At 67.5% G+C, this 57671-nt stretch carries 47 protein-coding genes and 1 pseudogene (1 of these 48 running past the window's edge); 18 read left to right on the top strand and 30 right to left on the bottom strand.

Features of this window, described 5'->3' with window-relative positions:
- The 18 genes from hflK to surE form a co-directional block, all read right to left on the bottom strand.
- A protein-coding gene (gene hflK / locus ASE28_RS25280; protein WP_057205359.1) for an FtsH protease activity modulator HflK crosses the window boundary here: on the bottom strand, nucleotides 1-86 show its beginning. 1297 nt of this gene lie to the left of the window's left edge; 86 of the gene's 1383 nt are visible here — the first part of the coding sequence; it begins with the start codon at nucleotides 84-86; its stop codon lies off the left edge, out of view.
- Nucleotides 87-139: 53 nt separating this feature from the next.
- The gene (gene hflX, locus ASE28_RS25275) at nucleotides 140-1315 is read right to left on the bottom strand and encodes a GTPase HflX (protein WP_057268969.1); all 1176 of its coding nucleotides are present in this window, start codon (nucleotides 1313-1315) and stop codon (nucleotides 140-142) included.
- A gap of 63 nt (nucleotides 1316-1378) precedes the next feature.
- Nucleotides 1379-1633 carry an RNA chaperone Hfq gene (gene hfq / locus ASE28_RS25270; RefSeq protein ID WP_057205382.1) on the bottom strand — a complete coding sequence of 85 codons (255 nt, stop codon included), beginning with the start codon at nucleotides 1631-1633 and terminating at the stop codon, nucleotides 1379-1381.
- A 277-nt stretch (nucleotides 1634-1910) separates the two neighbouring features.
- A complete protein-coding gene (gene der, locus ASE28_RS25265; RefSeq protein ID WP_057205351.1) occupies nucleotides 1911-3254 on the bottom strand; it encodes a ribosome biogenesis GTPase Der in 1344 nt (447 codons plus the stop codon).
- 161 nt (nucleotides 3255-3415) lie between these two features.
- The gene (gene bamB / locus ASE28_RS25260) at nucleotides 3416-4588 is read right to left on the bottom strand and encodes an outer membrane protein assembly factor BamB (protein ID WP_057268968.1); all 1173 of its coding nucleotides are present in this window, start codon (nucleotides 4586-4588) and stop codon (nucleotides 3416-3418) included.
- Nucleotides 4585-5271, bottom strand: coding sequence for a tetratricopeptide repeat protein (locus ASE28_RS25255; protein ID WP_057268967.1), 687 nt, complete (start codon nucleotides 5269-5271; stop codon nucleotides 4585-4587). The genes bamB and ASE28_RS25255 overlap by 4 nt, the downstream gene beginning before the upstream one ends.
- 15 nt (nucleotides 5272-5286) lie before the next feature.
- The gene (hisS, locus tag ASE28_RS25250) at nucleotides 5287-6552 is read right to left on the bottom strand and encodes a histidine--tRNA ligase (protein WP_057268979.1); all 1266 of its coding nucleotides are present in this window, start codon (nucleotides 6550-6552) and stop codon (nucleotides 5287-5289) included.
- A gap of 173 nt (nucleotides 6553-6725) precedes the next feature.
- The gene (gene ispG, locus ASE28_RS25245) at nucleotides 6726-8042 is read right to left on the bottom strand and encodes a flavodoxin-dependent (E)-4-hydroxy-3-methylbut-2-enyl-diphosphate synthase (RefSeq protein WP_057268966.1); all 1317 of its coding nucleotides are present in this window, start codon (nucleotides 8040-8042) and stop codon (nucleotides 6726-6728) included.
- Nucleotides 8043-8954 carry a helix-turn-helix domain-containing protein gene (locus tag ASE28_RS25240; protein WP_235516215.1) on the bottom strand — a complete coding sequence of 304 codons (912 nt, stop codon included), beginning with the start codon at nucleotides 8952-8954 and terminating at the stop codon, nucleotides 8043-8045. It abuts the gene before it with no gap.
- Between the two features lie 40 nt (nucleotides 8955-8994).
- Entirely contained in the window at nucleotides 8995-9831 is an 837-nt protein-coding gene (gene pilW, locus ASE28_RS25235; protein ID WP_057268964.1) for a type IV pilus biogenesis/stability protein PilW, read from the bottom strand.
- A gap of 26 nt (nucleotides 9832-9857) precedes the next feature.
- The gene (rlmN, locus tag ASE28_RS25230; RefSeq protein WP_235516214.1) at nucleotides 9858-11045 is read right to left on the bottom strand and encodes a 23S rRNA (adenine(2503)-C(2))-methyltransferase RlmN; all 1188 of its coding nucleotides are present in this window, start codon (nucleotides 11043-11045) and stop codon (nucleotides 9858-9860) included.
- Between the two features lie 87 nt (nucleotides 11046-11132).
- Nucleotides 11133-11558 carry a nucleoside-diphosphate kinase gene (ndk, locus tag ASE28_RS25225; protein WP_007848912.1) on the bottom strand — a complete coding sequence of 142 codons (426 nt, stop codon included), beginning with the start codon at nucleotides 11556-11558 and terminating at the stop codon, nucleotides 11133-11135.
- Between the two features lie 98 nt (nucleotides 11559-11656).
- Nucleotides 11657-13402: a pseudouridine synthase gene (locus ASE28_RS25220; protein ID WP_057268963.1), complete on the bottom strand. Its 1746-nt coding sequence runs from the start codon at nucleotides 13400-13402 to the stop codon at nucleotides 11657-11659.
- Complete coding sequence (scpB, locus tag ASE28_RS31630; protein ID WP_082608257.1) at nucleotides 13399-14388, bottom strand: SMC-Scp complex subunit ScpB; 990 nt, start codon at nucleotides 14386-14388, stop codon at nucleotides 13399-13401. The genes ASE28_RS25220 and scpB overlap by 4 nt, the downstream gene beginning before the upstream one ends.
- A 199-nt stretch (nucleotides 14389-14587) precedes the next feature.
- Nucleotides 14588-15631, bottom strand: coding sequence for an RluA family pseudouridine synthase (locus ASE28_RS25210; protein ID WP_369818288.1), 1044 nt, complete (start codon nucleotides 15629-15631; stop codon nucleotides 14588-14590).
- The gene (locus ASE28_RS25205; protein WP_057268962.1) at nucleotides 15628-16527 is read right to left on the bottom strand and encodes a peptidoglycan DD-metalloendopeptidase family protein; all 900 of its coding nucleotides are present in this window, start codon (nucleotides 16525-16527) and stop codon (nucleotides 15628-15630) included. Before ASE28_RS25205 ends, ASE28_RS25210 begins: the two co-directional genes overlap by 4 nt.
- Nucleotides 16528-16540: 13 nt before the next feature.
- Nucleotides 16541-17338 (bottom strand): protein-L-isoaspartate(D-aspartate) O-methyltransferase, encoded by a 798-nt coding sequence (locus ASE28_RS25200; protein ID WP_057268961.1) that lies wholly within the window; start codon nucleotides 17336-17338, stop codon nucleotides 16541-16543.
- Nucleotides 17338-18108, bottom strand: coding sequence for a 5'/3'-nucleotidase SurE (surE, locus tag ASE28_RS25195; protein WP_057268960.1), 771 nt, complete (start codon nucleotides 18106-18108; stop codon nucleotides 17338-17340). The genes ASE28_RS25200 and surE overlap by 1 nt, the downstream gene beginning before the upstream one ends.
- 129 nt (nucleotides 18109-18237) lie before the next feature.
- Here surE and ASE28_RS25190 point away from each other — a divergent pair, with 129 nt between their 5' ends.
- From ASE28_RS25190 to ASE28_RS25180, 3 genes are all read left to right on the top strand, one after another.
- Nucleotides 18238-19212: an NADPH:quinone oxidoreductase family protein gene (locus ASE28_RS25190; protein WP_057268959.1), complete on the top strand. Its 975-nt coding sequence runs from the start codon at nucleotides 18238-18240 to the stop codon at nucleotides 19210-19212.
- 100 nt (nucleotides 19213-19312) lie between these two features.
- Nucleotides 19313-20842 carry a GGDEF domain-containing protein gene (locus tag ASE28_RS25185; protein ID WP_057205322.1) on the top strand — a complete coding sequence of 510 codons (1530 nt, stop codon included), beginning with the start codon at nucleotides 19313-19315 and terminating at the stop codon, nucleotides 20840-20842.
- A 10-nt stretch (nucleotides 20843-20852) separates the two neighbouring features.
- The gene (locus tag ASE28_RS25180; RefSeq protein WP_057268958.1) at nucleotides 20853-22412 is read left to right on the top strand and encodes an alkaline phosphatase; all 1560 of its coding nucleotides are present in this window, start codon (nucleotides 20853-20855) and stop codon (nucleotides 22410-22412) included.
- Nucleotides 22413-22621: 209 nt separating this feature from the next.
- Here ASE28_RS25180 and ASE28_RS25175 read toward each other — a convergent pair whose 3' ends face one another.
- Both ASE28_RS25175 and ASE28_RS25170 read right to left on the bottom strand, forming a co-directional pair.
- Nucleotides 22622-23014 (bottom strand): cupin domain-containing protein, encoded by a 393-nt coding sequence (locus tag ASE28_RS25175; protein WP_057268957.1) that lies wholly within the window; start codon nucleotides 23012-23014, stop codon nucleotides 22622-22624.
- 145 nt (nucleotides 23015-23159) lie between these two features.
- Nucleotides 23160-23906, bottom strand: a complete 747-nt coding sequence (locus ASE28_RS25170; protein ID WP_057268976.1) for a sulfite exporter TauE/SafE family protein — start codon at nucleotides 23904-23906, stop codon at nucleotides 23160-23162.
- 124 nt (nucleotides 23907-24030) lie between these two features.
- On the opposite strand from ASE28_RS25170, the gene ASE28_RS25165 reads away from it, so the two are divergent.
- Complete coding sequence (locus tag ASE28_RS25165; RefSeq protein WP_057268956.1) at nucleotides 24031-25008, top strand: LysR substrate-binding domain-containing protein; 978 nt, start codon at nucleotides 24031-24033, stop codon at nucleotides 25006-25008.
- Nucleotides 25009-25100: 92 nt separating this feature from the next.
- Here ASE28_RS25165 and ASE28_RS25160 read toward each other — a convergent pair whose 3' ends face one another.
- Complete coding sequence (locus ASE28_RS25160) at nucleotides 25101-25934, bottom strand: aldo/keto reductase (protein WP_057268955.1); 834 nt, start codon at nucleotides 25932-25934, stop codon at nucleotides 25101-25103.
- A 337-nt stretch (nucleotides 25935-26271) separates the two neighbouring features.
- Here ASE28_RS25160 and ASE28_RS25155 point away from each other — a divergent pair.
- A pseudogene (locus ASE28_RS25155) lies at nucleotides 26272-29078 on the top strand (di-heme oxidoredictase family protein); the annotation flags it as partial.
- A gap of 20 nt (nucleotides 29079-29098) precedes the next feature.
- Here ASE28_RS25155 and ASE28_RS25150 read toward each other — a convergent pair.
- On the bottom strand, nucleotides 29099-29731 hold the full coding sequence (locus ASE28_RS25150; RefSeq protein ID WP_057268954.1) for a pyridoxamine 5'-phosphate oxidase family protein: 633 nt from the start codon (nucleotides 29729-29731) through the stop codon (nucleotides 29099-29101).
- A gap of 116 nt (nucleotides 29732-29847) precedes the next feature.
- Here ASE28_RS25150 and gcvA point away from each other — a divergent pair, with 116 nt between their 5' ends.
- Entirely contained in the window at nucleotides 29848-30744 is an 897-nt protein-coding gene (gcvA, locus tag ASE28_RS25145; protein ID WP_057268953.1) for a transcriptional regulator GcvA, read from the top strand.
- 3 nt (nucleotides 30745-30747) lie between these two features.
- Here gcvA and ASE28_RS25140 read toward each other — a convergent pair whose 3' ends face one another.
- Nucleotides 30748-32394 carry an acyl-CoA synthetase gene (locus tag ASE28_RS25140; RefSeq protein ID WP_057268952.1) on the bottom strand — a complete coding sequence of 549 codons (1647 nt, stop codon included), beginning with the start codon at nucleotides 32392-32394 and terminating at the stop codon, nucleotides 30748-30750.
- 111 nt (nucleotides 32395-32505) lie between these two features.
- Between ASE28_RS25140 and dnaG the strand changes: the two genes are divergently transcribed.
- The 4 genes from dnaG to ASE28_RS25120 all read left to right on the top strand — a co-directional run bounded on the left by dnaG (nucleotide 32506) and on the right by ASE28_RS25120 (nucleotide 40030).
- Nucleotides 32506-34584 carry a DNA primase gene (gene dnaG, locus ASE28_RS25135; protein ID WP_057268951.1) on the top strand — a complete coding sequence of 693 codons (2079 nt, stop codon included), beginning with the start codon at nucleotides 32506-32508 and terminating at the stop codon, nucleotides 34582-34584.
- 248 nt (nucleotides 34585-34832) lie between these two features.
- Entirely contained in the window at nucleotides 34833-37205 is a 2373-nt protein-coding gene (rpoD, locus tag ASE28_RS25130) for an RNA polymerase sigma factor RpoD (protein WP_057202584.1), read from the top strand.
- A 203-nt stretch (nucleotides 37206-37408) separates the two neighbouring features.
- Nucleotides 37409-38425 (top strand): tripartite tricarboxylate transporter substrate binding protein, encoded by a 1017-nt coding sequence (locus ASE28_RS25125; RefSeq protein ID WP_157422126.1) that lies wholly within the window; start codon nucleotides 37409-37411, stop codon nucleotides 38423-38425.
- Between the two features lie 63 nt (nucleotides 38426-38488).
- The gene (locus tag ASE28_RS25120; RefSeq protein ID WP_057268950.1) at nucleotides 38489-40030 is read left to right on the top strand and encodes a methyl-accepting chemotaxis protein; all 1542 of its coding nucleotides are present in this window, start codon (nucleotides 38489-38491) and stop codon (nucleotides 40028-40030) included.
- Here the strand turns inward: ASE28_RS25120 and ASE28_RS25115 are convergent, their stop codons facing one another.
- Nucleotides 40031-40957: a LysR family transcriptional regulator gene (locus tag ASE28_RS25115; protein WP_057268949.1), complete on the bottom strand. Its 927-nt coding sequence runs from the start codon at nucleotides 40955-40957 to the stop codon at nucleotides 40031-40033.
- A gap of 128 nt (nucleotides 40958-41085) precedes the next feature.
- On the opposite strand from ASE28_RS25115, the gene ASE28_RS25110 reads away from it, so the two are divergent.
- Complete coding sequence (locus ASE28_RS25110) at nucleotides 41086-42252, top strand: mandelate racemase/muconate lactonizing enzyme family protein (protein WP_057268948.1); 1167 nt, start codon at nucleotides 41086-41088, stop codon at nucleotides 42250-42252.
- 39 nt (nucleotides 42253-42291) lie between these two features.
- Complete coding sequence (locus ASE28_RS25105; protein ID WP_057268947.1) at nucleotides 42292-43281, top strand: tripartite tricarboxylate transporter substrate-binding protein; 990 nt, start codon at nucleotides 42292-42294, stop codon at nucleotides 43279-43281.
- A gap of 66 nt (nucleotides 43282-43347) precedes the next feature.
- Here ASE28_RS25105 and ASE28_RS25100 read toward each other — a convergent pair whose 3' ends face one another.
- Nucleotides 43348-43686 (bottom strand): Mpo1-like protein, encoded by a 339-nt coding sequence (locus tag ASE28_RS25100; RefSeq protein WP_057268946.1) that lies wholly within the window; start codon nucleotides 43684-43686, stop codon nucleotides 43348-43350.
- Nucleotides 43687-43824: 138 nt separating this feature from the next.
- On the opposite strand from ASE28_RS25100, the gene ASE28_RS25095 reads away from it, so the two are divergent.
- Together ASE28_RS25095 and ASE28_RS25090 are read left to right on the top strand one after the other, a co-directional pair.
- Nucleotides 43825-44424, top strand: a complete 600-nt coding sequence (locus tag ASE28_RS25095; RefSeq protein WP_057268945.1) for a TetR/AcrR family transcriptional regulator — start codon at nucleotides 43825-43827, stop codon at nucleotides 44422-44424.
- On the top strand, nucleotides 44421-45686 hold the full coding sequence (locus ASE28_RS25090) for a DUF418 domain-containing protein (protein WP_082608255.1): 1266 nt from the start codon (nucleotides 44421-44423) through the stop codon (nucleotides 45684-45686). The genes ASE28_RS25095 and ASE28_RS25090 overlap by 4 nt, the downstream gene beginning before the upstream one ends.
- A gap of 21 nt (nucleotides 45687-45707) precedes the next feature.
- Here the strand turns inward: ASE28_RS25090 and ASE28_RS25085 are convergent, their stop codons facing one another.
- From ASE28_RS25085 to ASE28_RS25065, 5 genes are all read right to left on the bottom strand, one after another.
- Nucleotides 45708-47456, bottom strand: coding sequence for a GDYXXLXY domain-containing protein (locus ASE28_RS25085; protein ID WP_200963997.1), 1749 nt, complete (start codon nucleotides 47454-47456; stop codon nucleotides 45708-45710).
- The gene (locus tag ASE28_RS25080; protein WP_057268944.1) at nucleotides 47453-48436 is read right to left on the bottom strand and encodes a DUF2157 domain-containing protein; all 984 of its coding nucleotides are present in this window, start codon (nucleotides 48434-48436) and stop codon (nucleotides 47453-47455) included. Before ASE28_RS25080 ends, ASE28_RS25085 begins: the two co-directional genes overlap by 4 nt.
- Nucleotides 48437-48489: 53 nt before the next feature.
- Complete coding sequence (locus ASE28_RS25075) at nucleotides 48490-49308, bottom strand: alpha/beta fold hydrolase (protein ID WP_057268943.1); 819 nt, start codon at nucleotides 49306-49308, stop codon at nucleotides 48490-48492.
- Between the two features lie 66 nt (nucleotides 49309-49374).
- A complete protein-coding gene (locus ASE28_RS25070; protein WP_057268942.1) occupies nucleotides 49375-50859 on the bottom strand; it encodes a DUF4303 domain-containing protein in 1485 nt (494 codons plus the stop codon).
- Nucleotides 50860-50867: 8 nt separating this feature from the next.
- Complete coding sequence (locus tag ASE28_RS25065) at nucleotides 50868-52175, bottom strand: O-acetylhomoserine aminocarboxypropyltransferase (RefSeq protein WP_057268941.1); 1308 nt, start codon at nucleotides 52173-52175, stop codon at nucleotides 50868-50870.
- 98 nt (nucleotides 52176-52273) lie between these two features.
- Between ASE28_RS25065 and ASE28_RS25060 the strand changes: the two genes are divergently transcribed.
- The 4 genes from ASE28_RS25060 to ASE28_RS25045 are packed head-to-tail and all read left to right on the top strand — an operon-like array spanning nucleotide 52274 to nucleotide 57508.
- On the top strand, nucleotides 52274-52723 hold the full coding sequence (locus tag ASE28_RS25060) for a CBS domain-containing protein (protein WP_057202397.1): 450 nt from the start codon (nucleotides 52274-52276) through the stop codon (nucleotides 52721-52723).
- A gap of 50 nt (nucleotides 52724-52773) precedes the next feature.
- The gene (locus ASE28_RS25055) at nucleotides 52774-54576 is read left to right on the top strand and encodes a diguanylate cyclase (protein WP_082608254.1); all 1803 of its coding nucleotides are present in this window, start codon (nucleotides 52774-52776) and stop codon (nucleotides 54574-54576) included.
- A gap of 38 nt (nucleotides 54577-54614) precedes the next feature.
- On the top strand, nucleotides 54615-55712 hold the full coding sequence (aroC, locus tag ASE28_RS25050) for a chorismate synthase (RefSeq protein WP_057268939.1): 1098 nt from the start codon (nucleotides 54615-54617) through the stop codon (nucleotides 55710-55712).
- Complete coding sequence (locus ASE28_RS25045; protein WP_082608253.1) at nucleotides 55709-57508, top strand: bifunctional metallophosphatase/5'-nucleotidase; 1800 nt, start codon at nucleotides 55709-55711, stop codon at nucleotides 57506-57508. The genes aroC and ASE28_RS25045 overlap by 4 nt, the downstream gene beginning before the upstream one ends.
- The last annotated feature ends 163 nt before the right edge of the window (nucleotides 57509-57671 follow it).

Raw genomic sequence — 57671 nt, 5'->3', positions numbered from 1 at the left:
CCCCAGCGGGGATCGTTCAGATTGAACATGCCCCGGATACGTTCTGGCAGCGAAGCCCAGCGTAGGGTGCGATTTTGGAAATTCATGCGCAAAGTCTCTGGTTCTCTGGTGGCATCGATCAAAACGGCATTGTGCCCAATCACTCCTCTTGGGCCGGCAATGGGGCAGCATCAGCTGGGGTCATGTCCTCCTGCGCCGCCAGCACCCGTGCGGACAGCACACGGCGAAGGGAGTCCAGGCCCTGGCCGGAGCGTGCGCTCACGAACAGGCGGGGCACCATCTGCCCCTCCACTTCGTACTGGTCTTCCAGCAGCGCGGGCTGCTGTTCGGCGTCGAGCGCATCGAGCTTGTTGAACACCAGCAGCTGCGGAATGTCGGCCGCGCCAATCTCGTGCAGCACGCGCTGCACCTGGTCCATCTGCTCGGGAAAGTTGGGGTTGGAGGCATCCACCACATGCAGCAGCAGATCGGCATCCACCGCCTCCTGCAGCGTGGCCTGGAAGGCATCGACCAGGCCGTGTGGCAGGTCGCGGATGAAGCCAACCGTGTCGGACAGCGACACCGAACGCCCCGCATCGCCCAGGTAGAGCTGGCGCGTGGTGGTATCGAGCGTGGCAAACAGCTGGTCGGCCGCGTACGCGCGGGCCTTGACCAGCGCATTGAACAGCGTGGACTTGCCGGCGTTGGTATAGCCCACCAGCGAGATGGTGAAGGTGTCGCGCCGGTCGCGCTGGCGGCGCTGGGTCGAGCGCTGGCGCTTGACCTTGACGAGCCGCTCGCGCGTGCGCTTGATGGCCTCGCCGATCATGCGGCGGTCGAGCTCGATCTGCTTTTCGCCCGGACCGCCGCGCGCACCGATGCCGCCGGTCTGGCGCTCCAGGTGCGACCAGCGGCGCACAAGGCGCGTGCTCAGGTACTGCAGCCGGGCCAGTTCCACCTGCAACTTGCCCTCATGGCTGCGGGCCCGCTGCGCAAAGATTTCGAGGATCAGGAAGGTGCGGTCAGAGACCGGCAGCTCCAGGTTGCGCTCCAGGTTGCGCTGCTGCGCAGGGCTGAGCGACTGGTCGAACAGCACCTCCACCGCACCGTGCATCTGGGCCAGGGTGCGGATTTCATCGGCCTTGCCGCTGCCCACGAACAGGGCGGCATCGGGTGCCTTGCGCTTGCAGGTCAGGCGCGCCACGGGGTTGAGCCCCGCAGTTTGCGCAAGCAAACCCAGTTCTTCGAGCTCGCCATCGAAATGGGGAAGACCGAAATCCACCCCCACCAGCAACACCGAGGCACCACCCGCGTCAGAAGATGCGGGGGTACTCAAAGCGGATGGCCTCCGCCCATGACCATCTGACCCAGAATTGAATGCTGAACTGGATGCCGCAACTCAGGTGCCGGCGCCGTCTGCATCAGGGGTTTCGGCCGTCGAGAAATTGACTGCACGACCGGGCACGATGGTGGAGATCGCATGCTTGTAGACCATCTGCGTCACGGTATTGCGCAGCAACACCACATACTGGTCGAACGATTCGATTTGCCCTTGCAGCTTGATACCGTTCACCAGGTAGATGGAAACAGGTACATGCTCCCTACGCAGTGCGTTCAGGAAAGGATCTTGCAAAAGTTGGCCTTTATTGCTCACGATATTCTCCGTGTTCAAAGATGTTGTTGTAAACCACCACCTTACCACAGCAAAGTGGGACTTTTGCCGCCTGGTGACATGGCCTTTCGCCAACCCGGCCTTTCTGCACGCCGAACCGAGGTTCTCACCAGGGAATACCGGGGGTGAATATGCGGCGACAGAAACAGATAGTTACTTCTGCGCGCCATTCACCAAACCAGGGCGTTGCAATAACCATGCTGCAATGCAGCATATGCCATGGCCAAGAAGGAGCCGTGCGGCAGCCCTCCCCCCGGGGTCAGCCCTCGTCCTTGTCCGCGTAGGGGTTGTGCGAGGTCTTGACCTCGATGCGCAGCGGCGTGCCCACCAGGTCGAATTCCTTGCGAAAGCGCCCTTCCAGGAAGCGCTTGTAGGCCTCGGTCACATGCTCCAGCGAGTTGCCGTGGATCACGATCACCGGCGGGTTCATGCCGCCCTGGTGCGCGTAGCGCAGCTTGGGGCGGAACATGCCCGCGCGCTTGGGCGCCTGGAACTGCACCGCCTCCAGCAGCAGGCGGGTGAGCACGGGGGTGGACATCTTGCAGGTGGCCGCCTTATGCGCCTGCACGATGGAGGTCCACAGCGGGCCCAGGCCCTGGCGCTTCTTGGCCGAGATGAAGTGCATCGAGGCGAACTTCAGGAACGACAGGCGGGTTTCGATGGAGCGCTCCAGCAGCGTGCGCTGGTATTCATCCACGGCATCCCACTTGTTCACGGCCAGCACCACGGCGCGGCCGCTCTCCAGAATGTAGCCGGCAATGTGCGCGTCCTGGTCGGTCACGCCCTGCGTGGCATCGAGCAGCAGCAGCACCACGTTGGCCGACTCGATGGCCTGCAGCGTCTTGACCACCGAGAACTTCTCGATCGCCTCGAAGACCTTGCCCTTGCGGCGCAGGCCTGCCGTGTCCACCAGCTCGAAGCGCTGGCCGTTGCGCTCGAAAGGCACGGTGATCGCATCGCGCGTGGTGCCCGGCATGTCGAACGCGACCAGGCGCTCTTCGCCCAGCCAGGTGTTGATCAAGGTGGACTTGCCCACATTGGGGCGGCCCGCCACGGCAAGCTTGATGACGCTCTTGTCGCCTGCGGCATCGGCCTCGTCAGGGTCGGGCAGGTTCAGCGGCTCGAGCGCAATCTCCACCAGGCCCCTGATGCCCTGGCCATGCGCAGCCGACACCGGGAACACTTCGCCCAGACCCAGTTCATAGAACTCGGCCAGCTGCACGCCCTCGACCATGCCTTCGGCCTTGTTGGCCACCAGCACGCAGGGCTTGGACAGCCGGCGCAGGTAGTTGGCGATGTCATGGTCCTGCGCCGAGACACCGGCGCGCGCATCCACGACGAAGACGACCACGTCGGCCTCGGCCACGGCCTGCTGCGTCTGCTTGGCCATCTCGCGGTAGATGCCGGTGGAGGCATCGGGCTCGAAGCCCCCGGTATCGATGACGATGTACTCGTGCTTGCCCTGCTTGCCATTGCCGTAGTGGCGGTCACGCGTGAGCCCGGCGAAGTCCGCCACGATCGCGTCGCGGGTCTTCGTCAGGCGGTTGAACAGCGTGGATTTACCGACATTCGGCCGCCCCACGAGGGCGATAACTGGCTTCATTGAATACGACCTATCAGTTTTCCATTGCGCTATGCGCTATCCGCAACCCATGAGCCGCACGCTGCCAAAGCCAGCGGACGCCATGGAACGGGCTTGGCCCGGCCATTGGCGTCGTCCCCTTTGAGGGGGAAGGCGCGAAGCGACTCAGGGGGTGCTTCATCTCATTCCGGGCGGAAGCCGAATACTCCGCCATTGCGGGTGACCACCACCAGGGTGTCTGCCGCAGCCACCGGCGCTGCGGCAATGCCGGAGCCGTCGGTGGTCATGCGATTGAGGGGCGCACCGTCGGTGCGCGAGAGCAGGTGCACCAGGCCCGTGTCGTCGCCCACCACCACCGAGCGGCCCAGCAGCAGCGGCGTGGTCAGCTTGCGGTGCTTGAAGCGGTCCGAGCCCCACAGGCGCGTGCCGTCATTGCGGTTCCAGGCCACCATCGAGCCATTGCTCTCGGTGCCGAAGATCGCATCCTTGTCGCCGTCGATGCCCTCGGCGCCGGCGGCGCGCTGGGTCCAGGCGACGTTGCCGCGCACCGTGTTCACGCAGCCCACGGCCGACTGGAAGGCACGGGCGCACACCGATTCGCCGACGCGGCTGCTGCGCCCCACCAGTTCCACCAGGCGCTCCACGTCGTTGGTGCCGCGCGAGCTGGCCAGCGGGGCCTCCCAGCGGGCACTGCCATTGTCGGGGTTCAGGCCCACCAGGCGGCCGGACAGGCCCACCACCAGGGTATCGCCCACCGCCAGCAGCACGCCATCCTGGCGCAGCACCAGGGGCTCGCCGGGGCGCTGCTGGGTCCACAGGCGCTTGCCAGTGGCGGCATCGAAAGCGATCACGGTGCGGTCAGCCGCCAGCACGAACACGCGGCCACCCGCCACCAGCGGCGCGGTAAAGACCTGCGAGGCCATGGGCTGGCGCCAGCGCTCACGGCCGGACTCGACGGCGATCAGCGCATTGCTGCGTGCCACCACAGCCGCCAGCTTGCCATCGCTGCCGACACCGGCAGACAGCGGCTCGGCCAGGGCCAGGCGCCAGATGTCGCCGCCCGTGCGGGCATCGATGGCAGCCACCGTGCCGTCGGCCGAGGCCAGGGTCACCGTGGTGCCATTGACGCGCACGTCCAGCGACAGGCCCGCCACCGCCCCGACCTTGCTGGTCCACGCCTGGCGCACGCCCAGCACGGGCACATTGGCACCGAGGTCGGCAGGCACGGGCTTGGGGGCACCCCAGAACGAGCCGCCGGGCATCACCGAACAGCCGGCCAGCGCCGCCGCCAGGGCCAGCAGCGCCAGGCCACGGGCCGGACGAAGGTGGGTGCCGATAAGAGTCTGCGCGCTCATTTGGCAGCCTCTGCCGTCTTGGCGGCCGCCACGGTCTCGGCGGCAGGGTTGGCGCCCAGCGTGTTGAGCTTGACTTCGACGAGGCGGCGGTATTCCACGTCTTCGTTCATGGCCTTGTAGGCCTTGGTGTACTGGGCCAGGGCCTCGGTGCGCTTGTCCTGCAGCATCAGGATGTCGCCACGGTGGTCCGCAGCCACGCCTTCGAACGCGGCAGGCAGCGAGCCCGAGAGCTGGGCCAGCGCTTCGTCGTATTTCTTCTGCTCGGTCAGCACGGAGGCCAGGCGCAGCCTGGCCAGCGCCTTGAAACCATCGTCGCCGGCATGTTCGGCCACCCAGGCGAGCGCTTCGCGCGCGCCATCGGGCTTGCCCGCTTCCATGAGGTTGCGGGCCACGGTGAAGCCCGCCTGAGCCGCCTGGGGCGTGCCCGCGTAGCCGGCCTTGAGGTCGCCGAAGGCCCGCTCCAGGCGCTCCTGGTCCTTGGCACGGCTGGCCACATCGACCGCGTCGAACAGCGCCGCCGCCTTCGTGGCCTGGCTGCTCTGCCAGTACTGGTAACCGTTCCATGCCGCCAGCGAACCGCAGACCACGATCAGCACGCAGCTGATCAAGGTACCCCAGTTGTTCCAGAAGTGCTTGAGCTGGTCGAGTTGTTCCTGCTCTTCGAGGTCTAAATGATTTGCCATGGAGGTAGGTAAAAATTAACGGTTGGATTGTAGGGTGGCGGCCCAATCGGCCACATTGGCGATGGCTTGCTCCACCTGGGCGCCGGCGCCATCGCGCAGGGACTTGACGCCCACCACGCCGCGCGCAAGCTCCTCGTCGCCGAACACCAAAGCATACTGCGCGCCGCTGTTGTCGGCTTTCTTGAACTGGGACTTCATGCTGCCCATGCCCTCACCCGCCGTGGGCGCGCCGTGCATCTGCACCTCTATGCCCTGGGCACGCAGTTGTTCCAGCACCCGGCTGGCCACGGGCAGCGCCGCACGGCTGGGGATGATGGCATAGACATCCGGCACCAGGGCCGGCACCTGGGCGCCCTGCTCCTTGACCAGCTCCAGCACGCGCTCCACGCCCAGGGCCCAGCCCACGGCCGGGGCCGGCTTGCCGCCGATCTGCTCGATCAGGTAGTCGTAGCGCCCACCGCCGCAGATGGTGCCCTGCGAGCCCAATTGCTCGGTGATGAACTCGAACACCGTGAGGTTGTAGTAGTCCATGCCGCGCACCAGGCGCGGGTTGACCGTCCAGGCCACGCCATTGGCGTCCAGGATGGCCTTGACCGCGTCGAAGTGCGCCAGCGACTCGGCGCCCAGGAAGTCGATGAGCCGGGGCGCGGCATTCACCAGCGCCTGCATGGCCGGGTTCTTGGTATCCAGGATGCGCAGCGGGTTGGCGTGCAGGCGGCGGCGCGCCTCCTCGTCCAGCTGGTCGGCGTTCTGCTCGAAATAGGCGATCAGCGCCGCACGGTGCGCCTTGCGCTCCTCGGGCTGGCCCAGGCTGTTGAGCTCCAGGCGCACGTTGGTCAACCCGATCTCCTTCCACAGCGCGTTGGCCAGCAGAATCAGCTCGGCATCCACCTCGGGCCCGCCAAAGCCCAGGGCCTCGGCACCGATCTGGTGGAACTGGCGGTAGCGACCGCGCTGGGGGCGCTCGTGGCGGAACATGGGGCCCATGTAGTACAGGCGCTTGCCGCCTTCGTAGAGCATGTTGTGCTCGACCACCGCGCGCACCACGCCGGCCGTGGCCTCGGGGCGCAGGGTCAGGCGCTCGCCGTTCAAGCGGTCTTCGAAGGAGTACATCTCCTTCTCGACAATGTCGGTCACCTCGCCCAGGCCGCGCACGAACAGCGGCGTGGGCTCGACGATGGGCGTGCGCATGTTGCGGTAGGCATAGCGCGCCATCAGATTGCGCACCTTGTCCTCCAGCCACTCCCAGCGGGCGGAGTCGGGCGGCAGGATGTCATTCATGCCCTTGACCGCCACCAGTTTCTCGGGCTTGGCGGCGGCGGCAGATACGTCTTTACTCACGGCAATGGTTTCCAGTTGAATAGGGGTACGGGAGGCGGCTCCGGGGAGGCGCCTCGCTGGGCCGTTCGGGCCCGCAGGGTGCGATTGTCGCAGGGGCGTCGGCCGCCGCCGGGTCAGGCGAGCGCGCTGTCAGGCGCGCCAACCGCCGGGGCAGCCACCGGATGGGAGCCGCCGAAGCGCTTTTCAATGTAGTATTCCACCAACTGGTGGAACTCGGCGGCGATGTTCTCGCCGCGCAGGGTGAGGGCCTTCTCGCCATCGATGAACACCGGGGCGGCCGGGGCTTCACCGGTACCGGGCAGGCTGATGCCGATGTCGGCATGCTTGCTCTCGCCGGGGCCGTTGACGATGCAACCCATGACCGCTACCTTGAGCTTTTCCACGCCCGGGTACTTCACGCGCCACACAGGCATCTGCGCGCGCAGGTAGTCGTCGATCTGCTTGGCCAGGTCCTGGAAGGTGGTGCTGGTCGTGCGGCCACAGCCGGGGCAGGCCGTCACGCTGGGCACGAAGATGCGCAAGCCCAACGACTGCAGGATCTCGGAGGCCACCACCACTTCCTGGGTGCGGGCCTCGCCGGGCTGCGGGGTCAGGGACACGCGGATGGTGTCGCCAATGCCTTCCTGCAGCAGGATGGAGAGCGCCGTGGCCGACGCCACCGTGCCCTTGGTGCCCATGCCGGCCTCGGTCAGGCCCAGGTGCAGCGCGTAGTCGCAGCGCTGGGCCAGGGCCCGGTACACGGAAATCAGGTCCTGCACACCGCTGACCTTGCACGAGAGGATGATCTGGTCGCCGTTCAGGCCCATTTCTTCCGCGCGGCGGGCCGACTCGATGGCCGAGGTGATCAGCGCCTCGTACATCACCTGGCGCGCCTCCCAGGGCCGGGCGCGGCGGCTGTTGGTGTCCATCAGCTCGGCCAGCAGCTCCTGGTCCAGGCTGCCCCAGTTCACGCCGATCCGCACCGCCTTGTCCCAGCGGATGGCGGCCTCGATCATCTGGCCAAACTGGCGGTCGCGCTTGTCGCCCTTGCCCACGTTGCCGGGGTTGATGCGGTACTTGGACAGCGCCTGCGCGCAGTCCGGGTAGTCGGTCAGCAGGCGGTGGCCGTTGAAGTGAAAATCCCCCACCAGCGGCACGGCCTCACCCATGCGGTCGAGCTGCTCGCGAATGTAGGGCACCGCCTGCGCCGCCTCGGGCGTGTTGACGGTGATGCGCACGAACTCGGAGCCGGCCTGCGCCAGCTCCTTGACCTGGATGGCGGTGCCGATGGCATCCACCGTGTCGGTATTCGTCATGGACTGCACGCGCACCGGCGCATCGCCCCCGACCGTGACCACGCGCGAGCCCCAGACCACACGGGCCTGGCGGGAGCGCCGAGGGGCCGGCTGGGCAATGGCAATCGGGGCCAGATCGATCAGGGACTTGTCCACTTATTTCACCTCAAAGCGCGCAACGTTGTCGCGCGAAACGGTGGTCAGCGCGAATGGCTTGCCACGCACAAACACATCGGTCACATCGGCCCGGCCAATCACCACCGCCAGAGGGAGCGTGCCCGAAACGGCCACCGACTCCCCCACTGCCAGATTCTTCTGCAGCGCAATGGTTCCGCCGGCATCGCGCACCTGCACCCACGAGGCGCCGCGCGCACTCAGGGTCAGCACGCTGGAGGCTGAGGCAGCCGCAGCCGCTTCGGGGGTCGATGCCGCCACGGCCGGGGTGGCCGCACTGGCTACCGCCGCAGCCGAAAGGCTTGCCGCAGGCACAGGGGCCGCAGGCGTCGCAGCCGGCGCGGCCACCACAGCCGCAGCGGGTGCGGGCACAGCGGCCGGGCCGGAGGCCGCAGCCACGGGGGCTTGCGGCTCCTGGGCAGCCACGGGGGGAGACGCCGGCGCCTCATCCCCCGCGCTGCCGCCGAACGGATTGCGGTCGGCAGGGACAAACATGATGGCCAGGGCACCCGCCAGCAAGGCCAGCACCACCACGGCGATGGCCCAGGACTTTTTGCCGCCCGAGGACGCTGGAGCAAAGGAGCCATTGCCCGCACTGGAGCTGCTGCCCTTGACCGGCGCGTTGATCCCCGCATTGCCCGCCACCAGGCGCGGGCTCTTGCTTTGCGGCAGCAGCGCCAGAATGGGCGCCGGGTCGATCTTGAGGGTGCGACACACGCTGGATGCCAGAGCCCGCACGAACACCGTGTCAGGCAGCACCGCGAAGTTGTCGGCCTCCAGGGCCTCCAGCTTGGCCACCGGCACCTTCAGGGCCACGGCCAGCGCCGCAATGTGCAGGCCCGCCTCCATGCGCGCTTCGCGCAGCAAGGTACCGGCCGTCCGCCCTCCAGCCATCTCTTGTGCCTCTGCGTGCACCGAAACCCCTGTCACCGAATCACTCATTGAAAGCCCCACGCTGATAGGCACCCGTCTCACGCGCTTCCGGGAAACGCCTGCGCAATTGATCACCCAACTGGCGCATGGCCACGATGTCGCCCAGGCCGCGCTCGACCTTGATGCCCAGCCACAGCGTTTCCGCATTCGAGAAATCGCTGTTGTTCAGGCGGCGGATGTAGAACTGCGCCCGCGTGAGCTCATTGCGGCGCATCAGCAGCGACGACAGGTGGTAGCCCACCACCGGGTTGGCAGCATCGAGTTCGTAGGCCTTGAGCAGCGACTGCTCGGCTTCGGCCACCTGGCCGGCTTCCATCTGGCACAGGCCGCGCGCCATCAGCGTCTTGCTGCGCGCGGTATAGGCCGGGTTGGCCAGGGCCGTCACGAAGCTCTGGTCGGCCTCGGCGTACTTGCGCTGCTGGCAATGCAGCCAGCCCAGGTTGTGCAGCAGATTCGGGTCGTTGCTGCGCAGGCCGAGCGCGCGGCGAAAGCTCTCTTCGGCCTGGCCGAACTCGTTGAGCCGCAGGTAGATCAGGCCGCGCAGATTGAAGGCGTCGGAATAGGTGGGGTCGGCGACCAGGGCCTGCTTGACCTCGTCCAGCGCCACGGTGGTCTGCCCGTTCTCGAAGTAGTTGGTCGCCAGCTCCAGGCGGATGCGCGCGCGGCGGCGCGCCTCGGGCTCATCGGACTGGGTGAAGACAGCACCGCCGGGCTCGCCGGCCGATGGGGCACTGCCGCCGCTCGCACAGCCCGAGAGCCCTGCCACGCCAGCCACCACCCCACAGGCCAGGAGCGCACAGCGGCCCATGCGCTGCCAGCGTTCAACCAATCCCACCATGTAGAGCCTCCTTCAAGTTCGTTGTGTCATGTCACCAGTTTGAGCGCGATTGTGCGCTGTTTGGCCATGCGTTCCGCCGCTTTTGTGCGATCTTTGACATCGCCGGCCAATTGACCACAGGCAGCGTCGATATCGTCGCCGCGCGTCTTGCGCACCGTGGTCACGATGCCCGCATCGCTCAGCAGTTTGCCAAAGGCCAGCACCTGCGCCTGTGACGAACGCAAAAGGCCCGACGCCGGAAACGGGTTGAAGGGGATCAGGTTGAACTTGCAGCGCACGCCCGCACCGCGTACGGGCTTGACCAGGTCGATCAGTTGCTGCGCATGCTCGAGCTGGTCGTTGACCCCGTCCAGCATGCAGTATTCGAAGGTGATGAAGTCGCGCGGCGCGTGTTCCAGGTAGCGGTTGCACGCGGCCAGCAGCTCTTCGATCGGGTATTTGCGGTTCAGTGGAACCAGGTTGTCGCGCAGCGGATCGTTGGGTGCATGCAACGAAACGGCCAGGGCCACAGGGCAATCCTGCGCCAGCCGGTCGATCATGGGCACCACACCCGAGGTGGACACCGTCACGCGGCGGCGCGACAGGCCGTAGGCATGGTCGTCCAGCATCACGCGCAGCGCCGGCACCAGGGCCGAGTAGTTCTGCAGGGGCTCGCCCATGCCCATCATCACCACGTTGGAGATGATGCGCTCCGTCTTGCCCAGGCGCGCACGCAGCGCGTGCTCGGCAAACCACAGCTGGGCCACGATCTCACCGGTGGTGAGGTTGCGGCTGAAGCCCTGGTGGCCGGTGGAGCAGAAACGGCATCCCACGGCGCAGCCGGCCTGGGAGGAAATGCACAGCGTGCCGCGGTCGTCCTCGGGAATGAACACCGCCTCGACCGCATTGCCGCCGCCCACGTCGAACAGCCACTTGACGGTGCCGTCGGCCGAGACATGCTCGGAGATGACCGGCAGCGCCTGCACGTGCGCGCAGCCCTTGAGCTTGTCGCGCAGGGCCTTGGCCAGATCGCTCATGGCATCAAAGTCGCGCGCGCCGCGCTGGTGGATCCAGCGGAACAGCTGGGTCGCGCGAAAGCGCTTTTCCCCAAGCTTTTCGCAGAACGCAGCCAACCCGTCGAGATCGAACTCCAGCAGGTTGGTGGTCTTGGCCGGGGTAGCAGTCGCTGCGGCAGGCGCGGCAACCACAGCGGTGGCGGTTTCAGTCGTGGTCATAGCGGCATCCCTTCGGGTAACCGCTCGCAGTCGTCCCCATGGTGTGGCCACCCCACCGGGGTGGGCTCAAGCATGGGGACCACCATCTCAGCGGGTGTAAATGTTCAGGCCGGGGAAGAAGAAGGCGATTTCGACGGCAGCCGTTTCGGCAGCGTCGGAACCGTGCACGGCGTTGGCATCGATGCTGTCGGCGAAGTCAGCACGGATGGTGCCGGCTTCTGCCTTCTTGGGGTCGGTGGCGCCCATCAGTTCGCGGTTCTTCAGAATGGCGTTTTCGCCTTCCAGGGCCTGGATCATCACCGGGCCGGAGATCATGAAATCGACCAGGTCCTTGAAGAAGGGACGTGCCTTGTGCACGCCGTAGAACTGCTCGGCTTCCAGGCGCGACAGGTGCACCATGCGGGCAGCCACAACCTTCAGGCCGGCAGCTTCGAAACGGGCGTAGATCTGGCCGATCACGTTCTTGGCGACTGCGTCAGGCTTGATGATGGAGAGAGTGCGTTCGATTGCCATGGTGTTTTTCCTGATTGGATTGATATAAACGATGCGAATTCTTTTGCCCAGCGGACAAAACCCTCGATTCTAACCGTGCGCCGGGTAACCCCTGTGAATCAGCGGCCACGGCCACGGCGCGGGCCGCCACCACCACCGCCACCGGGGGCGCGCTGGGCCTGGCGGTGGCGCGAGAGGCTGTCGGTGCCGATGTAGCCGACCGAGGTCTTCATCGGATCGGGCTGGGCCGAGCCGCCACGCGCGCGGTCGGCATTGCTGTTGCCGCCACCATTGCCACCCCGAGCGCCCTGGCCACCACCGCCGCCATCGCGGCGGGGCTTCTGGCCGCGCGGGCCGTTGGCACCGGCGCCCGGAGGCTGGTCACGGCGGCTGCCGTCGCCGCGCGGGCCGCCACGGCGGATATTGCCGCGCTTGTTGCCTGCGGGGGCAGCTTCGCCCAGCGCGGCATCGCCACGGTCTTCCAACGGGTCGCGCCCGGCGCCTGCGGCCTTCACCAGTGCGCGGATGTCGCTTTCGTCCAGTTCCAGGAACGCACCGCGCTTGAGGCCGCGCGGCAGCACCATGGCGCCATAGCGGATGCGGATCAGCCGGCTGACCGCATGGCCCACCGACTCCAGCATGCGCCGCACTTCGCGGTTGCGGCCTTCGGAAATGGTGACGCGGTACCAGCAGTTGGCACCTTCGCCGCCACCGTCTTCGATGGAGCCGAAGGCGGCCATGCCGTCGTCCAGGCGTACGCCCTCGATCAGCTTGGCTTTTTCTTCATTGCTCAGGGCGCCGAGCACGCGCACGGCGTACTCGCGCTCCAGGCCAAAACGCGGGTGCATGAGCTTGTTGGCCAGCTCGCCCGAGCTGGTGAACAGCAGCAGGCCTTCGGTGTTCAGGTCCAGCCGGCCCACGGACTGCCACTTGCCCTGCTGCAGGCGCGGCAGCTTGCGGAACACGGTGGGCCGGTTCTGCGGGTCGTCGTGCGACACCACTTCACCCACGGGCTTGTGGTAGGCGATGACACGTGCCGGTGGCGGGTCGATGCGGTAGCGGATGGGCTTGCCATTGACCTTGACCTGGTCGCCGAACTGGATGCGCTGGCCGATGTGGGCCGGCTCACCGTTGACCGAGATGCGGCCCTCCAGGATGAGCTGCTCCATCTCCAGCCGCGAACCCAGGCCGGCCTGCGCCAGCACCTTGTGCAGCTTGGGTGTCTCCACCTGGGGCAGCAGCACGCGCTTGAGAGGCACCTCCTCGCCGGACTCCTCGTCCGCATCGAACTGGCCGGACACCACGTCCTCGAACTGGTAGCCCTGCACGCCGTGCTGCGGCCGGGGTCCCTTGGGGCCCTGACCTTGGTGATTCTGCCCCTTGCCATGGCTTTCCTTGCGGCCCTCCCGGCGCTCCTGCGCATCGCCGCGCGGTGCGGCAGGGGCGTCGCCATAGATGCGCGCACCGGGCGCACGGTCGACCAATACCACGGCCGGCACGGGCGCCCTGTCCACTGCGTCGCCATCGACCGCTGCGGGGGCATCCAAGGCAGCCGCAGACTCTGCAGGCGCCACGGCCAGGGGCGGCGCGGACTCCACCGCCTCGGCTCCATCGGCCACATCGGCAGCCACGCGGGGCTGGCGCGGCTTGCGGGGCTTTTTCACCGCAGGCTCGCTACCGGCATCCAGTGCCGACGATGCCTCGGCGGGCGCCACGGGCGCCTGCACGGCGGCGGCTTCATCGGCCTGCACCACCGCCTTCTTGCGCGGCGCGCGGCGCGGCTTGGCGGGCGGCGTGGCCGCCTCGGGCGGTTGCTCGGTGCCGGGGGCGTCGGGCAATGCGTCGGGTGTCGTCGAATCGTTCATGGAAGCTTTCCCTGGATGCCACGGCGGGCATCGTCATCGTCATCGCGCAGCTCTTCATCGCTCTGCGCGCTCTTGTTCAAATCATCCGCAGCGGGTGCGGGGTCTGCCGGACCGGTCCCGCCCGTCGTGTCTTCTTCACCGCTGCCGGCCAGCAACTGGCTGTCCGGCTCCAGCCGGGCGGGCGCCTCTTGCGCCACACCGTCGGCCGGCACATCGGGCACCTCAGCCTCGCCTTCAAGCGTGCCATCCAGGTCCAGCAGGTTCTGCTGCGCCTGCGTGCCACCCTCGCCGGCATGCCCACCGTCTTCGACGGATGGCACGGGGGCGGCGGCTTCACCGCCCTCCCCGCCTTGCGGCGCAGCCTGGGCACCGGGTTCCTCACCCACGGCCTCCCCGGGACCACCTTCTTCTTCCTCTGACCCGATCACGCCCTGCGCTGCAGCGGCCATGGCCTCCAGCACGTTGGCATGGCCCGATGCATCCTCCAGCATGGGCAACTGGTCCAGCGAGGCCAGGCCCAGATCGTCGAGGAACTGGCGCGTGGTGGCAAACAGCGAAGGCCGCCCCACCGTCTCGCGGTGGCCGATCACCTCGACCCAGCCACGGTCTTCGAGCTGCTTGATGATCAGGCTGTTGACCGTCACCCCGCGGATGTCCTCGATGTCCCCGCGCGTCACCGGCTGGCGGTAGGCAATGATGGCCAGTGTCTCCAGCACGGCGCGCGTGTACTTGGGCGGCTTCTCGGGGTGCAGCCGGTCCAGGTATTCGCGCATTTCGGGGCGGCTTTGCAGGCGCCACCCGGTGGCCACCTGCACCAGCTCCACCCCGCTGTGGGCCCAGTCGCGCTGCAGGTCGAGCAGCAGCAGCTTGAGCGTGTCCGTACCCAGGGCGTCGTTGAACAGCACCCGCATTTCGCGCAGCGGCACGGGCTGCTGCGCGCAAATCAGGGCAGTCTCAAGGACCCGTTTGGCATCCACCGTGTTCATGGTTCAGCGATTCCGGGAAAAAAGGCGGCACGTGTCGTGACAAGGGGCCACACCAACAGCAGGGATCCATCAAAGGGGCGCATATTGCGCGGCCGCTGGCGCGACGCGGGGGCCCGGCGGGATTCCGTCTTCGGGTTCAGGGCGTGGTGTTCACGCCCCAGGGCCGGTCAGGCCTGGAAACACAGATACCTGCGTTTCGCTATGCGCCATTGTAACGCAGGCCCCAAAAAGACAGTGCATCGCGCATATCCAGGGGCAGCGGCGCCTGCAACTCCAGCGGCTGGCCCGTGACCGGATGGGTGAACGCCAGACGAAAGGCGTGCAGCGCCTGGCGCTGCAGCGCGCCCACAGGGACGCCGCCATAGAGCACATCGGCCACCAGCGGGTGGCCGATGGAGGCCATGTGCACGCGGATCTGGTGCGTGCGGCCGGTGTGCAGCGTGCACTCCACCCAGCAGCCTTGGTCCGCGCCCTCCAGCAGGCGAAAATCCGTGCGCGCCGGCTTGCCCGCATGGCTGGCGAGGTCGACCACGGCCATGCGCAGGCGGTTGCGCGGGTCGCGGCCGATGGGCTGCGTCACCGTGCGGCGGGCATTGCCTGCCCAGGGCTTGTGCGCCAGCGCCAGGTACTGGCGGTGCACGGTGCGCGCGGCGATCATGGCCACCAGCGCGTCCATGGTGGCGCGCTCGCGCGCCACCACCATCAGGCCGCTGGTGTCCTTGTCCAGCCGGTGCACGATGCCCGCGCGCGGCACCAGCAGCGCCTTGGGGTCGCGCGCCAGCAGGCCGTTGAGCAAGGTGCCGCTCCAGTTGCCGGGGGCCGGATGCACCACCAGGCCAGCAGGCTTGTTCACCACCAGCAGGTGCTCGTCCTCGTAGACCACGTCGATGTCCATCGCCTCGGGCCGAAAGGCCTGGCTCTGCTGCGTGGGACGCATCTCCAGGGTCAGGCCGTCGCCGGCCTTGACCTTGAGCGATGCCTTGGTGGCCGGGCTGCCGTTCAGGCGCACCAGCCCCTGGGCCAGCAGTTGCTGCAGGTAGCTGCGGGACAGCTCGGGCACCAGCTCGGCCAGCGCCCGGTCCAGGCGGGCCGCATGCTGCGCCGTGCCTACCTGCATCTGGCGCAGCTCGGCATCGGCGCCGCCCGCTTCCTCGCTCGCCCACTCCTCGCCGGCCCCCTCCTCGTCCGGCCCGGGCAGGCCGGGTTCCGTGCCGGGGTGCGCGGGCGCCACCACGGCGCTCAACGCGCCGACAGGTAGCGTGCGGGGTCCACCGGCTTGCCCTGGCGGCGGATCTCGAAGTGCAGCTTCACGCGGTCGGCGTCGGTGCTGCCCATCTCGGCGATCTTCTGGCCCTTGCGCACGGTCTGGTCTTCCTTGACCAGCAGCGTCTGGTTGTGCGCATAGGCCGTGAGGAAGGTGTTGTTGTGCTTGAGGATCACCAGGTTGCCATAGCCCCGCAGGCCGGCACCCGAATACACCACGCGGCCATCCGCAGCGGCCAGCACCGGGTCACCGGCCTTGCCGGAGATGTCGTAGCCCTTGTTGCGGGCCTCGTCGAAGCCCGCCAGCAGCGAGCCCGATGCGGGCCAGATGAAGTTCAGGTCGTCCTCACCCGCGCTCGGTGCCGGTGCGGCAGCCACGGCTGGCGCAGGCGTGACAGGCTTGGCGCCGCTGGCGGTGGATGCGGGCGGCAATGGGGTCGCCGTCGGGGTCGATGGGGTGATGGTCGTGGAGGTCACCGGGCGGGTGACCACGCCGGTATCGGCGGCAATCACGGGCGGCGGGTTCGTGCCGGGTGCAACGACGCGCAGCACCTGGCCCACCTCGATCAGGTCGGGGTTCGTCAGGTTGTTCCAGCGGGCAATGTCCTTCCAGCCCTGCCCGTTCTCCAGGCCGATGCGGATCAGGGTGTCACCGGGCTTGACGGTGTAGTAGCCGGGCTTTCCGGCATTCTCTGCCCCCGGCAGGGGTTTGATGGGCGCGGCCACCACCCCGGGCTGCGGCGATCCGTTCGTGGTGGTCATGGCACCGGCATAGGTTCCCCGGTCCTCCACAGGGGCCTTGGTCATCCGTGTTCCACAGCCCACCAACAGCAACGCCACGGTAAACCCTGCAACAAGACCACGCGATACCAACATAAGCATTTTCCCTTCAGGCAATCCCCGATTTTAGAGGGACAAAGTGAACCGGCTCGAGCACGCTTTGTTTCAACCCGTGTGGGGTCTTGTCAATTACCAGCAACATCTGCTGCCCACCGGCCACCGCCATGGGCGCCACCAGCCTTCCGCCCATCGCCAACTGGTCGCACCATTCCTGCGGTACGGCGTCGCCTCCGGCTGCGGCGATGATGGCCGCATAGGGGGCACCCTTGGCGTAGCCGAGCATGCCGTCGCCCAGCATCAGGTGCACATTGGCCAGGCGAAACGGGCGCAGGTTGTCGCGCGCCTTGTCGTGCAGGCCGCGCAGGCGCTCGATGGTGTAGACCTCGCGCGCCAGCAGGCCCAGCACGGCCGCCTGGTAGCCACAGCCGGTGCCAATCTCCAGCACGCGGCCCAACCCGGCGGGTCGGGCACTCTCGGCCGAGAGCAGCAGCTCGCACATGCGCGCCACCACACTGGGTTTGGAAATCGTCTGCCCCAGGCCGATCGGCAGGCTGGTGTCTTCGTACGCCTGGTTGACCAGGCCGCTGTCCACGAAGCGGTGGCGCTCCACCGTCGCCAGCGCCTGCAGCACAGCCGGCGAGGTGATGCCCCCGGCCGCGAGCTTTTGCACCATGCGGTTGCGCACGGCCGCCGAATCGAGGCCCACGCCCACCGCCGTAGCAGCCGGAGCCCGCTGGCCCAGCCCGGCCCCGGCGCCCTTGGATGCGCCAGCGCCCGCCCCTGCGGGGCGTGGTGCGGGTGCTCCGCTGCCCGGGAGCCTGGCGGGAAATCCGGGACGCCGCTGCATCACATGCCCGCCGCGAGCTTCGAGGCGGTCTGCGCCCAGTAGCCCAGGTTGTCGTGGTCCGTGAGGTCTACCTTCAAGGGGGTGATGGCCACATGCCCCTGCGCCGTGGCATGGAAATCGGTGCCCTCGGCATCGTCCTTGGCCGCGCCCGCGCTGCCGATCCAGTACATGGCCTCGCCGCGCGGGCTTTCCTGCACGATCACGCGCTCGGCCGCATGCCGGCGCCCCAGGCGGCACAGCTTGATGGGCCTGAGCGCCGCCAGCGGCATATTGGGAATGTTCACGTTGAGCAGCCAGGGTACTTCGGTCACCAGGCTCTGCGCCAGCATCTGCTCCACGATCTCGCGCGCCTTGGCGGCGGCCGCCTCGATCTCGCCCCATCCCTTGTCCACCTGCGAGAAGGCAATGGCCGGCACACCGAAGAGATAGCCCTCCATGGCTGCGCCCACGGTGCCCGAGTAGATGGTGTCGTCGCCCATGTTGGCGCCGTTGTTGATGCCCGAGACCACCAGGTCGGGCCGGTACCCGAGCAAGCCCGTGAGGGCGATGTGCACGCAATCCGCCGGCGTGCCGTTCACATAGCGAAAGCCGTTGGCCGCCTTGGTCACGGTCAGCGGCGAATGCAGGGTCAGCGCGTTCGACTTGGCACTGTTGTTGTGCTCGGGCGCGACCACTTCCACCTCCACGCCCGCCAGCGTCTTGAGCGCGCCATGCAGCGCCACGATGCCAGGGGCCTGGAAGCCGTCGTCGTTGGAAATCAGGATCTTCATGGAGTGTGGTCGGGGTTTGCCGTGGATTGTAGGACGCGACCGACACGGGTGCCCCCGTCGCTCGGGGGACATCGCACGGCCAGACGCCGCGCCTATCATCCGGCGCATCACTGACAGGAGACTTTTTCCATGCACGCTTGGCTTTGCACCAACCCCACCGGCGTCGAGGCCCTGGCCTGGACGGAACTGCCCACGCCCACGCCCAAGGCGGGTGAGGTGCTGATCGAGATCAAGGCCGCCAGCCTGAACTTCCCGGATCTGCTGATCGTGCAGAACAAGTACCAGATGAAGCCGCCGCTACCCTTCGTGCCCGGCTCGGAGTACGCGGGCGTGGTGCAGGCCGTGGGCGAAGGCGTCACCCACCTGCAGGTGGGCCAGAACGTGGCCTGCCTGTCGGGCACCGGGGGCTTTGGCACCCACACGATTGCACCGGCCGCGCTGTGCATGCCGCTGCCGCCGGGCTTCTCGCATGTGGATGCTGCTGCCTTCATCATGATCTACGCCACGTCCTACCATGCGCTGGTGGACCGGGCGCAGCTCAAGGCAGGCGAAACCGTGCTGGTGCTGGGCGCCGCAGGCGGCGTGGGCACCTCGGCCATCCAGATCGCCAAGGCCATGGGGGCGCGCGTGATCGCCGCCGCCTCCAGCGACGAGAAATGCGCGCTGTGCACCTCCATTGGCGCCGACGCCACCATCAACTACAGCAAGGAGAACCTGCGCGAGGCAATCAAGGCGCTGACCGATGGCAAGGGCCCCGATGTGATCTACGACCCCGTGGGCGGCGATTTCGCCGAGCCGGCGTTCCGCTCCATCGCCTGGCGCGGGCGCTACCTGGTGGTGGGCTTTGCCTCGGGCCCCATCCCGGCGCTGCCGTTCAACCTGGCGCTGCTCAAGGGCGCCTCCATCGTCGGCGTGTTCTGGGGCGACTTCGCCAAGCGCGAGCCCAAGGCCAATGCCGCCATGATGGGCGAGCTGGCGCAGTGGTACGCCAAGGGCAGGATCAAGCCCGTGATCGACCGCACCATGCCCATGGCCGAGCTGCCCGCCGCCTACGCCCACATGGGCTCGCGCGGGGTGATGGGCAAGTTGGTCATGGTCAACTGAGCGGCACCGAAAACAGACGCCATGGCGGCGTCTGTAACGGAAAGCATGGCGCTGTGTCAAACTCGCGGTTCAACGCAGCCCCTGTTACTGGTGCCCGCCCATGGCCGACCGTCAACCCTACGAAATCGCACGCGAAACGCTCAAGCAGTTGGCGGCCCGCCGACTGGCGCCCACACCGGACAACTACCTGTCCATCTACGATGAAATCGCAGGTGCGCGCAGTGCTGCGCCGTTTCCCGACGCACAGCTGGCCAGCATTCTGCGGCTGATTCCCGCCCAGACCCCGGCGCAAAAGCGCCTGCTCGGCCAGTTCGAGAAGGCCGTCACCAACAAGGACTGGAGCGGCCTGCAGAGCGTGCTCGTCGGCTATGCCAACCTGGGCCTGAGCCCTGCCGCCGCCGCGCCTGTCGAGGTGGCAACCCCCGCCCCCGTCAGCGTCCTGCCGCAGGACCTGGCCGAACTGCTGGCCCGCCTGATCGACAACCTCCTGCCAGCGCTGGGCGAGGACGATGCGCGTGTGCACGACATGGCCGGGCAGCTCACCACGTTCCTGCGCGAGCCCTCGCCGCTGATCCCCACGCTGATGCTGATGCTGGGCAACTTCACCTACCGGCTGTCGTTTGCCACCGAGGACCAGGCTGCCATCCGCGCAGGGCTGCTGGAACTGCTGCACATGGTGTTCGAGAACATCGCCGTGCTCAGCGCCGACGACCGATGGCTGCAAGGCCAGGCCGAGGCGCTGATGACGGCGTCCACCCCGCCGCTCACGCTGCGCCGGCTCGACGATGTGCAACTGCGCCTGAAGGACGTGATCTTCAAACAGACCGAGGCCAAGGCGCGCACCATGGAAGCCCAGGAGCAGATGAAGGAGCTTCTGGCCACCTTCATAGAGCGCCTGGCACTGATCACCGCGTCCAGCACCACCTACCAGGGCACCATGGAGCGCTGCGCCGACCTGATCGGCAAGGCCGCCAGCCTGCAGGAGATCGCGCCGGTGCTGGAGGAGGTGATGACCGCCACGCGCAGCATGGCCCTGGACACCAAGCTCACCCGCACCGAGCTGCTGGACCTGCGCGAGCGCACCGAGGCCAAGCACGCCGAAGTCACCAAGCTGCAGCAGGAGCTCGACCGCGCCAGCGCCCAGGCCCGGCACGACCCGCTCACCGGCACCCTCAACCGCAAGGGCCTGGACGAGGCCATGGAGCGCGAGATCGCCCGTGCCCGCCGCATGGGTGCGCCGCTGTGCTTTGCGCTGCTGGACATCGACAACTTCAAGCTCATCAACGACCGCCTGGGCCACAGTGTGGGCGACGCCGCCCTGGTGCACCTGGCGAAGGTCACGCGCGAGGTGATGCGCCCGCAGGACCTGCTGGCCCGCTACGGCGGCGAGGAGTTCGTGCTGCTGCTGCCCGACACGGCGGTGGAGGCCGGCGTGGCCGCGATGACGCGCCTGCAGCGCGAGCTGACCACGCGCTTCTTCCTGCAGGGCAGCGAAAAGATCCTGATCACCTTCAGCGCAGGCGTGGCGCAATTGCATGACTCGGAAACCAGCTTCGACGCCATCAAGCGCGCCGACCAGAGCATGTACCTGGCCAAGCGCTCGGGCAAGAACCGCGTGATGGCGGCATGAGCCCCCGCCGGTGACGCCGCAGCAACGCCGCTCGTTCCTGCTGCTGGCGGCCCATGGCGCGGCCGCCACCACCCTGCCCCGCTGGGCCTGGAGTCAGCAGCAGCGCCAGCAGAGCAACCCCTTCGCGCTGGGCGTGGGCAGCGGCGACCCCAGCGCCAACGGCGTGGTGCTCTGGACGCGCCTTGTCCCCACAGAGCCCGGCCAAGCCAGCACGCCCCTCACCGTGCAATGGGAACTGGCCGACGACGAGGGCTTCCAGCGCATCGTCCAGCGCGGCCAGGCCACGGCCCTGCCGGGCCTGGGCCACAGTGTGCATGTGGAGCTGGCCGGCCTGGCGCCAGGCCGCTGGTACCACTACCGCTTCATGCATGGCGACGCCGTGAGCGCCACCGGCCGCACGCGCACCGCGCCGGCGGCCGATGCCCTGCCCGAACGCCTGCGCGTGGCTTTTGCCTCGTGCCAGCGCTGGGAGCACGGCCACTACGCGGCCTGGCGCCATGTGCGCGCGGATGCGCCCGACCTGGTGCTCTTTCTGGGCGACTACATCTACGAGTACGCCAGCCCGCGCGACAGCACAGGCCTGGCCCGCGCGCACGGCCTGCGCCTGGCCACCACCCTGGCTGACTACCGCGACCGCTACGCGCTGCACCGGAGCGACCCGGCCCTGCAGGCCGCCCACGCCGCCTGCCCCTGGCTGGTGACCTGGGACGACCACGAGGTGCAGAACGACTACGCAGGCAGCACAGGCAAGGGCGAGCCCGAAGCCTTCCTGGCCCAGCGCAGCGCTGCCTGGCAAGCGTTCTACGAGAACATGCCCCTGCGCGCCGCCAGCCTGGTGCAGCGCGACACCACCGCCCTGCAGCTGTACCGGCGCCTGCCCTGGGGCCGCCTGGCGCAGTTGCATGTACTCGATGCCCGCCAGTACCGCAGCCTGCAGGCCTGCCGCACCGCCAGTGCCAGCGGTGCCGGCGCGGTGCGCCCCAGGGACTGCGCCGAACTGGGCGAGCCCACCCGCAGCTTCCTGGGCACCGCCCAGGAGCAGTGGCTGGATGCGGGCCTGGCGGCCGACGCAAAGGACGGCCGCACCCGCTGGAGCGTGGTCGCGCAGCAGACCCTGTTCTCGCCGCGCCACTACCCCTCGGGCGTGGTCTCCACCGACAGCTGGGACGGCTACCCCGCCGCGCGCGCCCGCCTGCTGCAGTCCATCGCGCAGCATGCCCCGCGCAACACCGTGCTGCTGGGCGGCGACATCCACCAGAACTATGTCTGCCGCGTGCTGGCCGATGCGGCGCGACCCGATGCCCCGGTGATCGCCAGCGAGTTCTGCGGCACCTCGATCAGCTCGCGCTCTGGCACCACGCAAGAGAAGGTGGACGCCGTGGTGCGCAACAGCCCGCACGTGCTGCTGGCCCGCTGCGAGCAGCGCGGCTATGGCCTGGCCGACATCACACCCACTCGCTGGACCACCACCCTGCGCGTGCTGGACGACCCGCTGCGCGAGGACAGCGGGGCCCGCACGCTGGCGCGCTTTGTTGTCGAAGACAAGCGTGCGGGGCCCGTCTCGGCCTGACCATTTGCGACCGAACCGATAGCACGCCAGTTACCGGCAGCGGCCCACCCGCGACGGTACCGGGACAAGCCCTGCTCTGCCGCCAGTGTCCGGCGCTTGTGGCATCCAGCGATGCAAAGAAAAGTACCTTGGCCGCCGGGCCGAAACCCGGCCTGCGCCTTCAACCAAGGCACACCCTCAAAACAGATCGCACAAGCAAAGCAGGAAAATTACTGCTCCGCAATCACATCCACAAAGACCAGTGGCTCGGTCCCCGTATTCGTAAGCCCGTGCGATTCGTTCTTGCGCACGATGGTCACGTCCCCAGCCTTCACCGGCACATCCCTGCCATCCTTGTCCTTGAAGGTGCCACGGCCCGAGATGATGATGTAGGTGTCCTCATTCGTCGTGTGCTTGTGATAGCCAATGGAGTCGCCAGGCTTGAGGGTAAGCCAGCTGATTTCCTTGATCGCCTGGTCCTTCAGGGCCTTGTCGCGCGTGAAGGCGTATTCACCCATCAAGGTGCCCTTCCCGCCACCGGCAGCCTCCTTGTTGACCTTGATGAGCTCCTCCTTGGTGAACACGTCAGCCAGGGCCGGTGTGGCAGCGAAGGACAGGGCCATGGCTGCGCACGCAGCCCATGCAGAAATTGCTTTTGTCATATGTCTCCAGTGTTGTTGTCGCGGCAGCGCATGGCGCACTGCCGGTGGAGATATTAGGGCCGACTGCCCAGCCTGCGCGCAGGTTGTCAGGAATCTGAAGGCCCCGTCATCCCACCAGCCTGCGCAGCGCCGATGCCAGCATCGCCACGCCCGATAGCGTGAGCATGCCCAGCACGATCTGGCGAAAGCGCGCCTCGCTGATGCCGTGGTACAGCCGCGCCCCCAGCAGCACGGGCACCAGCATGGCCGGCAGCGCCACGGCCAGGTAGGGCAGCATGGGCGCGGTGACCATGCCCGTGGCCAGGTAGGCCGCCATGGTCACGAGAAGCATGGCCAGGTTGAAGTTCTGGATCACAGCGCGCTGGGCATCCTTGTCCCAGCCGCGCAGCGTGCACCACAGGGTGGGTAGCACGCCGGTGAAGCCGCCGATGCCGCCCATCACCCCGCCCGCCATGCCGACCACCGCATCGGCCAGCCGGCCGCCGCGCGTCAGGCGCGGCAACTGTTTGGCCATCAGCATGGCCGGGCACCACAGCACCAGCAGCGTGCCCAACACCAGCTTGAAGGCGTCCATGTCCAGCCGCGGCAGCAATGCCACGCCGATGGGGATACCCGCCAGCCCGCCCAGCACGAAGGGCAGCAGGCGCAGTTTGTCGAAGCCCCGGCGCACCGAGAACGCCGCGAGCACCTGGCCCGTGAGCGAGCCGGCGACCACCAGCACGGCAGCCAGGCGCGGCTCCAGCGTCCAGGCCCAGAACGACATCGCCGTCAGGCCAAAGCCAAAGCCCGAGAGCCCCTGCACAAAGCCTGCGGCGACTGCGCCCAGCGCCACCACGATGAATACCGAATCCATTGCCTCTCCCTTGTTGTGCGGTGCCTGCCCGTCCAGCACCTGCATCGGATTGTGTTCGGTTCATATAAGTAAACCATCAGTAATTACTATTCACTCATGCGATTTTCCGCATACCCTATCCACCATGCCATCCCATGACATCGACGCCGCCCAGGCCCTGCAGGCCCGCCTGGCCTCGCGCCTGAAGATGCGACACTTGGTGCTGCTGCAGCAGATCGAAGCCCACGGCACGCTGACCCGCGTGGCGCACCACATGGCCACCAGCCAGCCCGCCATCACGCATGCATTGGCCGAAATCGAATCGATCTTCGGTGCGCCGCTGTTCGAGCGCTCCGCACGCGGCATGGTGCCCACCGCGCTCGGCACCCTGGCGCTGGCCCGTGCGCGCGCCATGCTGCAGGACCTCACCCACTGGGCGCTGGACATCGAAGCCGCCAGCGCCGGCCGAGCCGCGCACCTGCAGATCGGCGTGATCCCCTTCGTGCCCGGTCGCCTGCTGGCCGCCGCCATCGGCCAGACGCGGCCGCGCGGGCTGCGCGCCACCGTCAGCATCCACGAGGGCACCAGCGACCACCTGCTGCAGCGCCTGCGCGCGCACGAACTCGACTGCGTGATCGGCCGCGCCTCCGCAGTGCTCGACATGGATGGACTGGTGCACGAGGTGCTCTACCACCAGGAGCCCCGCCTGATTGCCCACCGCCGCCTGTCGGCGCGGCTGGCGCGGCGCCCGCTGTCATTGCCCGAGCTGGCGGAACTCGACTGGGTGCTGGGCGCACGCCAGACCCCCATGCGCGAGCAGATCACCGACTTCTTCCTGCGTGCCGGGGTGGCCCCGCCACAGGCCTATGTGGAGAGCCTGTCGTCCAAGGTGATCGGCGAGCTGATCGCGGCCAGCGAGCGCGCCGTCTCCATCGTGCCGGCCGACATCGCACAGGAGCTGGTGCGCATTGCCGGCGTGGCCATCGTGCCGCACCGCTTCGGCTGGACGCTGCCGCCCATCACGCTGTTCCAGCGCTCCCAGGGCGCGCAGTATGCGGAGGTGGCGTTGCTGGCACAGGCATTGCGCGATGCGGCGGCCGGGTTTGCAGCAGAGCAGGCCTGACCTGGGGCAGGCGCCGGTGCGGGAGACCGGGGGTTCGAGTCCGATCACGCCGTGAAAAAACAAGCCCTCTTGCGAGCGCTTGTTTTCAGCGCTTAGAACGCCGCCGTGAGCGGGTTCGGGCCGATACGCCCTTCGGCCTGGTCCAGTTGGGCGATGGCCGCCATGTCCTGTGCATCCAGCGCAAAGTCGAAGACATCGGCATTTTCGGCAATGCGGCCCGGGTTGACCGACTTCGGGATCACGACGTTGCCCACCTCAATGTGCCAGCGCACGACGACCTGGGCTGGCGTTTTGCCATGCCTGGCGGCAATGGCCTCAATGCCCGCATCCTCCAGCAACTGCCCCTGGCCCAGCGGGCTCCAGGCCTGCGTGGCGATGCCATTTGCAGCGTGGTATTCACGCAGCCGGCGCTGTTGAAAGCGCGGGTGCAGCTCGATCTGGTTGAGCACCGGTTTGGCACCGGTCTCCTGCACAAGTCGGTCAATGTGCTCGGGCTCGAAGTTGGAGACGCCGATGGAGCGCACCCGCCCTTCGGATTGCAGGCGGACAAAGGCGCGCCAGGTGTCCACGTACAGATCGCGAGAAGGGTTCGGCCAGTGGATCAGGTACAGGTCGAGCACGTCGAGGCCCAGCAGTTGCATGCTGGCATCGAAGGCACGCAGCGTGGAATCGAGGCCCTGCTCGGCGTTCCACAGCTTGGTGGTGATGAAGACCTCTTCGCGCGCCACGCCGCTGGTACGCAGGCCCTCGCCCACGCCCGCCTCGTTGCCATAGATGGCCGCGGTGTCGATATGCCGGTAGCCTGCGGCCAATGCCGCCTTCACGGCCTGTGCGGTGGCATCGGCGGGGGTGCGCCATACGCCCAGGCCTAGCTGGGGGATGGAGCGGCCATCGTTGAGTGCGAGGGAAGGATGCTGCTGGGTCATTCAGGGTTCCTGAGGGTCTTTTTCATGACAAAGGCCGCCGCAAGGCGCTTGGGGTAGCCATCTTCTCACGCATGGTGCAAGTCCTGCTGGGGACAAATCAACCGGTCGCCCAAAGCCGGCCGAGGCCGATTGCATCCATATGCAACTGCCCCAAAACCGGGATCCCCAGCGTGAAAGCACCGCGCCACCCGGCAACGGCCCAAAACGCCTCTTTCAAAGATACGTTTGCACACGTTTTGCAATTAATTAACGCAAATTAACCGCTGCGGCCACGCCACAGCGGTAGCCGGTGAAATGGTCTTCATGCCTATGATTTGCCCACAACGAACGCACACGGATGCGGGGTGGGAGAAGCATGGAACACACGATGAAAAAGGGCGTGCACCACGGTGCGCGCTGGGGAGCCCTGGGCGCATTGGCGCTGGGCCTGGCCGCCTGCGGTGGAGGCAGCACGGACAGCAGCGGCAGTGGGCAGGAGGCGTCGCAGTCTTCGTCCAACGTGGTCTATGTCCAGCACAAGTCCGCCTACGAAGCAACGGCTGCAGCGCCCAGCCAGCCGGGCGTGGCCATCAAGCCCGTCACCGCGACCTCGTCCGCGGTGGAAAACCCCGGCATGGCGGCCACGGCCGCCATCGACGGCAACCTCGGCAGCCGCTGGGGCAGCACCTTCGTGGACGATGCCTGGATCCAGTTCGACTTTGGCGCCAAGGTCGACGTGGGCTACATGAAGCTGGTCTGGGAGCGCTCCTACGGCAAGGAATACGCGCTGCAGGTCTCGCAAGATGGGAGCACCTGGACGCAGATCCGCTACGTTACCAACGGCAAGGGCGGCACCGAGGAGTTCCTGAACCTGGGCATGAGCGCGCGCTACATCCGCCTGCAGGGCGTGGCACGGGCCGGAGGCTACGGCTACTCGCTGTTCGAGGTGGAGTTCAAGACACCGGGCACCGACAACACCCAGGGAGTGGGCGCGACCTCTGCCTGGCGCTACCCGGCCAATGGCCAGGGGCTGGCGCCCTTGCCCGCCGCCCCCGAGGCTGCCGAGCTGACCCAGTTCCGCCTGGCCGACGGCACGCTGGTGACGCGCTTCGGCGCACGCGCCCTGGGCCGGCATGGCCGCGAGCGTGGTGAAGAGTGGAACGAGATCGGTTTTGGCCCCAACGACACGGTGGACCCTGTCACGGGTGCGCCCGTGGACAAGGGCCCCGGCGCGCACCTGACCTTCGTGACCCAGTATTTCCAGAACCGCACCTGGGGCATGGAGATCCTCGACAACAGCCGCGTGGCGGGCGTGACCAAGGCCACGCTGGTGGTCAACCGCTACACCACGGTGGACTTCTTGCCGGGCGACACGGCGTTCTTTCGCGCGTTCGACCGGCCCGGCGTCACCGGGTACGGCTGGATGAACCCGGGCGAGTTGGTGGACCGCAACGTCAAGGTCTGCGCACCCACGCCCTACCCGGCCAATGGCCGCCTGGCCAGCCCCGACGGCATCAACGGCCCCTGCACGCTGCGCATCAAGGACTACCCGGGCCATGGCGGCCTGGGCGCCGACGGCCTGCCCAACGGCACCAACGTGCCCTCGCGCGCGCTGGTGGCCGGCGATGCCATCGAGGTCTCCCCCGCCATGTTCAGCACGCGCGAGTCCATGTCTTCCAAGGGTGACAACGGCGGCATCCGCTACTACTCGGCCGAGTGGCTGTACGTGGTGGGCACCGGCCTCGTGCCCTGGTATGGCGTGCAGCCGCGGCTCAACTCGGCGCCGCTGCCGGCGATCACGCTCTCGGGCGGCACGGGCTCGGTCTCGTACAACTACTCGGACAACGGCGCCTCGATGTTCCAGCAGCCGTTCAACAACGTGGGCATGCAGAACATGCAGCGGTTCGTCGAGGGGCGCCGGCTGATCCACACCAGCTTCGACACCGGTGCCCACAGCGAGCCGGGCAACGACCCGTACATGCCCGCCGCCAAGCTGCAGGGCACGCACTTCAACCAGTCGGCCTGTGTGGCCTGCCACGTCAACAACGGCCGCAGCCCCGCGCCCATGCAGGTCAACCAGCGCCTGGACAGCATGTCGCTGCAGACCGCCAGCCTGGGCGATGCCGGCCAACAGCAACCGCACCCGCGCTACGGCAGCGTGCTGCAGATGAACGCCCGCGCCGCCACCGGCGAAGCGCAGGACTGGGGCAACAGCGTGCGCGTGGCCAAATTCGAGACGCGCAATGTGCGCCTGGCCGACGGCAGCGTGGTGGAGCTGCGCAAGCCCGTGCTCGGCTTCGACGGGCCTGTGCCGGCCGTGCATTCGCTGCGCGCCGCTCCGCCCATGATCGGCATGGGCCTGCTCGAAGCCGTGCCCGAGGCCGACATCCTGGCCCGCGCACGCACCGTGCCGGATGCCGATGGCGTGAAGGGCGTGCCCAACTATGTGTACGACCCCGAGAGCGGCGTGGTGCGCCTGGGCCGCTTCGGCTGGAAGGCATCCAAGGCCACTTTGCGCCAGCAGGCCTCCACGGCGCTGCTGCAGGACATGTCGGTCACGTCCACCGTCTACCCCTCGCGTGACTGCAACTACGGCCCCACCGCCTGTGCATCGGGCGTGCGCAAGCCCGGCATCACCGAGGCCGACCTGGCCTCGATCTCCAACTACCTGGCCCTGGTGGCCGTGCCGGCCCAGCGCAGCCAGGCCAGCGGCTTCCCCAAAGGAGTGGCGCCGCTGGACGAGCACCGCGTGAACCCGCAGCAGGTCACCCTGGGCGCCAGGCTGTTCGACACCCTGCGCTGCGTGGCCTGCCACACGGCCGAGATGAAGACCGGCTCGGGCCATCTGTTCGCCGAACTGCGTGACCAGACCATCCGCCCCTACACCGATCTGCTGCTGCACGACATGGGTGCCGAGCTGGCCGACAACTTCGCGCAGGGCCAGGCCACGGGCGCCCTGTGGCGCACCGCGCCGCTGTGGGGTATCGGCTATACCGAGAAGGTGATGGGCGCAGGCCAGGCCGCCAAGGTGGGCTACCTGCACGATGGCCGCGCCCGTTCGCTGACCGAGGCAGTCCTTTGGCATGGCGGCGAGGCCGATGCGGCACGCCGCCGCTTCGAGGCACTGCCCACGGCAGACCGCGAAGCGCTGCTGGCTTTCCTGCGNCCCCGCCCGCCCCTGCCGCTCAATACAAGGTCGTGCGCTGCCGCTCGGGCAGCGCCTGGTCATAGGCCGCGCCATCGAAGCTCTGGCTGATGGCCGAGAGGATGGCGCCGGGTGTGGGCACGGGCCGGGGCGCACCGGGCTCGGTGGCCTCCCACAAGCGCGAGCGCAGGATGGCGCGGGCGCACTGGAAGTACACAGCCTCCACCGCGATGCGGATCACGCACTTGGGCGGCTGGCCGCCGACCACGAAGCGCTCCATCAGATCGGGTGCTGTGGTGATGCTGGCGCGGCCATTGACCCGCAGCGTCTCGCCCACGCCGGGGATCAGGAACAGCAGCGCCACGCGCGGGTCGGCCACGATGTTGCGCAGGCTGTCCACGCGGTTGTTGCCGCGCCGCTCGGGCAGCAGAAGGGTGCGCTCGTCCAGCACCTGCACGAAGCCCGGCGCATCGCCGCGCGGCGAGGCATCGAGCCCGCCCGTGCCCGAGGTGGCCAACACCGCGAAGGGCGATGCCTCGATCATGCTGCGGTACGAGGGGTGCACGAAGCGCACCTCCTTGGACAGCGAGGCCTCGCCGGGCGTGCCGAACAAGGCTTCGAGCTGGGCAATGCTCTCGATGGAATGGGCGGTATCGACAACGGTGGCGGTCATGTCAGGTTCCAGGGGTTGATGGCGAAGATTGCGGGTGTCATGGCCGCCATGGTGCAGCGCGGCAGCGCCAGCGGCAAACGAGTTTACGGCCGCTCATGCGTGAGAAAATCACACACATGACACCCCGCCTGCCCCCGCTCAACGCCGTGCGCGCCTTTGCGGCTGCGGCGCGCCACCAGAGCTTCACGCTGGCGGCGGCCGAGCTGTTCGTCACGCATGGTGCCATCAGCCGGCAGGTGAAGACGCTCGAAGCGTTCCTGGGCGTGGCGCTGTTCGAGCGGCGGGTGCGGCAGGTCACGCTCACGCCCGAAGGGCAGCGCTTCTTTGCCGAGGTGGCCCCGGCGCTGGAACAGATCGGCGCGGCCGCCCGGGCGCTGATGGACGATGCACCCGCGCGCACGATCACCATCAACGTGCGGCCCTCGTTTGCGGTGCGCTGGGTGATTCCACGGCTGCCGGCCTTCGTGGCGCAGTTCCCCGGTATCGAGCCCAAGGTGGTCACCAGCACGGTCACGCCCGACCAGGCCCCGGAGCATTTCGACGTGGCGATCCGCCGGGGCCTGTCGGGCTGGCCGGCGTCCATCGCGGTGCAGCCCTTCTTGCAGGACGAGGCGCTGATCGTTGGAACGCCGGCGCTGCTTGCCAACGCACCCGTTGACGGCCCCCGCGACCTGGCCGCCCACGCCCTGCTGTGGTCGCGCTCGCGCCCCGACGACTGGGAGCACTGGAAGCGCCAGGTGGGCGCACCGCGCCTGCGGCCCGCAAGCCAGCTGCAGTTCGACCACCTGCACTTCGTGTTGCAGGCCGCGCAGGGTGGCCTGGGCTTTGCGCTGGCCCCGGTTTCGCTGGTGGCGCACGACCTGGCCGCTGGCCGCCTGGTGTGCCCCCTGCCCGCGCTGCGCCTGCCGCTCACGCGCCACTACTATGGCCTGGCGCCCGATGCAGCACCCGAGGCGCAGTGCTTTGCGCAGTGGCTGCAGAGCCAACTGGAAAGCAGCACAGGCCTGGGTTGAGGCTCAGACGTCGATGGCCTCGGCCGATCCCGCTTGCTTGCGCAGCTCGAACTTCTGGATCTTGCCCGTGCTGGTCTTGGGCAGCTCGCCAAACACCACGGCGCGCGGCACCTTGAAGCCGGCCAGGTGCTGCTTGCAGTGGGCCACGATGTCCTCGGGCGTGAGCGTGGCGCCGGCCTTGAGCTCGACGAAGGCGCAGGGTGTCTCGCCCCACTTGGGGTCGGGCCGGGCCACCACGGCTGCGGCCAGCACGGCGGGGTGGCGGTAGAGCACGTCTTCCACCTCGATGGAGGAGATGTTCTCGCCGCCCGAGATGATGATGTCCTTGCTGCGGTCCTTGATCTTGATGTAGCCGTCGGGGTACTGCACCGCCAGGTCGCCGCTGTGGAACCAGCCGCCGGCAAACGCCTCGTCGGTGGCCTTCGGGTTCTTGAGGTAGCCCTTCATCACGATGTTGCCCTTGAACATGATCTCGCCCATGGTCTCGCCGTCCTGCGGCACGGGCTGCAGGGTTGCGGGGTCGAGCACGCGCACGTCGCGCTCCAGGTGGTAGCGCACACCCTGGCGGGCGTTCAGGCGGGCGCGCTCGCCAATGTCCAGGTCATCCCAGGCCCCGTGCTTGGCGCACACGGTGGCGGGGCCATACACCTCGGTCAGGCCATAGACATGGGTCAGGTCGAACCCCATCTTCTCCATGCCCTCAATCATCGACGCAGGCGGCGCGGCGCCGGCCACCATGGCCTTTATGCCGGCGGGCACGCCGGCCTTCATGGCATCGGGCGCATTCACCAACATGCCGTGCACGATGGGTGCGCCGCAGTAGTGCGTGACGCCGTGCTGGCGCATGGCGTCGAAGATGGCCTGCGCCTCCACCCGGCGCAGGCAGACGTTGACCCCCGCGCGCGCCGCCACCGTCCAGGGAAAGCACCAGCCGTTGCAATGGAACATGGGCAAGGTCCAGAGGTAGACCGCGTGCTTGGGCATGTCCCACTCCAGCACGTTGCTGATGGCATTGGTGGCCGCGCCCCGATGGTGATAGACCACGCCCTTGGGGTTGCCCGTGGTGCCGCTGGTGTAGTTCAGGGCAATGGCATCCCACTCGTCGGCAGGCAGTTCCCAGGTGTGCTGCGCATCACCTGCGGCCACGAAGGCGTCGTAGTCCGTGCCGCCCAAGTTCTGCACGGCCGGGCCGTACACGGCGTCCTGCACTTCCAGCACCAGCAGCGGCGCAGCTGACTTGCGCCATGCCAGGGCCTTGGCGAGGGTGCCGGTGAACTCCGGGTCGACGATGATGGCACGGGCCTCGCCGTGGTCGAGCATGAAGGCGATGGTCTCGGGCTCCAGGCGGGTGTTGATGGCGTTGAGCACGGCGCCGGCCATCGGTACGCCGAAATGCGCTTCCACCATGGGCGGGGTGTTGGGCAGCAGTGCGGCCACGGTGTGGTTCTTGGCTATGCCGGCGCGGTTCAGGCTGCTGGCCAGCTGGCGGCAGCGCGCATAGGTCTGGCCCCAGGTCTGGCGCAATTCACCATGGACGATGGCCGGGCGGTCCGGGTAGACCTCGGCCGTGCGCTCCAGAAACCCGAGGGGCGACAGGGGCGCGAAGTTGGCCGGGTTGCGGTCCAGGTGCTGGTCGAACATGTGGGGCATGGCAGGGATTTCTTTCGCGGGGACGATGAACCGCCCTATTACAACGCAGGGTTCTGGCGGGGATCTGCGGGCGAACCCGGGGCCCGGCCAGGGATAGAGGAAAATGCAGCGGTGTCCATCCCCCAGTCATTCATCCAGGAACTGCTAGCCCGCACCGACGTGGTCGAGATCGTGGGCCGCTACGTCCAGTTGAAGAAGGGCGGGGCCAATTTCATGGGCCTGTGCCCCTTCCACGGGGAGAAGTCGCCGTCCTTCAGTGTCAGCCCCTCCAAGCAGTTCTACCACTGCTTTGGCTGCGGCAAGAACGGCAATGCCATCGGCTTTCTCATGGACCATGCGGGCATGGGCTTCGTCGAGGCGGTGCAGGACCTGGCCCAGCAGGTGGGCCTGCAGGTGCCCGACGACGACATCTCCCAGCAGGAAAAGGAGCGTGCCGCCGCCGCCCGCCAGAAGCAGGCCACCCTGACCGACGTGCTGGAAAAGGCCGGCGACGCCTACCGCCGCCAGTTGCGCGAGTCGCAGCGCGCCATTGCCTACTTTAAGGGCCGGGGCGTGTCGGGCGCGGTGGCCAAGCGCTACGGCCTGGGCTATGCGCCCGAGGGCTGGCGCAGCCTGGCCAGCGTGTTCCCGCAGTACGACGACCCGCTGCTGGAGGAAAGCGGCCTGGTCATCGTGGGCGAGGACGGGCAGGACAAGCGCTATGACCGCTTTCGCGACCGGGTGATGTTCCCCATCCGCAACGTCAAGGGTGAATGCATCGGCTTTGGTGGGCGCGTGCTGGGCGACGACAAGCCCAAATACCTCAATTCGCCTGAAACCCCGGTGTTCCACAAGGGGCGCGAGCTCTATGGCCTGTTCGAGGCGCGCACCGCCATCCGCGAGCACGGCTACGCCCTGGTCACCGAAGGGTATATGGACGTGGTGGCCCTGGCGCAGCTGGGTTTTCCGAACGCCGTGGCCACGCTGGGCACGGCTTGCACGCCCGAGCATGTGCAAAAGCTGCTGCGCTTCACCGAATCGGTGGTATTCAGCTTCGACGGCGACAACGCCGGCCGGCGCGCCGCGCGCAAGGCGTTGGACGGCGCCCTGCCCCACGCCACGGACACGCGCAGTATCAAGTTTCTGTTTCTGCCGGCCGAGCACGACCCCGACAGTTTCATCCGCGCCAACGGCACCGACGCCTTTGCCAAGCACGTGAGCGAGGCCGTGCCGCTCAGCCGCTTCCTGGTCGAGTCGGCCAGCGATGGCTGCGACCTGACCACCGCCGAGGGCCGCGCCCACATGGCCAGCAACGCCCGCCCGCTGTGGACGGCGCTGCCCGACGGCGTGCTCAAGCGCCAGTTGCTGGGCGAACTGGCCGAACTGACGCAGTTGAACGCGCGCGACCTGTCCGAGCTGTGGAACCCCGGCGGCGCCCGCGCTCCCGCCCCGGCACCGGCACCCCAGCAGCGCCCGGCACGCACGCAGGAAGCCGCCAGCCCCTATGCCGATGAGCCGCCCTGGGGCGGCGCCCCGCCCGACCTGGACGGCTGGCACCCCCCGCACGAGCCCGATTACGTGGGAGGCGGGTACCAGGGCCCGAGCGACGGCGGCCATGGCGGCTACAGCGGCGGGGGAAATAGCGCAAGCGGCAATGGCAAGCCGCCCTTTCGCAAGGGCGGCGGCAGCGACTGGGTCAACACCGGTGGCAAGTGGAAGAAAAAGGACAAGGACTCCCCCTGGGGCCCCCAGCCGCGCCTACCGCGCACACCCGCCATGGGCCGGGCAGACCACGCCGCGCGCCTGCTGCTGTCGCACATGGGCTTTCTGGAAGAACTCACACACGACGACCATGCCGCCCTGTGCGCACAGCCTTCGCCCCACGGGCTGCTGTTCACCTGGCTGGAGGGCCAGTTCCACGAGCACGGCCCCCAGGCCTGGGAGGTGCTGCGCGAGGGCCTGCGCGAGCACGAATGCGAAGACCTGGCGATGAAGGTGATGACCGGCGCCCACGCCCAGACCAAGGGCGAGTCGCAGGAACTCCGGCTGGAACTGCGCGATCTACTGAACCGGATGCTCATCGAGGACATCAAGGAACAGCAGAAAGTGCTGATCCTTCAGGCGGCCCAGGACGCGTCGGCCCTGGAGCGCTACCGTGTGCTGGAGCAAAAACGCCTGGTTTTGTTGAACGCAACCGTCAAGGTGGCTTGAAATTGCTTCAAATGGTATAATGTAGGGTTAGGCAAGAGCGACAGCAGCACCTCCGAGCCGGGCCACCGTGACAAACGCGCACAACCGCCCACCCATCGCAAGGACTGCACACCAAATGTTCGCCCAGACATCTTGCCCCTGAGGGATACCCCTCAAGCTGCAAAAGCATCGCTTTTGCAGTGCCACCCGCGCCGGGATCTGTGGCGCTTGCGTTTTCTTTGTGTCCGTTTTTGATTCTGAGGTTGTTCATGCCCGCTCAAAAGTCCGCGAAGCCATCCAAGTCAGCCCCAGTGACCGCCGCGAAGGCCGTCTCAAAAACCGCGGCCAAGGTGCCGGCCAAGGCAACTGCTTCCAAAACAGTTGCCGCGCCCGCCCCGGTCGCCAAGAAAGTGAAAACTGTGCCCTTGAACAAGTCTGCCGAGAAGACGGAAGCCCCCGAAGAACTCAAGAAAGCCCGCGCCAAGGCTGCCGTCGACGCAGACGGTGAAGAGGCCCCCAAGAAGCGCCCTGGCCGCCCCGCCAAGGTCGCAGGTGCCGCCACGGACGAGGCCAAGGTGCCGGCCAAACGCGGCCGCAAGCCCAAGGCCGCCGCCGGTGGTGCCGCGGAAAGCAGTGACGATGCCGACCTGTCGGACATCGAATCCGACCTGGAAGGTGAAGTCGAGGTCGAGGCCGAAGCCACGCCCACGGCCGAGAAGGTCAAGCCGCTGCGCATGAAGATCAGCAAGGCCAAGGAACGCGCCCTGATGAAGGAATTCGGCCTGGACGAAACCGTCCTGACCGAAGAAGACCTGGCCAAGCGCCGCTCGCGCCTGAAAACCCTGATCAAGCTGGGCAAGACGCGCGGCTACCTCACGCACGTCGAAATCTCCGACCACTTGCCCGACAAGCTGGTCGATGCCGAAACGCTCGAAGCCGTCATCACCACGCTGAACGACCTGGGCGTGGCCGTGTACGAGCAGACGCCCGATGCCGAGGCGCTGATCATCACCGACAACGCCCCCGCAGGCGCCAGTGAAGAAGAAGCCGAAGAAGCCGCCGAAGCCGCCCTGTCCACCGTGGACAGCGAATTCGGCCGCACCACCGACCCCGTGCGCATGTACATGCGCGAAATGGGCACGGTGGAGCTGCTCACCCGCGAAGGCGAAATCGAGATCGCCAAGCGCATCGAAGGCGGCCTGATGGCCATGATGGAGGCGATCAGCGCATCGCCCGCCACCATCGCCGAAATCCTCAACATGGGTGAGGAGATCCGCGAAGGCAAGGTCGTCATCTCCACCATCGTGGACGGCTTCTCCAACCCCAACGAGGCCGACGACTATGTGGCCGAAGAAGACTTCGACGAATTCGACGAAGCCGACGACGACGATGGCAAGGGCGGCTCCAAGGCGCTGACCAAGAAGCTCGAAGAGCTCAAGAAGCAGGCGCTGGAGCGCTTCGACAAGCTGCGCGACCTGTTCGAGAAGGTCCACAAGATCTACGACAAGGAAGGCTACGGCACGCCAGCGTACGTGAAGGCGCAGCACGCCCTGTCGGAAGAGCTGATGACCATCCGCTTCACCGCCAAGACCATCGAGAAGCTGTGCGACATGGTGCGCGGCCAGGTGGACGACGTGCGCAAGAAGGAGCGCGAGCTGCGCCGCATCATCGTGGACAAGTGCGGCATGCCACAAGAGACCTTCATCAAGGACTTCCCGGCCAACCTGCTGAACCTGAAGTGGGTGGAAAAGCAGGCTGCCGCCGGCAAGCCCTGGAGCACGGTGATGGCGCGCAATATCCCGCCCATCCAGGAACTGCAGCAAAAGCTGACGGACCTGCAATCGCGCGTGGTCGTGCCGCTGACCGAGCTCAAGGACATCAACAAGCGCATGAACGAGGGCGAAGCCACCTCTCGCGATGCCAAGAAGGAAATGATCGAGGCCAACCTGCGCCTCGTGATCTCCATCGCCAAGAAGTACACGAACCGCGGCCTGCAGTTCCTGGACCTGATCCAGGAGGGCAACATCGGCCTGATGAAGGCCGTGGACAAGTTCGAATACCGCCGCGGCTACAAGTTCTCGACCTACGCCACGTGGTGGATCCGCCAGGCCATCACGCGCTCGATCGCCGACCAGGCACGGACCATCCGTATCCCGGTGCACATGATCGAGACGATCAACAAGATGAACCGCATCAGCCGCCAGCATCTGCAGGAGTTCGGCTTCGAGCCCGATGCGTCCATCCTGGCGGCAAAGATGGAGATCCCGGAAGAGAAGATCCGCAAGATCATGAAGATCGCCAAGGAACCGATCTCGATGGAAACCCCCATCGGCGACGACGACGACAGCCACCTGGGCGATTTCATCGAGGACGGTGCCAACACCGCTCCCATCGATGCCGCCATGCAGGCCGGCCTGCGCGACGTGGTCAAGGACATCCTGGACGGCCTCACGCCACGAGAAGCCAAGGTGCTGCGCATGCGCTTCGGCATCGAGATGTCCACCGACCACACGCTGGAAGAAGTGGGCAAGCAGTTCGACGTAACGCGCGAACGCATCCGCCAGATAGAAGCCAAGGCGCTGCGCAAGCTGAAGCACCCCAGCCGCTCGGACAAGCTGCGCAGCTTCATCGATTCGCTGTAATCGGCCTGCCAGTGAAAGCCCCTGTCGGGGGTTTTCCGGTCCTGACGCCCTGCCCCGCATCTGCGGCGCAGGGCGTTTTTCATGGTGGCGTGGCGGCCACAGATGTCATCCGCTCCAGCGTATACCCTGATACTCTGGACAGCTGAATGACAGTTTCAGCGCACACCATTGCAGATGGATACATTCGCTTACCAAGGGAACCCATGACCGCCCACACCCCCCTGAACACACGGCGCCGGCAGGTGCTGATCCGCGCGGCTGCGCTTGCCGCGCTGGCAGCACCCTTTGGCAGCACGGTGCTGGCCCAGGCCCGCCCCCCGGCCAAGGTCGCCAAGCTGGCGGGTACGCTGCGCATCGTGATCCCCGCCAATGCCGGCGGTGGCTGGGACCAGACCGGCCGCGCACTGGGCACCGCCCTGGTGGGCGCGGGTGCCGTGGACCAGGTGGAGTACGAGAACGTCGGCGGCAAGGGCGGCACCATCGGCCTGGCCCGCTACGCCGAAAAATACGCCAACGACCCCAACACCCTGCTCATGGGCGGCATGGTGATGGTGGGCGCCGTGGCGCTGCAAAAGCCGGCGGTGGACCTCACGCAGATCCAGCCCATTGCGCGCCTGACCAGCGACTACCTGGTGGCCGCCGTGCCCGCATCGTCCCCTATCCGCACGGCCAAGGACCTGGTCGCCGCCATGAAGGCCGACCTGCCCGCCCTGCCGGTGGCTGGCGGCTCTGCAGGCGGGGTGGACCACATCTATGCGGGCGTGCTGGCCCGTGCCGCCAAGGCCAGCCCCGAGGCACTGGTCTACCGCCCGTTTGCGGGCGGCAATGAGGTGGTGGATGCCTTGGTCACCGGCAAGGCCGCCCTGGGCCTGTCGGGCTACAGTGAGTTCAGCGAAGCGATTGCCGCCGGCAAGCTGCGCGCCATCGGCGTATCGGCCCGGCGCAGCGTGTTCGGCCTGCCCGCGTTCCGCGAGCAGGGGATCGATGCTGTCATGGCCAACTGGCGCGGCGTGTTCACGGGCAAGGGGGTCTCTGCCGCCCGCCTGGCCGAGATGGTGACTGCCGTGGAAGCCGCCACCGTGCATGAATCGTGGGTGCGCACCCTGAAAACCAACAAGTGGGATGCATCCTGGCTCACCGGCAAGGACCTGACCGAGTTCATGGAACTGGACCTGACCACCGCGCGTGTGATGGTCTACCTGCTCAAGCTCAAAGCCTGACCCTCCCTTCGCGAGGCTCTTGCATCGCACCGCCTACCCGCTGCCGACACTTAGGACCTCCTGATGAAAATGTCCCGCTACTCCATCGGCACGCGCATGGCCGGTGCATTGGGCCTGGTGCTGGCGCTGATGATCGGCGCAGCGCTGTTCGGCATTGCCGCGCTGTACAGCACGCTGGGTACCTACGACAGCACGGTGCAGCAGCGCGTGGCCCAGGAGCGCGCCGTGACGCGCATGGAGAGCGAGTTCAAGACCCAGGTGATGGAGTGGAAGAACACGCTGCTGCGCGGCGAGGATTCGCGCAAGCGTGAACTGCACTGGAACGCCTTCCAAGCCAGCGAAAAACGCGTGGCCGACGACGCCAAGGCCCTGGCACCGCAGCTGGTGGACAGCAGCGAGCGCGCTGCGCTGCAGAAGTTCTTCGATGCCCATACGCAGATGGCCCAGGGCTACCGCAAGGGCTTCGAAGCCTTCCAGTCGCTCGGCTTCGTGGCCTCGGCCGGCGATGCCGATGTGGCCGACATCGACCAGGGCCCTGCCAAGCTGTTGGGCGAACTGAGCCGCCAGGTGGCCGACAGCAGCGCTGCCATTGCGCAGCAGGCCGCGCAGGATGCGCGCCGCGCCTTGGTCAGCAGCCTGGTGGCGCTGGCGCTGGTGAGCGCACTGGGGGTGTTTGCCGGCTGGGTGCTCACGCGCTCGGTGGTGGGCCCGCTGCGCGTGGCCGTGTCCCTGGCCAACAAGGTGGCCGCAGGCGACCTGACGACCACCATAGTCACAGAAGGCAATGACGAACCCGCGCGCCTGCTGCAGGCCCTGGCCGCCATGCAGGAAAACCTGGAGCGCGTGGTTTCTGGCGTTCGTACCAATGCCGAAGGCGTGGCCAGCGCCAGCGCCGAGATCGCGCAGGGCAACACCGACCTGAGCATGCGCACCGAAGACCAGGCCTCGTCGCTGGACGAAACCTCCTCCTCCATGCAGCAGTTGCAGCAGACCGTGCAGAACAACGCGGCGAACGCCCAGCGGGCGAACGAACTGGCCAAGAGCGGCGCCTCGGTCGCCGAGCGCGGCGGCCAGGTGGTGGGCCAGATGGTCGAGGTGGTGCAGGGCATCCAGGAAAGCTCGCGCAAGATCGCCGACATCATCGGCGTCATCGACGGCATCGCCTTCCAGACCAACATCCTTGCGCTCAACGCCGCCGTGGAAGCCGCACGCGCGGGCGAACAGGGCCGCGGCTTTGCCGTGGTGGCCAGCGAGGTGCGCAGCCTGGCCACGCGCAGTGCCAGCGCCGCGCGCGAGATCAAGGCACTGATCCAGACCAGCGTGGAGCGCGTGGAAGCAGGCTCGAGCCTGGCACGCAATGCCGGCAGCACCATGGGCGAGGTGGTCCAGTCCATCGGCGGCGTGAGCACGCTGATGGAAGAGATCAGCCAGGCCAGCGCCGAGCAGACCAACGATATGCTGCGCGTGACCCAGGCCATCGTGCGCATGGATGACGCCACGCAGCAGAACGCCGCGCTGGTGGAACAAAGCGCAGCCGCCGCCGGCAGCCTGAGCGGCCAGGCGCATCAGTTGGTGGAGGCTGTGGCGGTGTTCCGGCTGCGCTGATCAAGACGTGGCAGGTGAGGGGCCAGCAGCCTCGCGCGCTACCGCATCCCACAGCGCCTCGGCGGCGCGCCCCATCTGCACGTGGGAGCGGTACACCCGGATCTCCAGCTCGATGCTCCACTGCGGCGAGGCCGCAGCGCAGGCCAGCCGCCCCGCTGACAGATCGTCGACCACAAGACTCTGGGGCAACCAGGCAATGCCCCGGCCCTCGAGTGCCATCGTGCGCAGCACGGAAGCCAGGTGGGCCGTGAAAACCGTCTGCGTCGAGAGCTTTCCGAGCGCACCGTCGATGGTCTTGTGCAGGATATTGCCAAGCCCCGATTCCGCACTGTAGGCCAGCAAGGGCGCAACCGCACCGGAGCGCTCCAGGCCATAGAGGGCGGCACCGTCCGGCCCTACGGCGCACACGGGCCGCAAGACATCGGTACCGACGCAGACCGATGGATAGGCCTGCGCGTGCAACAGGCTGGGGGCCTGCGCATGGGCATGGCACAGCACGAACTGCACCTTGCTCTGGGCCAGCAGCGCCTCGCAGCGGTGCAGCATGTCGGACTCCAGCTGCAGGGTCCCGGCCATGGTGTGCGCGCCATAGCTGCGCAGCCACCCCGGCATGAAGGTCAGCGACAACGCATGGGTCGCGGCAAAGCGCAGGCTCTTCGAATTCGCCTCGGCCACGGCGCGCGCCGCGCCGGGCAGGCGCGCCACCTCGGCGAGCAGCTCGGGCGCAACGCCTTGAAACCACTGGCCCGCCTCCGTCAGCCTGACCGGCTGCGTGCTGCGGTCGAACAGCTCCACCCCCAGCCACTCCTCCAAGGCACGCACGCGGCGACCGAAGGCAGGCTGCGTCATGTGGCGGTCTTCTGCGGCGCGGGAAAAATTTCCGACGGCGGCAAGGACCAGGAAATCCTCCAGCCAGGAGATGTTCATAACAAGCCCGCTGTGCTCTGAAAGCACTGAAGAGAACAAAAACGGCATTGGTCAAACACCGCGCGGTTGCGGATCATACCCATCCCGTCACCCGTTGTGACACCCCGTTTCGACACCCGGAGCACCGCATGAAAATCGTTGAGATCAGAGAGAAGACCATCCCCATCAGTTCGCCCATCCGCAACGCCTACATCGACTTCAGCAAGATGACGCTGAGCCTGGTGGCGGTAGTCACCGACGTGATCCGCGATGGCAAGCCAGTGGTGGGATACGGCTTCAACTCCAACGGCCGCTATGGCCAGGGCAAGCTCATGCGCGAGCGCTTCATCCCCCGCGTGCTCGAAGCCAGCCCCGAATCACTGATCGACGACAGCGGCAAGAACCTCGACCCGCACAAGATCTGGAACGCCATGTTCACCAACGAGAAGCCCGGCGGCCACGGCGAGCGCTCCGTGGCCATCGGCACCATCGACATGGCTGTGTGGGACGCGGTGGCCAAGATCGAAGGCAAGCCGCTGTTCCAGCTGTTGGCCGACCGCTATGGCAACGGTACACCCAATCGCAAGATCTTCGTCTATGCCGCCGGCGGCTACTACTACCCCGGCCAGGACCACGGCAAGCTGAAAGACGAGATGAAGAGCTACATCGACCGCGGCTACACCGTGGTCAAGAAGAAGATCGGCGGCGCTTCGCTCGACGAAGACCTGCGCCGCATCGACTCCATCATGGAAGTGCTGCAGGATGGCCAGAAGCTGTGCGTGGATGCCAATGGCCGCTTCGACCTGGACACCGCCATCCAGTACGCCAAGGCGCTCTCGCAATACGACCTGTTCTGGTACGAGGAGCCCGGTGACCCACTCGATTTCGAATTGCAGGCCACCTTGCGCAACTACTACAAGAACCCCATGGCCACAGGTGAAGACCTGTTCTCCATGCAGGACGCGCGCAACCTGATCCGCTATGGCGGCATGCGCCCTGACCGCGACTGGCTGCAGTTCGACTGCGCACTGAGCTACGGCCTGGTGGAGTACCTGCGCACGCTGGACATGCTCAAGGAACACGGCTGGTCCGCGAGCCGCTGCATCCCGCATGGCGGGCACCAGATGTCGCTGAACATCGCGGCCGGCCTGGGCCTGGGCGGCAACGAGTCCTACCCGGACCTGTTCCAGCCGTTCGGCGGCTTCCCCGACGGAGTGAAGGTGGTCGACGGCCACGTCACGCTGCCCGACCTGCCCGGCATCGGCTTCGAAGGCAAGGCCGACCTGTATGCGCAGATGCAGGCCCTGTCGGCCTGATCACTCCCCTCAAAAACAGAACCTGAAGGAGACAAAGCCATGGGCATTTTGAAGCAAGGGGCTGCAGCCGCAGCCATCGGACTGGTTGCGATCAGCATCAGCACAACCGCATGGGCGGAATTTCCGGACAAGCCAATTACCTTGGTCGTCCCCTTTTCTGCTGGCGGCCCCAGCGACAAAATTGCCCGTGATCTGGCAGAGGCCCTGCGCAAGCCTTTGGCCCAGACCGTGATCGTCGACAACACTGCGGGCGCGGGAGGCACCATCGGTGCGGCGCGCGTCGCACGTGCCTCGCCGGATGGCTATACCCTGCTGGTGCACCACATCGGCATCTCCACCGCACCAGCGCTCTACAAGAAGCTGCCCTACAAAACGCTGGAAGACTTCGAGTACCTCGGGCTCATCAACGAAGCGCCTTCGACCCTGATCGGCAAGCCAGGCCTGGCGGCCAGCAACTTTGCGGAGCTTCGCAAATGGATCAGCGCGAATGACGGAAAGGTCAACCTCGCGAATGCCGGCGTGGGCTCGGCATCCCACCTGTGCGGACTGGTGCTGCAGGCCACCCTGCAATCGAAGATGGTCTTCGTTCCCTACAAGGGAACGGCGCCTGCCATGACCGACCTGATGGGTGGACAGGTGGACCTGATGTGCGAGCAGGCCACCAACGCTGTGCCCCAGATCGAAGCGAAGAAGGTCAAGGTCTTTGGCGTCACCAGCAAGCAGCGGATGGCATTGCCCGCGCTTGCCCAGGTGAACACGCTGGCGGAAGCAGGCCTGGCCGGCTTCGAGATGTCGGTGTGGCATGGCGTGTACGCCCCCAAGGGCACGCCACCGGCCGTGCTGGCCAGGCTGAATGCCGCCATCCGCACAGCGCTCAAGGACCCCGAACTCATCCAGCGCGAGGAGGCACTCGGCGTGCGCATCGTGACCGACGCGCGTCTGGACCCCGCGGAGCACAAGAAATACGTAGAGGGCGAAATGAACCGCTGGGCCAGGATCATCAAGGACTCCGGGGAAACTGCGGACTGACAGCCTAAGCCGGGTTGCGGATCGAATCGACCGAGGACACCACGGGCTGCCAAGCCTTGCGGCGACTCAGAACGGCACTTTGCCCAACCAGATGTCCCGGTACATCGCCCAGTCGCCCATGAAGCTGTACAGCGGCCGCTTGAAGCTGGCCGGCTTGTTCTTCTCGAAGCCGAAGTGCCCCACCCACGCAAAGCCATAGCCGCACAGCAGGCCGACCAGCAAAAAGGACGGCTGCCGCGTGGCCACAGCCCAGGCCAGGCACAGGAGTGACAGGGTCGAGCCCACGAAATGCAGGCGCCGGCAGGTGCGGTTGCTGTGCTCGGTCAGGTAGAAAGGGTAGAACTCCGCAAAGCTCTTGAAGGCGCGCGGGTCGGTGGGGGTCGTGGGTGCAGCGCTGAAGTCCATGGCTTGTCTCCGTAGGTTTTCGTTGTCTGCGCTTTATACGCCCAAGTGCACTGCACAAGCGTGCCGGGTTTGACAGCAGACAGGGGCAATGTTTTAATAGATCGACTAGTCAGTCTATTAATTATTTCACCACCGCCCATGCGAACCCTCAATCCTTCCCAACACCAGGCCCGGCGCCAGCACATCCTGGCTGCGGCCGTGGAGTGCTTCATGCGCAAAGGCTTTCACGGCACACGCACGGCCGAGATCTGTGCACAGGCAGGAATGAGCCCCGGCAACCTTTTCCACTACTTCCCCACCAAGGAGGCCATCATTGCCGCCATCGTGGAGGACGACCAGCGCGAAACCGCCGAGCGCTTCGCCCAGGCCGGGCAGGCGCAGAACCTGTACCAGGCGCTGCTGGGCACTGTGGAAGACAGCCTGGCCCTGCTGGCAGACCCGGTGTACACCCGCATCGGCCTGGAGGTGCTGGCCGAAGCGGTGCGCAACCCGGCCGTCATGGCCTGCGTCGCGCACAGCGAGGCGGCACGCAAGGCCGCGCTGGTGCACCTGCTGCAGGCGGCCGTGGAGCGCGGGCAGGCGCGCCTGTCCATGCCACCGGCCCAGGCGGTGGATTGGGTGCTGCTGCTGCTCGATGGCGCTTTTGGCCGCGCCATGGTGGAGGCGCCGTTCGACATGGCCTCCTACCGCAGACTGGTGCTGGGCGCACTGGCGACCGTGATCGAGCCCCTGGCATGACGCAGGTCGACACTTCCCCCGTCCCCGCCCCTTCGAGCGTTGCGCAGAAGGACAACGCCGGCAGTTCAGGCCGCGAACACGCCATTGATGCGCTGCGCGGCTTTGCGCTGCTGGGCATCCTGGTCGTCAATGCGGGCAGCTTTGCCTCGACCTACTTTGGCCTCGGCGTCGCCGACCCCGCGTTCTCGCGTCCCGTGGACCACGCCGTGCGCTGGTTCATCAGCCTGGTCTTCGAGACCAAGTTCTACCTCTTGTTCTCGCTGCTGTTCGGCTACAGCTTTGCCTTGCAGATGGACTCGGCCCAGCGCTCCGGCAGCGCCTTCGTGCCGCGCTTCCTGCGGCGACTGGCGGGGCTCTTGCTGCTGGGCGTGGCCCATGCCTGGCTGCTGTTTTCGGGCGACATCCTGGTGACCTATGCGCTGCTGGGCTTGTTGCTGCTGGCGCTGTGCAAGTTGCGGCCGGGTACTGCGGTGGTGATGGCCGTGGCGCTGCTGGCGCTGGTGTCCGCGGGCTGGGGACTGCTCGCCTGGCTGATGTCGCTGGCGCCGCCGATGGACTGGCCGCTGGCCGAGATCCACGCCAAGGCACAGCAGGCCGCACAGGCCTACCGTTCCGGGACGATCGAGGCCATTGCCCAGCGCGGGCGTGACATGGCCGATGGCGTCTGGTTCGTGCTGGTGTTCGTGCAGGGGCCTTGCGCGCTGGCCATGTTCCTGCTGGGGCTGGCGGCCCATCGCTCGGGCTACCTGGCCACCATTGCGCTGCAGCCGGCACGCCTGCGCCGCTGGGTGCTGTGCTGCCTGCCGGTGGGCGGCCTGGGTGCCTGGGTCTATGCCACAGCGCAGAACAGCACCGTCCGCCAACCCGATCACGTGTCGGCCGCCACGCTCGCGCTGGACCTGGCCACCGCGCCCTTCCTCACCTTCAGCTATGTCGCTGCACTCCTCTGGGCCCTGCAGAGCGGAGCTGCAGGCCGCCGACTGGGCGCCTGGCTGGAACCTGCGGGCCGCATGGCGCTGTCCAACTACCTGCTGCAGTCCCTGGTGGGGGCGGTGGTGTTCACCGCCTACGGCCTGGCGCTGGTGGGGCGGGTGTCACCGCTGGCGGTGTTGCTGGGCTGCCTGGCGTTGTATGCGGCCCTGCTCGTGCAGAGCCGCCGCTGGATGGCGCTGCACACCTACGGGCCGGCAGAGTGGCTGTTGCGTGCGTTCACGCTGCTGCGCTGGCCCGCATGGCAGCGCACGGCGCGCCCGGTCGAATAAGCTGCCTGCGCGACGGCTGCGTCACCGCCCGATGGGCACAAGCTGATCGTCCGCCATGCCCACCAGCAAGGCCTTGCCGTCCGGCTGCACACGGAATTCGCCAAAGCGCGCCTGCTCCCAGCGGCTGGCATCGCCCTCGGCAAAATACCAGCCATCGGTCACCAGCGTCCAGTCGCTGTTCTTGGGCGTGAGCTGGATGCGGAACTCGCCGGGGGCGATGGGCGCATCGTACTTTTCCACGCGCTCCCAGGCCACCACGCCGCGTGCATCGAGCCGGCCCACGGCATAGGGCCGGCTGCCCAGCAGACCCTCCACGCCGGCTTCGCGCCGGTCGATATCGACCATGGGCGGCAGGGTGAAGCGCAGGCGCATGTAGTCGCCCTGCATCAGCGAGCGCGGGTCCACCGGGGCCAGGGGCACGTAGACCTTCTGGCCGTTGGCAATGGTGTTTTCCTTGTCAGCGATGCCGATGTTGGCCACGGCCACGGTGGCCACCGCACTCAGCGCCAGCAGCCAGGGGCCCATGCGGTGGGCCCAGTGGCGGGCGGCATGGCCAGTTTCACCGGGCACCGCAGCGGCGCGTGGCGTGCGCAGCGCACTCCAGGCCAACACACCCAGCAGCGCACCGCAGGCCACGAGCACCATGGCCTTGGTGGTCAGGGGCCAGGCCAGCAGGTAATAGAAACCGCCCATGATCCAGGTGCAGGCCAGGGCGGCCGCCGTGGCCTGGCCCCAGCGGCGGGTGGTGCCGGCGATGGCCAGGGCCAACAATGCGCTGCCGAGCAGGGGCGAGAACCAGCACAGCATGGCCAGCACCAACGCCACCACGGCAGCGCGGGGCTGGCGCAGCACCGGCCAGGCGCGCTGCGCGATGGCGGCGGCAACCAGCGCCAGCAGCACGCTGGCCGCCTGCACCAGCCATTGCAGCGCAAAGGCGCGCGGCCCGACCTCCCGGCCGACCTCGCGCACCAGCTCACCGCCGATGCCGGCACCGAACGCACCGCCCACCAGGAAGGTCTGGCCCGACAGGCCGCAGATGCCCCACAGCAGCACCAGCAGCCAGCCGCAGGCCAGGGGCTCCAGCAGCGCTGCCAGCCAGTTGCCGGCACTACCGCGGCCCAGCGCATGGCGCTGCCACAGCAGCAGCCCCACCCACACCGCGAGCACGCCATGCACCATGCTCCAGGGCACCAGCGGCGACAAGGCCCAGCGGCCATCGGAGCCGGGCCAGATGAGGACAGCGAACAGCGCTGCCGCTCCCGCACCCAGCAGCACACGCAGCCAGGGCAAGGCCACCAGCGCGGCCACGGCGAGCGCCACCACCAGCATGAAGGCGGCCGCCGGCTGCAGGCCCATGTCGCGTCCGAAGGCAAAGCCCAGCAGGCCCGCGCCCGTCAGCAATGCCGGAAACGCCAGTTGCTCCAGGAAGATCGGCAGGTCCTTGCTGCGCAGGGCGGCCGTGGCACCGGCCAGCACCACGGCGCCGATGACGTAGGCACCCGCGTCCCGCACGATCCATTCGCCGAAGAACAGGCCGAACATGGCCAGCAGCGGCAGCGCGGCCAGCCAGGCGCCCAGCGCCGTGAGCAGCACCACGGGCCAGGGGCGTGCCGTGCCGCCAGCCCGGTGTGCGTCTGCCGCCGAGGCGCCAGCCGGCAGGATGCCTTGCTCCACTGCGGCCTGCACAATGGTTTCAAGCGCACCGGGCTTGGGCACGGGCGCCGCAGCGCTTGCAGACCGATTCACGGGATCGATGGATGCGTCGCTCATGCCGCTTCTCCTTGCTGCTGCGCAGCGCGGCGCGCCAGGCGCATCACCAGATTCACGGTGGCCGCCAGAAGCCCTGCGGCGACCAGGCCGATGAGCAGCAGCGAGCCCACGAAATCACCGAAGCGGGAGCCCGAGAACATGGCACGTGCCAGCCCCGTCACCAGCAGGATGTTGAGCCCCAGCGTCGCACCGCTGAGCAGGAAGATGTCGAAATGCGTGCGCATGCCCACCAGCGCGGCTGCGGCCGCCAGCAGCACCAAGCCCAGGCCGTAGTGGCCCGCCACGGGCGAGTGGAACAGGCCGCCCAGCGCGGTGAGCGTGACCAGCATCAGCGCCAACGTGCCCGCCGTTCGCAGCGCCCAGACGCCTGCGCCGGTGAAGCGCTGCGCTTGCGGCAGCATGGCGGCTGCCACGGCCAGCGCAGCGCCCAGGGAGACCAGGTGCACCGTCATGTCCGCAGGCGACACGCGCCAGCTGTGGCCCGTGTGCGCCTGCGCCCACAGCGATATGCCGACCATGGCCACCAAGGTCCATGGCACCCACACCACATCGCTGCGCACGGCCAGCGCCAGGGGCAATGTGAGCACGGCCCACACGGCAAACAGCTGCCAGGGGTCGGCCCCGGTCTGGTAGGTCTGCCCGAAATAGGCGAACAGCGCGCCCGTGCCCAGCAGCGCCAGCATGGCCAGCGGTGCACGCGCCCCGGCCCTGAACGCAGCGCCCGCACACATGGCCAGTACAAAGCCCTGCAGCAGGGCAAAGCGCATGAAGCGCCCCAGGCTCTCCCAATTGGCCGCGATCCACATCACCAGGCCCAAGCCACCCAGCGCCGCCGCGATGACCGCGACGGTGCGCCACAACGTGGTGTGCAGGGCGGCGGGCTGGCGGTCGAACCCCGCCAGGCCGATCAGGCGCGTGGCGGCCGGTCGGTCCAGCGTGTGCTGGCGGGCCAGCTCGAACAGGGCGGTGCGCAGGGTCATGGGGCGGGTGCCTCAAGGTCAGGTGAAAAAAGAAACCGGTGGGGCGGCGCGCTTCAGCTGGGCTTGAGCGCGAGGAAGTCGCGGATCGCCATCAACGTACCGTCGGGCGCCTCGCTCATCTGGTTGTGGCCCACGGGCAGGCTGGTGGTGTGCACCACCTTGCCCGCAGCGCGTGCAGCGGCCACCAGGCCCTGCGCGGCCTTGGGCGCGGTCATCTGGTCCTGCGCGCCCAGCGCGAACAGCACCGGGCACTGCACGGCGGCAATCGCCTGCTCGCCATTGGCATAGCTGTCGCAGGCCACGAAGCCGCGGTGGAACACGTTGACTGCCGTGTTGCTGCGCAGCACCTTGCGGCCCAGCGCCATGCCCGCGTTGTAGACCCAGAAGCCCGCGCCCGAAGGCGGCGCCAGCGTGCTGCGCGAGAACACGTTGACCATGCGCAGCGCCTTCTCGGGCTCGTTGAGCGCCGCATCGATCAGCGCGGGCGAGACCTTCATCGGGTAGGCCGTGCCCACCAGCACCAGGTGGCTCACACGTTCGCCCAGCCGGGCCGCGGCCTCCAGCGCGATCAGCGAGCCGAAGCTGTGTCCCACCAGAGCCGCGCGCCGCACGCCTGCGGCATCGAGCAGCGCGGCAATGAAGTCCGCCCCCGCCTCCACGCTGGCCGGGGCTTCGCCCCCGCTGCGGCAATGGCCGGGCAGGTCCACCGCCAGCACGTTCCAACCGTGGTTGGCCAGGTAGCGGCTTTGCAGCGCCCACACGCTGTGGTCGTTGAGCACGCCGTGGACCATGACCACGGTGGGCAGTGCGGGGTTGAACGCCTTGCCGCCGGTGTAGCAGTAGATGGTGTGGCCGTTGACTTGGATCTGCATACGGATGGGTCCTCTTTGTTCGCTTGTCTTTGTTTCGTTGTTGTGTTGTCGGGTGCGATGCCGGCCTCAGCGCGGCGGCACTCCGGCAGCCAGGTCGTCCAGCATCTGGATCCAGCGCTGCGCAGCGTCGCGCACCTTGGTGCTTGCATCGCTGGCGGCCGTGGCCTCGGCCAGCGGGCGCTCGGCGGCCGCCTCGCCGCGCCAGTAGTCCAGGGCCAGCACGGCCAGGTAGCGCACCGTCTCGTCGCCATCGTGCGCCACGGCATGGGCCAGCGCGGGCACGGCGCGTGCACCGGCCTCGGCACCCAGGGCCCGGTCGCCCAGCGCCATGGCGGCATGCTGGCGCACCACGGTCAGGGGCGACTGCAGGCCGCGCACGGCTTCATCCACCTCGTGCGGGCGCAGCGTGCAGGTGCCCGAGCCGGGGCGCAGCCATTGCTCCACCAGCGGCAACAGTGCAGGCCGCACGGCGGGCAGGGACTCGATGGGGCGGTAGTCGAGCGGCAGCGGGTCGAGCGCGTGATTGCGGAACGCGCCGTAGGGCGATGACAGGTCCTGTGCCACGCATTCATCGCTGAGCGTTCCGGCCTGGGTCTGCTGCAGCAGCCAGGCGCTGTCGCCCAGATGCGCCAGCGCACCGGCGCAGATATTGCGCCCGGCCTGGGCCCGGTGGCGCATGCTGCTGCGCGGCACGGCTTTGAGCACCTGCGTACGCAACGCGCCCACCACCTCGGGCGTGGCCGCACCGATCTCGCCCAGCAGGCGAGCGGCTTCACATTGCGTTGACGTGCGCTCCAGCAGTGACAGCAAAGCGGGGATGGCGGCAGGTCCGAAAGCCCGCAGGGCACCCTGCGCCGCTTCGCCATGGCGCTGGGCCTGCGCGCGCGTCAGTCCCAGCTCGGGAGCAGGCTGGTGCGCCAGGCAAGCCAGGTGGTAGCGCAGGCGCTCGGCATCGGGCAACTCTGCGACGCGCCGGGCCTCGGCCAGGTCGGCCGCATGGCCGGGCAGCAGCCGGGCAAATGCCTCTTCGCCCACACAGCGCTGGGCGATGGCGATGCCCTCGTCGCTGTCCTCGTGCAGCAGCATGGCAAAGCCGGGCGTGAGACGGTCGGCCACGGGCGACGCTTGCAGGGCGGCACGCAACCGGTGGCACACGCTCACCAGCGCATCGACGCAGCGGCGGTCTGCGGCCTCCCATTGCGCCACGTCGCCGCCCTGGGCCTCGGCCGCCAATGCGGCCTGGGCGGAGGCCATAGCGGGGCTGTCCGAGGACATTTCGGGCCAGTTCCAGTCGGCGGGGTTCCAGCGCAGGCTGTGGAGCGTGCCGCCCTCATCTTCCGGTTCCGCCTCGGCCAATGCCGTCTCGCTGCCCATGGACACCGTGGGCAGGTAGATGGGCCCATCGAGCTCGCGGTACATGCCTGCCAGCGCCACGGCATACACATCGCCGCGCAGCGGGTGTGCCTGCAACGCGGGCAGCACCAGCGCCCGCGCCTCGTCCAGCAGCGTCTGCTCGAAGGCCTGCCAGTCCATGGCGGGTGCCTGCGCCATCGCCGGGCTCAGGCCGCCTTCTCCGCGGCCTTGAGGGCGCGCTTGAGGTCGTCGATCAGGTCGTCGGCATCCTCCAGCCCGATGGACAGGCGGATCGTGCCCTGCGTGATGCCGGCATTCACCAGCGCCTCGTCGCTCATGCGGAAGTGCGTGGTGCTGGCCGGGTGGATCACCAGGCTGCGGCAGTCGCCCACGTTGGCCAGGTGGCTGAAGACCTTGAGCGCCTCGATGAACTTCTTGCCCTGCTCGCGGTTGCCTTTGAGGTCGAAGCTGAACACCGAGCCCGCGCCGCGCGGCAGCAGCTTCTGCGCCAGGGCGTGGCTGGGGTGCGATTCGAGCATGGGGTGGCCCACGCGCGAGACGAAAGGCTGGCTGGCCAGGAATTCGACCACACGCGCCGTGTTGCGCATGTGCCGCTCCATGCGCAGCGGCAGCGTTTCGATGCCCTGCAGGATCAACCAGGCGGTGTGCGGGCTCATGCAGGCGCCGAAGTCGCGCAGGCCTTCGCGGCGCGCGCGCAGCAAGAAGGCGCCCACCGAGCTCTCCTCGCTGAACACCATGTTGTGGAAACCCTCGTACGGCTCAGTCAGCTCGGCGAACTTGCCCGCCGAGCGCGGGCCGTCCCAGTCGAAGCTGCCGCCATCGACCACGATGCCGCCCACCACCGTGCCGTGGCCCGAGAGGAACTTGGTGGCCGAGTGGTAGACCAGGTCGGCGCCGAGCTCCAGCGGCTTCATGAGCCAGGGCGAGGTCAGGGTCGAGTCGACCAGCAGCGGCACGCCCGACTCGTGCGCGATGGCGCTGATGGTCGGGATGTCCAGTACATCCAGGCCCGGGTTGCCCACCGTCTCGCCGAAGAACAGTTTCGTGTTGGGCCGCACAGCAGCGCGCCAGCCGTCGATGTCCCCGGGCTTGACGAAGGTGGTCGCTATGCCGAAGCGCGACAGTGTGTAGTGCAGCAGGTTCTGCGAGCCGCCGTACAGCGCCGTGCTGGCCACGATGTGGCTGCCCGCGCCCATCAAGGTGCAGATGGCCAGGTGCAGCGCGGCCTGGCCGCTGGCGGTGGCGATGGCACCCACGCCGCCTTCCAGGGCCGACACGCGCTGCTCCAGCACCGCATTGGTGGGGTTGCTGATGCGGCTGTAGACGTGGCCGGGCCGCTCCAGGTTGAACAGCGAGGCGGCGTGGTCGCTCGATTCGAAGACGAACGAGGTGGTCAGGTGGATCGGTACGGCGCGTGCGCCGGTGGCGGGGTCGGGTGTGGCTCCGGCGTGCAGCGCAAGCGTGTCAAAGCCGGGGTCGGAGTAACCGGGCATCCAATGTCTCCCATGTTGTCGGTGCTGGCAGGCATTGTGGGCTATATTTCATGCGAACAGGCCTGTTGCGCCCCACCGAGCCCCATTGGAGACCGATCATGAAAGTCAGCGATATCCTTCGCGTCAAAGGCAACACCCTTTACACCGTGACCCCCGACGAACCGCTGGCCAATGCCGTGGACATCATGGCCGACCGCGACATCGGCTCGCTGGTGGTGATGGAGCTCGGTGACCTGGTGGGCATGCTCACCTTCCGCGAAGTGATCCAGGCCATCGTCAAGAACGGCGGCAGCGTGGGCACGCTGCAGGTGCGCTCGGCCATGGACGACCACCCGCTGACCTGCACGCTTGAAACCGACATGGACGAGGTGCGCCGCATGATGCTGGACCGCCACGCCCGCTACATGCCGGTGATGGACAAGAAGATGCTCATGGGCGTGATCAGCTTCTACGACGTGGCCAAGGCCGTGGTGGACAGCCAGAACTTCGAGAACAAGATGCTCAAGGCCTACATCCGCGACTGGCCTGAGGAAGAATCCGGCGGCTGAGCGCGGGCTGCGCAAACGCACCCTGATTGCCGCCGCCCCGGTCCGCATCCATGCGGTTGTTGCTGCGCCTGTGTACCTGCCTGGCCTGCTGGTTCGTGCTGACGGGCTGGGCTGCGCCGGCGGCAATCGCCTTGTCTGCGGTGGCAGATGCCAGCTCTCTGGGCTTGCGGGCAGAGGTGCTTGAAGACAAGACCCGGGCACTGGGCATTGCCGACGTCCTCGCAGCGCCGGATCTGCCCTGGCGTGCCAACGGCACCGAGGTGCTCAATTTCAGCTTTTCCCGCTCGGCGTACTGGGTGCACCTGCGCCTGCACAACGACACGGCCGCACCGCTGACGCGCCTGCTGGAGACGGCGTCGGCACTGCAGGACGTGGTGGACCTGCACGTGGTGCACCGTGGTCAGATCACCGAGACCGTTGCCACGGGCGACCGGCGGCCGTTTGCCAACCGCCCCCTGCCCTACCGGTATCCCGTATTCCCGCTGGCGGTGGCACCCGGCCAGACGCTGGACCTGTACCTGCGGCTGGACACGCACGACGGCCTGTTCGAGGCCATGCCCCTGGTGCTGCGCACCCCCCAGGGATTTCTCAGGCACAGCCAGACCGAGAGCGTGGCCTTTGGCGCCTACTACGGTGCCATCGTGGCGCTGCTGCTGTACAACCTGCTGCTGTTCGCGCTGGTGCGCGACGGGCTGTTTCTGAAGTATGTGCTTTACCTTGCGGCCTACCTTACCTGGAACCTGTGCTTCACCGGCATCGGCTTTCACTACCTGTGGCCCGGCGCACCGGACCTGAACAACCAGATGCTGGCAGTGGCAGTGCCGCTGATCTTCGTGGCGTTGACGGCTTTCTCTGCCAGCTACCTGCAGACACGCACCCGCGCACCGCAGTTGCACCGAACGATGGTCGGCCTGGTGGTGCTGTGCGCGCTGCAGCCGATCACAGGGCTGCTCGACTTTTACGCAGCCACGTTCATCACCATCCTTCCCATCGGCGCGGCCATGCTGGTGGTGCAGATGATTGCGGCAGTGCGCATCGCCGTGGCGGGCTACCGCCCCGCGCGCTTTTATGTGCTGGCCTCTTCGGCACTGGCGCTGGGGGCGTTGGTCACCTTCCTCAAGGTGTTCGACCTGGTGCCATCGAGCCCGCTGGTGGAGTACAGCCTGAACATCGGATCGGCACTCGAATTCATTTTGCTGGCCCTGGCGCTGGCAGACAAGATGAACCAGTTGAAGGCCGAAAAACTGGCGGCAGAGCAGCAGGCCCTGGCCGTGCAGACCGCACTGGCACAAGACCTGGACCGCAAGGTGCACGAGCGCACCCAGGCCCTGGAGCTGGCCAATGCGCAGTTGCAGACGGCCGCCATCACCGATGCGCTGACGGGCATCTACAACCGGCGCTATTTCGACACCCTCCTGCGCCGTGAATTCAACCGGTGCATGCGCCAGCAGGCATCGCTGGCGCTGTGCGTCATCGACATCGACAACTTCAAGAAGTACAACGACCGGTTTGGACACCAGCAAGGCGACGAGGCCCTGAAGGCCGTGGCACAGGCGCTGGCGCAGCGGGTGCAGCGATCTACGGACCACCTGTTTCGCGTGGGGGGTGAGGAATTCGTGGTTCTGATGGCGGGCCAGACGCGTGCCAGCGCCATGGGCCACCTGGAAATCCTGCGCCTGGCCGTCCAGGCCCTGGCCATGCCGCACCCCGACAACCCGGCGCAGGTGGTGACCGTCTCCTGCGGCATGGCCTGGAGCGAGGTCATGCAAGGCGAACCCGATGCCCTGTATGCCCAGGCCGACCAGGCGCTGTACCGCGCCAAGCAGGCCGGGCGCAACCAGTCGGCGCAGTAGCCAGCCACCGTTTGCCCACTCTGGGATAATCGCCGCCCATGAGCGGCAACACCATCGGTACCCTATTCGCTGTCACCAATTTTGGTGAATCCCACGGCCCGGCCATTGGCTGCGTGATCGACGGCTGCCCGCCGGGCATGCCACTGACCGAGGCGGACATCCAGGCCGACCTGGACCGCCGCCGCCCCGGCACCAGCCGCCACGTGACCCAGCGCAACGAGCCCGATGCGGTGGAGATCCTCTCGGGCGTGTACGAGGGCAAGACCACCGGCACCCCCATCGCGCTGCTGATCCGCAACACCGACCAGCGCAGCAAGGACTACAGCAACATCTCCGAGAGCTTTCGCCCGGGCCATGCCGACTACACCTACTGGCACAAGTACGGCATCCGCGACCCGCGCGGCGGCGGCCGTTCGTCGGCACGCCTGACGGCACCTACCGTGGCCGCGGGCGCCGTGGCCAAGAAGTGGCTGGCCGAGCAGTACGGCACGCAGTTCCGCGCCTGCATGACGCAGCTGGGCGAGCTGCCCATCCCCTTCGAGAGCTGGGACCATGTGCGCCAGAACCCCTTCTTCGCCCCCGTGGCCGACGTGCAGCAGTACGAGGACTACATGGACGCGCTGCGCAAGGCCGGCGACTCCTGCGGCGCGCGCATCCGCATCTCGGCCAGCGGCGTGCCCGTGGGCCTGGGCGAGCCGCTGTACGACAAGCTCGACGCCGACATCGCCCACGCCGTGATGGGTTTGAACGCCGTGAAGGGCGTGGAGATCGGCGCCGGCTTCGAGAGCGTGGCCCACCGCGGCACCATGCACGGCGACTCGATGACGCCCCAGGGCTTTCGCACCAACCACGCGGGCGGCGTGCTCGGCGGCATCAGCACCGGGCAGGACCTGGAGGTGTCGATCGCGATCAAGCCCACCAGTTCCATCATCAGCCCGCGCGAGTCCATCGACATCCACGGCCAACCCACCGAGGTGATCACCAAGGGCCGCCACGACCCCTGCGTGGGCATCCGCGCCGCGCCGATTGCCGAGGCGCTGCTGGCGCTGGTGGTGATGGAGCATGCCCTGCGCAACCGCGCCCAGTGCGCGGACGTGGTGCGCGAGGTGGCGCCGATCCAGGCGTCTTTCCTTTGAGCGCCGCAGCAGCAGGGGGCGCCGCGCGCCGCCGGCCTCTGGCGTTTGCCGCGTCTGCCCTGGCTGCAGCTGCCCTGCTGGCAGGCTGCGCATCCCCACCCGCGCCACCCACCCACATCGACATCGGCCTCATCGCCTTCAACGACCTGCACGGCAACCTGGAGCCACCGCGCATGGCGCTGCAGGTGGCCGCGCCCGACGGCAGCGGCCAGGCGCGCGTACCCGCTGGCGGCGCGGCCTACATGGCCAGCGCCATCGCGCACCTGAAGACCCTGCACAAACACCATGCGGTGGTGGCGGCGGGCGACATGGTGGGCGCATCGCCCCTGGTGTCGGCCTTGTTCCTCGACGAGCCGACGATCGAGGCCGTCAACCGCATGGGCATCGACTTCAACGCCGTGGGCAACCACGAGTTCGACAAGGGCTGGCACGAGCTGCTGCGCCTCAAAAACGGCGGCTGCGAGAAGCACACGGTGCGCGTGCCCTGCCAGCTCAACCCCACCTTCCCGGGCACCAACTTCGGTCTGCTGGCAGCGAACACCTCGCACGACGACGGCCGCCCGCTGCTGCCGCCCACCGGCATCAAGCGCTTTACCGAGGGCGGCGTCACGGTCAGCGTGGGCTTCATCGGCCTGACCCTGCGCGGCACGCCCGCGATGGTGGCGCCCGCCGGCGTGGCCGGCCTGCGCTTTGCCGACGAGGCCGATACCGTCAACGCACTGATCCCGGGCCTGCGCGCCCAGGGGGCCGACGTGATCGTGGTCATGGTGCACGAGGGCGGCGAGACCGAGGCGGCGCTGGGCGAGACCAGTTGCAAGGGCCTGAGCGGCGACATCCTGCCCATCCTGGAGCGGCTCGACCCTGCGGTGGACGTGGTGGTCTCGGGCCACACGCACCGCTCCTACCTGTGCGACTATGGCACCGTGAACCCCGCCCACCCGCTGCTGCTGACCAGCGCCGGCCAGTACGGCACGCATGTCACCGACATCAGCCTGCGCGTGAACACCGCCACCCGCCGCGTGGTGCGCAAGAGCGCACGCCAGGTCATCGTGCAGGGCGAGGGCTTCACCAGCGGGTCTACCACCTTCGCCGTGGACACACGCTTCCCCGTCTTCGCGCGCGATGAGGGCGTGTACGCCATCGTGGAGCGCTACCGCGCCGCCGCCGAGCCTCAGGCCCAGCGCCCCGCAGGGCGCCTCACCGGCCCTGTCTCGCGCGAGCCTGCTGCGTCGCTCGAAACCTCCATGGGCAACCTGATCGCCGACGCACAGTTGCTTGCGGCCCAGGGCCCGGGCCTGAATGCCCAGATCTCCTTCATGAACCCCGGCGGTGTGCGCGGCGTTCTGGTGCCTGGTGCGGATGGCCAGGTGCGCTATGGCCAGATGTTCACGGCACAGCCGTTTGGCAACAGCCTGATGGTGCAGTCGTTCACGGGTGCACAGGTGAAAGCCATCCTTGAGCAGCAGTTCGCCAGCGGCACCAACACCGCGCAGAGCCCTCGGGTGCTGTCGGTCTCCAAGGGCTTCACCTACCGCTATGACCTGCGTTTGCCTGCGGGTCAGCGGGTGAGTGGGGTGTTGCTCAATGGGCAGCCGCTGCGCTCCGATGCTGTTTACCGGGTGGTGGTGAGCAGCTTCCTGGCTACGGGTGGGGATAACTTCACTGTCTTCACGCAAGGCGTGGATGGGTTGGGGGCGGGGCAGGATCTGGATGCGTTGGAGGCTTACTTCACTGCTTCTGGAGGGGCTGTGGTGCCGCCGGCTACGGATCGGATTGTTCGGGTGGATTTGCCCTGATTTTTCTGTTGTCGGCTTGGGGCTTGTTCGAGCCGCGTGCTTGCATTGACGGCGGAGGCCGGGGTATGCGCCCGGCGGCGCACCTACTGTTCTTTTGCTTCGCCAAGAGGGTGTAGAAGAAATAAATTATAATAGCGCCGCATTGACCAAGCAGGAGCAGCGC

Origin of the sequence: Acidovorax sp. Root219 (genome assembly GCF_001428665.1) — a bacterium.
Lineage (GTDB): Bacteria > Pseudomonadota > Gammaproteobacteria > Burkholderiales > Burkholderiaceae_C > Acidovorax.
This window is presented reverse-complemented; position numbering and strand designations above follow the sequence as displayed.

Bases quoted from the DNA above. Each gene is read 5' to 3' on its own strand.
- der (WP_057205351.1), bottom strand. From the start codon at position 3,254: ATGAAGCCAGTTATCGCCCTCGTGGGGCGGCCGAATGTCGGTAAATCC.
- bamB (WP_057268968.1), bottom strand. From the start codon at position 4,588: ATGAGCGCGCAGACTCTTATCGGCACCCACCTTCGTCCGGCCCGTGGC.
- ASE28_RS25255 (WP_057268967.1), bottom strand. From the start codon at position 5,271: ATGGCAAATCATTTAGACCTCGAAGAGCAGGAACAACTCGACCAGCTC.
- hisS (WP_057268979.1), bottom strand. From the start codon at position 6,552: ATGAATGACATCCTGCCGCCCGACTCCGCCCGCTGGGAGTGGCTGGAG.
- ASE28_RS25240 (WP_235516215.1), bottom strand. From the start codon at position 8,954: ATGGCTGGAGGGCGGACGGCCGGTACCTTGCTGCGCGAAGCGCGCATG.
- pilW (WP_057268964.1), bottom strand. From the start codon at position 9,831: ATGGTGGGATTGGTTGAACGCTGGCAGCGCATGGGCCGCTGTGCGCTC.
- rlmN (WP_235516214.1), bottom strand. From the start codon at position 11,045: ATGACCACGACTGAAACCGCCACCGCTGTGGTTGCCGCGCCTGCCGCA.
- ndk (WP_007848912.1), bottom strand. From the start codon at position 11,558: ATGGCAATCGAACGCACTCTCTCCATCATCAAGCCTGACGCAGTCGCC.
- ASE28_RS25220 (WP_057268963.1), bottom strand. From the start codon at position 13,402: ATGAACGATTCGACGACACCCGACGCATTGCCCGACGCCCCCGGCACC.
- scpB (WP_082608257.1), bottom strand. From the start codon at position 14,388: ATGAACACGGTGGATGCCAAACGGGTCCTTGAGACTGCCCTGATTTGC.
- ASE28_RS25205 (WP_057268962.1), bottom strand. From the start codon at position 16,527: ATGTTGGTATCGCGTGGTCTTGTTGCAGGGTTTACCGTGGCGTTGCTG.
- ASE28_RS25200 (WP_057268961.1), bottom strand. From the start codon at position 17,338: ATGCAGCGGCGTCCCGGATTTCCCGCCAGGCTCCCGGGCAGCGGAGCA.
- surE (WP_057268960.1), bottom strand. From the start codon at position 18,108: ATGAAGATCCTGATTTCCAACGACGACGGCTTCCAGGCCCCTGGCATC.
- ASE28_RS25190 (WP_057268959.1), top strand. From the start codon at position 18,238: ATGCACGCTTGGCTTTGCACCAACCCCACCGGCGTCGAGGCCCTGGCC.
- ASE28_RS25185 (WP_057205322.1), top strand. From the start codon at position 19,313: ATGGCCGACCGTCAACCCTACGAAATCGCACGCGAAACGCTCAAGCAG.
- ASE28_RS25175 (WP_057268957.1), bottom strand. From the start codon at position 23,014: ATGGCCCTGTCCTTCGCTGCCACACCGGCCCTGGCTGACGTGTTCACC.
- ASE28_RS25170 (WP_057268976.1), bottom strand. From the start codon at position 23,906: ATGGATTCGGTATTCATCGTGGTGGCGCTGGGCGCAGTCGCCGCAGGC.
- ASE28_RS25165 (WP_057268956.1), top strand. From the start codon at position 24,031: ATGCCATCCCATGACATCGACGCCGCCCAGGCCCTGCAGGCCCGCCTG.
- ASE28_RS25160 (WP_057268955.1), bottom strand. From the start codon at position 25,934: ATGACCCAGCAGCATCCTTCCCTCGCACTCAACGATGGCCGCTCCATC.
- ASE28_RS25150 (WP_057268954.1), bottom strand. From the start codon at position 29,731: ATGACCGCCACCGTTGTCGATACCGCCCATTCCATCGAGAGCATTGCC.
- gcvA (WP_057268953.1), top strand. From the start codon at position 29,848: ATGACACCCCGCCTGCCCCCGCTCAACGCCGTGCGCGCCTTTGCGGCT.
- ASE28_RS25140 (WP_057268952.1), bottom strand. From the start codon at position 32,394: ATGCCCCACATGTTCGACCAGCACCTGGACCGCAACCCGGCCAACTTC.
- rpoD (WP_057202584.1), top strand. From the start codon at position 34,833: ATGCCCGCTCAAAAGTCCGCGAAGCCATCCAAGTCAGCCCCAGTGACC.
- ASE28_RS25125 (WP_157422126.1), top strand. From the start codon at position 37,409: ATGACCGCCCACACCCCCCTGAACACACGGCGCCGGCAGGTGCTGATC.
- ASE28_RS25120 (WP_057268950.1), top strand. From the start codon at position 38,489: ATGAAAATGTCCCGCTACTCCATCGGCACGCGCATGGCCGGTGCATTG.
- ASE28_RS25115 (WP_057268949.1), bottom strand. From the start codon at position 40,957: ATGAACATCTCCTGGCTGGAGGATTTCCTGGTCCTTGCCGCCGTCGGA.
- ASE28_RS25110 (WP_057268948.1), top strand. From the start codon at position 41,086: ATGAAAATCGTTGAGATCAGAGAGAAGACCATCCCCATCAGTTCGCCC.
- ASE28_RS25105 (WP_057268947.1), top strand. From the start codon at position 42,292: ATGGGCATTTTGAAGCAAGGGGCTGCAGCCGCAGCCATCGGACTGGTT.
- ASE28_RS25100 (WP_057268946.1), bottom strand. From the start codon at position 43,686: ATGGACTTCAGCGCTGCACCCACGACCCCCACCGACCCGCGCGCCTTC.
- ASE28_RS25095 (WP_057268945.1), top strand. From the start codon at position 43,825: ATGCGAACCCTCAATCCTTCCCAACACCAGGCCCGGCGCCAGCACATC.
- ASE28_RS25090 (WP_082608255.1), top strand. From the start codon at position 44,421: ATGACGCAGGTCGACACTTCCCCCGTCCCCGCCCCTTCGAGCGTTGCG.
- ASE28_RS25085 (WP_200963997.1), bottom strand. From the start codon at position 47,456: ATGAGCGACGCATCCATCGATCCCGTGAATCGGTCTGCAAGCGCTGCG.
- ASE28_RS25080 (WP_057268944.1), bottom strand. From the start codon at position 48,436: ATGACCCTGCGCACCGCCCTGTTCGAGCTGGCCCGCCAGCACACGCTG.
- ASE28_RS25075 (WP_057268943.1), bottom strand. From the start codon at position 49,308: ATGCAGATCCAAGTCAACGGCCACACCATCTACTGCTACACCGGCGGC.
- ASE28_RS25070 (WP_057268942.1), bottom strand. From the start codon at position 50,859: ATGGCGCAGGCACCCGCCATGGACTGGCAGGCCTTCGAGCAGACGCTG.
- ASE28_RS25065 (WP_057268941.1), bottom strand. From the start codon at position 52,175: ATGCCCGGTTACTCCGACCCCGGCTTTGACACGCTTGCGCTGCACGCC.
- ASE28_RS25060 (WP_057202397.1), top strand. From the start codon at position 52,274: ATGAAAGTCAGCGATATCCTTCGCGTCAAAGGCAACACCCTTTACACC.
- ASE28_RS25055 (WP_082608254.1), top strand. From the start codon at position 52,774: ATGCGGTTGTTGCTGCGCCTGTGTACCTGCCTGGCCTGCTGGTTCGTG.
- aroC (WP_057268939.1), top strand. From the start codon at position 54,615: ATGAGCGGCAACACCATCGGTACCCTATTCGCTGTCACCAATTTTGGT.